Origin of the sequence: Janthinobacterium sp. PSPC1-1 (assembly GCF_049897625.1) — a bacterium.
Classification (GTDB): Bacteria; Pseudomonadota; Gammaproteobacteria; order Burkholderiales; family Burkholderiaceae_D; genus Janthinobacterium; species Janthinobacterium tructae.
In genome coordinates this window covers 168491-225660 of record NZ_JAFCWP010000007.1, presented here as the reverse complement: position 1 = coordinate 225660, position 57170 = coordinate 168491, and the positions used below count along the sequence as shown (strand labels likewise).

The following is a 57170-nucleotide window of genomic DNA, read 5'->3' as shown; positions in this document are numbered from 1 at the left end:
CGCGCGGCCGGTGTCACTCGACCTGATTGATGAAGACTTAATGATCGATATTTCCAGCAACGACATCACCCCGAAACCCTTGCGCGTGCGCGAGTTCTATCTGGGGCGACAACCTATCCTCGACCGCAATCAAGCCCTGTTTGGCTATGAGTTGCTATTCCGCAACGCTCCGGTCGGTCCCGCCAATATCACCAGCGACCTGTCCGCCACGGCGTCCGTGATCGCCCACGCTTCCCAACTGGGGATGGAAAAGGTCATCGGCGACGCGCTCGGTTTCGTCAACGTCGATGCCGATGTGATCATGAGCGACATCTTCGTTTTCCTGCCGCGTGAAAAAGTCGTGCTGGAAATCGTCGAATCGATGCCCGTCACGCCGGAAGTGCGCGCGCGCATCAGTGAACTGGTGGGCCATGGTTTTACTTTCGCGCTGGAAAACGTGGTGGCCGACACGTCGCAAGTGCAGGAACTGCTGCCGCTGGTGCAATACGTCAAGATGGACATGAGCACGGTCGACCCGAAAGTGCTGGCAGCACTGGCGCCCCGTTTCAAGCGGGAACACAAGAAACTGGTGGCGGAAAAGGTCGAGACGCGCGAAGAATTCAAGTCAAGCCTGGACCTGGGCTTCGATTATTTCCAAGGTTATTATTTCGCCAAGCCCGCCATCATGACGGGCAAGAAGCTGTCGCCATCGCAACTGGCCGTCATGGAACTGATGACCCTGGTCACCTCCGACGCCGACAACATGGATATCGAGCGCGCCATCAAACGCGACGTGTCGCTGGCCCTGAACTTGCTGCGCCTGGTCAATACACCGGCCGTGGGTGCGCGCCAGCGCATCGATTCGCTGAGCCAGGCCGTTACCGTGCTGGGCCGTCGCCAGCTGCAGCGCTGGCTGCAAATCATGCTGTACGCGGAGCCAAGCAAGCGCGGCCATAGCATGACGCCGCTGCTGATGCTGGCCACCACGCGCGGCCGTTTGCTCGAATTGCTCGCGCATAAACTGCGCCCGAACCAGTCCCATTCTGCCGATATCGCCTTTACGGTCGGCATCATGTCCCTGATGGATACCCTGTTCGGCGTGCCGATGTCGGAAATCCTCAGCCAGATCGAAGTGATCGATGAAGTGGCCGAAGCGCTGCTGTCGCGCGAAGGCTTCTACGGCGACCTGCTGCGCCTGGCCGAATGTATCGAGCGCATCGAAGACATGGAAGGCGAGATCGTACCGACCCTGCGCGACCTGGCCATGTCGCCGGACGACCTGGTGGAGCTGGAAATGGCCGCCTATGAATGGAGTGATAACGTTGTAAGGTATGCGCTGTAGGTCGGATTAGCGCGGCCGTCAGGCCACGCGTAATCCGACAACATTGTTGGCGCTGACTGTGCTGGTGTCGGATTACGCGCAAGCGCTAATCCGACCTACCCGCTGTCGTAGCATCCCTTAAAAAGCCCTGCACGGCGATGCCGTGACAGGGCTTTTTTACGCCGCTATGCGGCGGCACCGGGCCAGTGCTTGTGCAGCTCGGGGTCGGTGCGCAATTCCCACAGGGCCAGCACGACGACGGCGATGCCGACGAGCAACTCGTTCCACAGGACGACGCGCTGTTCGGCCAGCCGCAGTATCCACGGCGAGACGGCGACCCAGACGCCCACCAGCAGGTTGACGACGACGGCCCAGAAATAGGTCTTGTACAGGTCGAAGGCGGCCAGCACGGCGATCACCAGGCCTGAGGCAAAGGCGTTGAGCATCTGCGGTGAGCCTTCGGGATAGGAAAAGGCCCAGGGCGAAACGAGCAGCCACAGGCCCAGCAACAGGATCACTTGATCTTGCCAGCGTTTCAGTTTGAAATTGCTTGCCATATATCCTCCTTAGCCAGTCAGGGAACGGGCCGGAGCGGGCATGCAGCATGCCGACCGGCATACTGCGTTAGTGCGCTGCAGCGCGCGATAAGTTCCGCGCGCCTGGTGCTTATATTATGGCACTACGACAGATTCGGCGCCAGCCAGCGTTCCACGTCCTCGATGCTGGCGCCACGGCGCTTGGCCATGTCTTCCACCTGGTCCATGCCGATCTTGCCAACGACGAAGTATTTCGACTCCGGGTGGGCAAAATAGAAGCCGGAGACGGCCGCGCCGGGGAACATGGCATACGATTCCGTCAGCTGCATGCCGATGTCCTCGGCCTGCATGACCTCGAACATCTCTTTCTTGACCGTGTGCTCGGGGCAGGCGGGGTAGCCGGGCGCGGGGCGGATGCCGACATATTTTTCGCCGATCATGTCGTCATTGCTCAAGTGCTCTTCCGGCACATAACCCCACAAATCCTTGCGCACGCGCTCGTGCAGGTATTCGGAAAATGCCTCGGCCAGGCGGTCCGCCAAGGACTTCAACATGATGGACGAGTAATCGTCGTGCGCATCCTCGAAGCGCTTTTCGTATTTCTCGATACCCAGGCCGGACGTCACGGCGAACATGCCGATGTAATCCTTCACGCCCGATGCCTTCGGTGCAATGAAGTCGGCCAGGCACTGGTTCGGCCGCTGCACGCCGTCGACCACGGGTTTGACGCCCTGCTGGCGCATGCCGTAGTAGGTGAACGCCACGCTACTGCGCGTATCGTCCGTGTACACCTCGATATCGTCGTCATTGACGCTGTTGGCCGGCAGCAGGGACACGACGCCATTGGCCGTCAGCCAGCGTCCGTCGATGAGTTTTTTCAGCAGGGCCTGGCCTTCCGCATACACCTTGGTGGCCGCGTCGCCCACCACTTCATCCGTCAAAATGGCGGGGAAGGGGCCGGCCAGGTCCCAGGTCTGGAAGAACGGGCCCCAGTCGATATAGTTGGCCAGGGTGGCCAGGTCGACATTTTTAAACACGCGGCGGCCGATGAACTTTGGTTTCACGGGCGTGCAGGGGCCGTCGAAGGGCACGAGCATCTTGTTGGCACGCGCCTGCGCCAGCGGCAGGATGGGCAGCGCCTTCTTGTTGGCGTGCTGCTCGCGGATGCGCGCGTAGTCGAGTTCGATGTCTTGCACATACTTGTCGCGCTGTTCCGGCGTCAGCAGCGATTGCGCCACGGACACGGAACGCGAGGCGTCCGGCACGTAAATGACGGGGCCTTCGTAGTTGTGGGCGATTTTCACTGCCGTGTGGGCGCGGCTGGTGGTGGCGCCGCCGATCAGCAGGGGAATTTTCAGCATGCGGAAGTGTTCGTCGCGCTGCATTTCCTTGGCGACATAGGCCATTTCTTCCAGCGACGGCGTGATCAGGCCGGACAGGCCGATGATGTCCGCATTTTCCACCTTGGCGCGGGCCAGGATTTCCGAGCACGGCACCATGACGCCCATGTTGACTACTTCGAAGTTATTGCACTGCAAGACTACCGTGACGATGTTCTTGCCGATGTCATGCACGTCGCCTTTCACGGTCGCCATGATGATCTTGCCCTTCGGCTTGGCGACGATGCCCGTGCGTTTTTCTTCCAGCAGCTTTTCTTCCTCGATGTAGGGAATCAAATGGGCCACTGCCTGCTTCATCACGCGCGCCGATTTCACCACTTGCGGCAAGAACATCTTGCCTTGGCCAAACAGGTCGCCGACCACGTCCATGCCGGCCATCAGCGGGCCCTCGATCACGTGGATGGGACGCCCGCCATTGTGCAGCAGTTCCTGGCGCGCTTCTTCCGTGTCTTCCACGATGAATTGCGTGATGCCATGCACCAGCGCATGCGACAGCCGTGCCTGCACCGTGCCTTCGCGCCAGGCCAGGGTTTGCGCCTCGGCCTTGCCGCCCGCCTTCAGGGTGCCGGCGATCTCGATCATGCGCTCGGTGGAGTCTTCGCGGCGATTCAGCACCACGTCTTCCACGCGCTCGCGCAATTCCGGATCGAGGTTGTCGTACACGCCCACCATGCCCGCGTTGACGATGCCCATGGTCATGCCGGCCTTGATGGCGTGGTACAGGAAGACGGTGTGGATGGCTTCGCGGGCTGGATCGTTGCCGCGGAAACTGAACGACACGTTCGACACGCCGCCCGAAATCTTTGCGTACGGCAGGTTTTCCTTGATCCAGCGCGTGGCGTTGATGAAGTCGACGGCGTAATTATTGTGCTCTTCGATGCCGGTGGCGACGGCAAAGATGTTCGGGTCGAAAATGATGTCTTCCGGCGGGAAATCCAGCGCATCGATCAATAAATGATATGCGCGGGCGCAAATCTCGATCTTGCGCTCGAAGGTGTCGGCTTGCCCTTTCTCATCGAAGGCCATGACGATCACGGCCGCGCCATAGCGGCGGCACAGTTTCGCCTGGCGCAGGAATTCTGCCTCGCCTTCCTTCATCGAAATCGAGTTGACGATGGCCTTGCCCTGCACGCATTTCAGGCCCGCTTCGATGACCGACCATTTCGACGAATCGACCATGATGGGCACGCGCGAAATATCGGGTTCCGAGGCGATCAGGTTCAGGAAGCGCGTCATGGCCGCCAGCGAGTCGAGCATCGCTTCATCCATGTTGATGTCGATCACTTGCGCGCCGTTTTCCACTTGCTGGCGTGCCACGGACAGCGCTTCGTCGTATTGCTCGTTGAGAATCATGCGCGCGAACGCTTTCGAGCCCGTGACGTTGGTGCGCTCGCCCACGTTGACGAACAGTGACTCGTCATTGACGACGAACGGCTCCAGGCCGGCCAGGCGCAAGTCGTGCGATGGGGCCGGCACGCTGCGCGGCGTGTTTTTCGACAGCAATTCACCGATGGCGGCGATGTGCTCGGGCGTGGTGCCGCAGCAGCCGCCCGCCATGTTCAAGAAGCCCGCGTCGGCAAATTCGCGCAGCAGGGCGGACGTGTCGGCTGGCAACTCGTCAAAGCCCGTGTCGCTCATGGGGTTGGGCAAGCCCGCGTTCGGGTAAATGCAGACGAAGGTGTCGGCGATCTTGGCCAGTTCTTCCGCGTACGGGCGCATCAGGGCGGCGCCCAGCGCGCAGTTCAGGCCGATGGTCAGCGGTTTCGCGTGGCGCACGGAATTCCAGAAGGCGGGCACGGTCTGGCCCGACAGGATGCGTCCCGAGGCGTCCGTGACGGTGCCGGAAATCATCAAGGGCAGGCGCACGACGGTCGGATTTTGCTCGTAGAACAGGTCGATGGCGAACAGGGCCGCCTTGCAGTTCAAGGTATCGAAAATGGTTTCCACCAGCAGCACATCGGCGCCGCCTTCCACCAGGCCTTGCGTCTGCTGCAGGTAGGCGGCCACCAGCTGGTCGAAACTGACGTTGCGCGCGGCCGGGTCGTTCACGTCGGGCGAGATCGATGCCGTCTTCGGCGTGGGGCCCAGGGCGCCGGCGACGAAGCGCGGCTTGTCCGGGGTGGAATACTTGTCGCAGGCGGCGCGCGCCAGCTTGGCCGCCTGCACGTTCATTTCATAGGCCAGGTGGGCCATGTGGTAATCGTCCTGCGCGATCGTCGTGGCGCCGAAGGTATTCGTTTCGATCAGGTCGGCGCCGGCCGCCAGGTAGCGCTCGTGGATTTCCTGGATGATGTGCGGCTGGGTGAGCGTGAGCAGCTCATTGTTGCCTTTAACGAATAGTTCGCGCGCACCGCTGTCGGCCGGCGCGGCGAAATCGATGAAGCGGCCGGCGGGGCCGCCACGGTACGCTTCTTCGTCGAGCTTGTATTGCTGGATGATCGTGCCCATGGCGCCGTCGAGGATCATGATCCGCTGCGCCAGAATGGCGCGCAAGGTGGCTTCGGTCGGGGACATGGCGGGGATCACGGTATCGTTCATTTCATGCTTTCAATAGGCAAACGGGCGGCGGCGCGGCGACAGGACAGGTACGGGGCGGTTGCGGGCCAGCAGGATCAGCTGACGGAGAGTGCCAGCCGGGTAGGGCAGGCAGAAGGTGGCAATCGCCTGATTTCACCGGGTCTAAAATTATACGGCATCAGGCTGCTTTGGTTTTAAGCAAAAGCGGTGGCAGGCCAGTCTGCTGTGGTTCGAGCAACACAACGGCGCCACGGCCAGCGCTGCGGTAGCAACATCGCGGCCGCACCTGAAAATGCCATTCCTGAAAATCTTACTCAAAATGTTAATTCTTCCGCCAAGGTTGGCCGGAAGGTATGCCTTCTATGCTGTGGAAAAATTTCCACATTATTTGAATCCGCTCCGATTATTTTTCATGAATGGAATGGCAATAGCTGCAAAGGAAAATAATTGTGGTGTAAGGCAATGCAGAATGAGACCTGTAATTCTGAAAATAAAGTTTGCCAGATAGATATTTTAATTATTATCAAAACCAATTAAATCAAAAGCATTAATAGTTGTCTTATGGAATCGAATTAACCGATAATGTTGGTTCCTTGAAATTAAATTCTCACCAAAAGTCACCAATATGTCACATTTCTCTCGTGTCCTCCCCGGCATCGCGCTGCATCAGCAAGGATGCCAGCCATGAAAAACCATTTGCTTGTTGCATTGTTTCTCATGCTGGGCCTGTCCGCTTGCGGCGGCGGCGGGGGCGGTGGCGATACCATAGTGGCGACCACCTCGGGCAATCCCGTCGTGATTCCCGCCGTGACGGCAGTCTCGGCGGCGAATGTCGCCGTTGGTGGCAGCCTGGTGGTCACGGGCACGAATCTGAGCCGCGTGACGGCCTTCCAGGTGGGCGGCGTGACGCTCGCCACCAGCGCCGCCAGCGACACCAGCGTGACCCTGGCCATGCCGGGCGTGCCCGTGTCGGGCGCCTTGAGCCTGGTCAGTGCCAGTGGTACGGCGGCCACCAGCTATAACGTCAATGTGTACCTGCCATTGAGCGTGGGCAGCGTCGCGCCATTGACGGGCGGCGTCGGTTCCAGCGTGACGATCGCGGGCGGTGGCATGGGCGCCGTGACGGCGGTGCAGTTCGGCAATGGCGCGGCGGCGACGCCGCAAAGCCAGACGGCCGGCAGCGTGACCGTGGTGGTGCCCTTGGGTGCGGCAACGGGGGCGCTGACGGTGCGCGGTCCTTACAACGATGTCATCAGCAGCGATACGTACAAGGTCTTGGCGAGCGTGGCAGTGACGTCGATCACGTCGGCCGTCAACGGCGCGACCTTGTCGGTGACGGTGCAGGGCAGCAATCTTGACCAGGTCAGTTCGGCTTCGGTGGGCAATACGCCAGCCGTCATCGTCAGCGCCAGTGCCAGCCAACTGGTGTTGTCTGCACCAGGCTCGGCAACGGGCGATGTGATGCTGTCAGCCGCTGCGCGCATTGCCGTGAATGCAGGCACGGTGTCGGCCTTTACCCTGGGCAGCATTGATTTCTCGCAGGTACTGAACCTGAACGCCAGCAATACGGCCTTGCGCCTGACGCGCGGCAAGTCGGCCGCCGTGCGCGTGTCCGTGCTGGCCGCGCAAGCGGGCCAGGCCAGCCCGGCAGTGACCTTGGTTGCGACCGCCGCCAATGGCAGCAACCTGGGCAGCATCAGCATGAGCGGCCCATCGGTCTTGCCGACGGCGAAAAGCGATTACAGTTTCAACGGCAATTTTAGTGCCATCCTGCCCGCTGGCTGGATCTTGCCCGGCGTGCGCGTGCGCGTGACGGCCGTGGGCAATGACGGCGTGCAAGTGAGCCAGGAAGCGGCGCCCGTGGTGGCCAGCCTGGCCCGAATCCGCCTGGTACTCGTGCCCTTGAGCACCGATGATGGCGTGGCGCAACTGCCTGACGCCGAGGTGATCCGTGCTGCGCTGCTGCGTGTGTATCCATATGCGACGGAAAATATCAGCATCACCACGCGCGCTGCGCTGAGCATGCCAGGCAGCAGCACGGCCGACAGCTGGTGGAGCAACGCCCTGGGGGCGCTGGACGACCGGCGGGTGCAGGAAGATAGCGGCGCCTATTATTATGGTTTCGTGCCGAAAATGTCTGTCACCCGCGCCGCCGGCCTGGCCTACATCAACAACCGCAGCAGCGGCAGCGACAGCACCTCGGCGATCGGCCTGGACGCCAGCTTCGGCACCAGCGCGGCGTCCGATCCCTTCGGCAATGGCTGGCCTGAATGGCTGACCACGCTCGTGCATGAGCTGGGCCACAATCACTCGCTGCAGCACGTTGCGTGCGGCGGCGCGGCCGGCGCGGTCGCCGACTACCCGTATGCGAATGGCGAACTGGGCCCGCAACCGCTATACAACAGCAACTATGCGGGCAGCATCGGCCAGCTGAGCAAGGCAGTGTATGGCGGCACGCCGATGAAGGACGTGATGAGCTATTGCCGCGGCGCCTGGTTCTCCGACTACAGCTATGCGCGGGTGCAGCAATTCCTGGAAAAACGCAGCACGCAAATGACGGGCAGCAATGTGCTGGCCGCCAGCATGTCCGTGGCCGAAAATGGCTACCTGACCATTTCCGGTCGCATCACGCCGGCCGGCGTGGGGCTGCGTCCCGCCATTGTCTCGTCCACGCGTGTGGGCGCGGCGGCCAGCGGCAGCGGCCAGGCGTACACCCTGCGGGTTCTGACGGCAGCGGGAACGACTATTGACTTGCCTTTCGATGCCGTCACCGTGGCCGACCATGGCGACATCGCCATGCGCCACTTCCGCGTCAGTTTCGCCAACCCCGGCGATATCAGCGACGTGGAAGTATTGTCAAATGGTAAGCCATTGCCCCGGTTGGAGCGTTCGGCGCGCCACAGCAAGGCCGCCAACGATGGCAGCTTCGAGGTAACGCAAAGCGCTGGCAAGCTGGCGCTGGTCTGGGATGCCCAGGCGGAGCCGTATGCGGCCGTGCTGCACGTGGCAGCCGATGGCCGCAAGACGGTGGTCGCCAGCGGCTTGACCGGTGGCAATGCCAGTGTCGACGTGAGAGCCTTGCCTGCCGGCGGACGTTTCGAGGTCAGCCTGTCGTCGTCCGTGGGCGGACGTTTGATGAAGGTGCCGCGCCGCTAGGCAAGGGTGCTGGATGCAAAAAGGGCTTGCTGCGGCAAGCCCTTTTTTATGTGCGCAGGCATTGGTGCACAAACTGCACAGATCCTGTGCCTGGCGGAGGCTGCTACTTTTCATCCAGTCTGCCTAGAATGGGTCTTCATCCACTTGCGGAGCATCCCATGCCCATCCTGAACCTGCGTTTGTCCACCGCGCCCGATGCGCGCCAGTCGGCCGCCATCGCCGCCACCCTGAGCGCCCTGACGGCGCGGCTGCTGCACAAGGCGCCCGACTTGACGTCGGTGGCGATCAGCCATGTCGATGCGGCGCACTGGTTTGTCGGCGGACCCTCGCTGCAAGCCCAGGGCAAGGCCAGTTTTTTTCTCGATATCCTGATCAGCGATGAAACGAACACGGCAGCGGAAAAAGCCGCCTATATCGCCGCCGTGTTCGCCGCCATGCAGGAGTATCTCGGCGCCTTGCATGACGTCAGCTACATCCACGTGCATGACGCGCGCCAGGCGGCCTGGGGCTATGGCGGCTTGACGCAGCAGTTTCGCGCCGTGCGCAAGGCGCTGCAGCAGTCGTGATTAATCCCAATGGCGATCTTGATAGTGCTGCACAGCAAAATCGATGAAGACCCTGACCTTCGGCGACAGCTGGCGGCTGTGGGGATACAGTGCGTACAAGGTGCGCGGGCGCAAGGTGTAGCCGGGTAATATCTCGACCAGCTGTCCGCTGTGCAGCGCGTCGCGCACGATGAAGGCGGCCGCGCCGGCAATCCCCATGCCGCCCACGGCGGCTTCGCGCAGGGCGACACTGGTATTGGCTTGCAGGCTGCCGCGCACGGCCACCTTGTGCGTGGCGCCGTCACTATCCGTGAACAACCACTCCGCTGGCTTGTCGCCCGAGGTGTACATCAAGCAATTGTACTGCGTCAGGTCTTGTGGCGTGGCCGGATGGCCATGGCGGGCCAGGTAGGCGGGCGCAGCGATGGCCAGCGTGCGGCTGCTGGCCAACTGGCGCGCCACCAGGGTGGAATCGGGCAAGCCGCGCGCCAGTCGCAGCGCCACGTCGAATCCATCGTCGATCAGGTCGACGATGCGGTCATTACAGACGAGGTCGATGTGGATGTGCGGGTATTGGCGGCTGAAGGCGGGCAGCCAGGCGGCCAGTTCCAGGGTGCCGAAAGCCATCGGCGCATTGATGCGCAGGCTGCCGGACGGCTGCGCCTGGTGCCTGGCGACGGCGCGGTCGGCCGCATCGAGCGCGTCGAGAATGTCGCGGCTGGCCAGATAGTATTCCTGGCCGGCGGCCGTCAGGGCGAAGCGGCGCGTCGTGCGATTGAGCAACTGGGCGCCCAACTGGCTTTCCAGCTGGCGGATCTGGCGCGATACGATGGAGTGCGAGATGCCCAGCGCGGCGCCGGCGGCCGTGAAACTGCCCAGTTCCACGACGCGGCGCAGGGCGCGCAGGGCGGTTAGCTGGTCCATGGGGTGCTTGCCGTAAATCTAAACGAAGCGTTTGCCTTCCAGCGGGAAACCCTTGATGAATTCGGCGGCAGGCAGACGCTTGCCTCCCGGTTTTTGCAGTTCCGTCAGGCGCAGGGAGCCATCGCCGCAGGCTACGACGATACCGTGCTGAGCGTCGGCCGCCAGTACCTGGCCCGGCGCTTCCTTGCTGTCCGCTTCGATTACCTCGGCGGCCCAGATCTTGATGGTGACGCCATCGACCTGGCCGCAGGCGCCGGGAAACGGATTGAAGGCGCGGATTTTCAGGCCCAGTTCCAGCGCAGGCTGGCTAAAATCGAGCGCCGCCTCGTCCTTGGCGATTTTTGCCGCGTAGGTGACGCCTGCTTCCGGCTGCGGCACGGCTTCGAGCGGCTGCTGCTGCATCTTGCGCAGGGTTTCGACGATCATCTTGCCGCCCAGCGTGGCCAGCTTGTCGTGCAGGCTCGCGGTGGAATCGCCCGCTTCGATGGGCGTGCGCTCGATGGCCAGCATGGGGCCTGTATCGAGGCCTTCTTCCATTTGCATGATGGTCACGCCCGTTTCATCGTCACCGGCCTCGATGGCGCGGTGGATCGGCGCCGCACCGCGCCAGCGCGGCAGCAATGAACCGTGGATATTGATGCAAGGTTTGATATCGAGCGTGCTGCGCGGCAAGATCAAGCCGTAGGCCGCCACTACCATCACGTCGTAGTCGGTGGCCAGCAGGCGCTCGTGGGCTGCCTTTGCCTCGGCGGCGCGCTGCGGATCCTTGCTGTCCATGCGCAGGGACAAGGGTTGCAGCACTTCGATGCCGTGTTCCTGCGCATATTGCTTGACGGCCGAGGCGTGCAGTTGCATGCCGCGTCCGGCCGGGCGGTCGGGCTGGGTCAGCACCAGCGGAATGTCGAAGCCCGCTTCGTGCAAGTCTTTCAGGGCCGTGGCGGCGAATTCAGGCGTGCCTGCGAAGATCACTTTCATATGGTTCCTTGACGTGAGGTGCGCAGGCCCGCGCCGGAGGCGCCAGGCTGGCATGGTGGAACGGCTACTGTTGCTGCTTAGTCTATCAGCAGTACTGCAAAAACTCCTTTAACACCTTACAAAACCGTAGCGAGCGGAAGCGAATTGTGGCTGAGAAGCGGAACTGTGCTGGGCACGGGGCCGCCGAGGCAGAGAGCATCGCAGGCCGCAAGTCGCGACGCGCAGTAGGTTTGGTCAGGTGTTAGAAGCGGCGGTTCTGAGCGCGCAGACTCGCTTCGCGCTCGAGACCACGGACTTCCTTGATCATCTTGGCCTTGATGCGGTTGCGCTTGAGCGGCGACAGGTATTCGACGAATACCTTGCCCAGCAAATGATCCATCTCATGCTGGATGCAGACGGCCAGCAAGCCATCGGCTTCCAGTTCGAACTGCTTGCCGTGACGGTCCAAGGCGCGCACCTTGATGCGGGCCGGACGCTCGACGCCATCGTACACGCCAGGCACGGACAAACAGCCTTCGTCGTAGACCTGCTTTTCTTCGCTGGCCCAGGTGATCTCCGGGTTGATGAACACTTGCAGCTGGTTTTTCTCTTCGGTGATGTCGATCACCATCATCTGGATATGCGCGTCCACTTGCGACGCGGCCAGGCCGACGCCAGGGGCGTCGTACATGGTTTCGGCCATGTCGTCGATCAGGGTTTGCAGGTGCTCGCCAAATTCGGTGACGGGCTTGGCGATCGTGTGCAGGCGAGGATCGGGGTAACGCAGGATATTTAATATGGACATACGGATTCGACTGGTTAAGGTGGGCGCCGGTGCGCCGGATTATTCATGCCTGGGCCATGCGAACGATGGCAGGGCTATTTTATTTGAGTACGCTACGGTTGGGCGCGTATGGCGCAACGGCGCGGCAGATGCGTTTGCCAGTGCGCTATTCGTTTGCTGCAAAGGGAAATTTTATCACAGACGCCCATGGCGCTGTGGATGCGGGGCCGTTTTGCGGCGCCATTGCACGCATCCTTGCGCGCGTCGGTATCGCGCGCCTGCCAGGGCGCTAGCATGGGAGGGCACAGTACACAGTGAGGTTGTCATGCATGCAATTGCAACAACGGCAGACACGGCCACGGAACTGGCGGGCTGGCTGCGCCTGCAGCATCTGCCCGGCGTGGGGCCGGTGGCGGCGCGCGCCTTGCTGGCCCGCTTCGGCTTGCCGCCGAAAATCTTTGCCGCACCGTTCGATGCCTTGCGCGAGGTGGTGCCGGCCAGCGTGGCGCGTGCCATCGTGCAACCGCCCAAACCGGTGGCCAACAGCCAGCTGGCGCTTACCCTGCAGTGGCTGCAGCGCCCCGGCAATGCCGTGCTGACCCTGGCAGACGCCGCGTATCCGCCGCTGTTGCTGGAAATCGCCGATCCGCCGCTGTTGTTATATGTACGGGGGCGGGCGGAACTGCTGTCGCGTCCTGGCGTGGCCATCATTGGCAGCCGCAATGCCAGCGCACAGGGCATGCAGAATGCGGCCGCTTTTGCGCACGCCCTCAGCGCGGCGGGCTTGACCATCATTTCCGGGCTGGCGCTGGGCATCGACACGCATGCGCACGAGGGCGGCTTGCGCGGCGCGGGCGCCACCGTGGCCGTGATCGGCACGGGCGCCGATTTGGTGTATCCGCGACGCAACCTTGATCTGGCGCAAAGAATTGCCGAACAAGGCTGCATCGTCAGCGAGTACGCGCTGGGCTTGCCGGCCATGCCAGGTAACTTTCCGCGTCGCAATCGGCTGATCAGCGGTCTGGCGCGCGGCGTGCTGGTGATCGAGGCGGCGGCGCAATCGGGTTCATTGATTACGGCGCGCCTGGCCGGCGAGCAGGGGCGCGATGTGTATGCCTTGCCCGGTTCCATCCATGCCACCCTGGCCAAGGGTTGCCATGCGCTCATCAAGCAGGGCGCCAAGCTGGTCGAGTCGGCCGATGACGTGCTGCAAGAGTTGCAGTGGCTGGGCGGCGTTCCCCTCGTGCCGCCAGCGGTGGCAGACGAGACGCCGCTGCTGGCCGCACTGGGCCACGATCCCCTCGATGCCGATACCCTGGCCGCGCGCAGCGGCCTGGCCATGGGCGTGCTGATGGGCGAGTTGCTGGCGCTGGAGCTGGCGGGGCTGCTTGAACGCTTGCCGGGAGGACTGTTTCAACGCTGCAAATGACAGCTAGGCACTTGTGTGGCGGCCTTGCCGCACGGGCGCGCTTTGTCGGTGCGCACCCTTGTGTCGCAGCGAACTTAGCTGATAGAGTAGAGCCATGTTCGATATCCTGGTGTACCTCTACGAGACTTACTATCGCCCCGACGCCTGCCCCGAGCCGGCCGTCCTGGCGCGCAAACTGTCGGCCGTCGGTTTCGACGACGTGGAGATTTCCGAAGCGCTTGTCTGGCTGACGGACTTGAACGCCATGGCCGGTGTCGAGCAAACCCTGACGGCCAGTTCCACGGGCACGCGCTTCTATGTGCAGCAGGAAAGCGACGTGCTGGGCACGGCCGCCATCGGTTTCATCCAGTTCCTGGAAAGCGCCAAGGTGCTCTCGCCGCTGCAGCGTGAAATCGTCATCGAACGGGCGCTGGCGCTCGACGAGGCGCCCGTTTCGCTGGGCAAGCTGAAAGTCATCGTGCTGATGCTGCTGTGGAGCCAGGGCAAGGAACCGGATGCCCTGATGTTCGACGATCTGTTTGTCGACGACGAAGACCTGCCTCCCCGCCTATTGCACTAATAAAAATGTCCATGGCGGCGTTACAGCGTCTTGCCGTACTGGCGTACTGTCTGCGACGCTGCGCCTTGCCCTGAACATTTTTATGCTGTCTTGCGGCTGCCACTGCAGCCGTTGGGCCCGATCCTGGCGCCGCTGCCGCGCCATCCCCTTTAAGATGCCCTGCACCGGCGCGCACGCCAGCCCATTGTGTTTGCGCTGGCGCATTCTTGCTTGCAGATAACTTGCCGAATTCTTCAATAGGCGCTTATCATTGGCCGCTTGACAAGACCACAAGTCACAAGGCCTTGCGCAGACAAAAGCGTCGGCGCCTGGCAATGCACTGTATGATGCGCATGCTGAAACTATCCTAGAGCATTTTTCGAGACCACAAAATATGACAAAAACCCTCATCATCGCCGAGAAGCCTTCTGTCGCGAACGATATCGCGAAGACGCTTGGCGGCTTCACCAAGCACGATGAGTACTTTGAATCGGATGAATACGTCCTGTCGTCGGCGGTCGGCCACTTGCTGGAGATCGCCGTACCGGAAGAATTCGACGTGAAGCGCGGCAAATGGAGTTTCGCGCACTTGCCGATGATTCCACCGTATTTCGCGCTGAACCCGATCGCCAAGACGGAAGCGCGCCTCAAAGTATTAAACAAGCTGATCAAACGTAAAGACGTTACCACCCTCATCAACGCATGCGATGCGGGGCGCGAAGGCGAGCTGATTTTCCGCCTGATCGCGCAAAACGCCAAGGCCAAACAACCGGTCAAGCGCCTGTGGCTGCAGTCGATGACGCCGGGCGCCATCCGCGACGGTTTCTCGCACCTGCGCAGCGATGAAGAAATGCTGCCGCTGGCCGACGCGGCCCGCTGCCGTTCGGAAGCCGATTGGTTGATCGGTATCAATGGCACGCGTGCCATGACGGCGTTCAATTCGAAAGAGGGCGGCTTCTATCTGACCACCGTGGGCCGCGTGCAGACGCCAACGCTCTCCATCGTCGTTGAACGCGAAGACAAGATTAAAAAATTCGTGCCGCGCGACTTCTGGGAAGTGCGCGCCGAATTCGTCTGCGCGGCCGGTATCTATGAAGGCCGCTGGCTCGACACGAAGTTCAAGAAAGACGAGAACGACCCCGAGAAGCGCGCCGAGCGCCTGTGGAGCAAGACGGCTGCCGACTCGATCGCCACCGCTTGCCGCGGCCGCCAGGGCATCGTCACGGAAGAATCGAAACCGACCACCTCGATGGCGCCGGGCCTGTTCGACCTGACCAGCCTGCAGCGCGAAGCCAACTCGCGTTTCGGCTTCTCGGCCAAGAACACCCTGGGCCTGGCCCAGGCGCTGTATGAAAAGCACAAGGTGCTGACGTATCCGCGTACCGATTCGCGCCACCTGCCGGAAGACTACATGCCGACCGTGCTGCAGGCGCTGGAAACGGTCAAGGAAAACAGCAACTACCACCAGTTCGCCAAGCAGATCATCGACAAGGGCTGGGTCAAGCCGAACAAGCGCATCTTCGACAATACCAAGATCTCGGATCACTTCGCGATCATCCCGACGACGATCGCGCCAAAGAATTTGTCCGAGCCGGAACAAAAATTGTACGACCTGGTCACGCGCCGCTTCATGGCCGTGTTCTTCCCGCCTGCGGAATTCCAGGTCACCACGCGCTACACGGAAGTGTCCGGCCATCAGTTCAAGACTGAAGGCAAGGTCATGACCAATCCGGGCTGGCTGGCCATCTACGGCAAGGAAGCGTCGACGGACGCCGACAAGGAAAGCAATGGCAACGGCAACCTGGTGCCAGTGGCCAAGGGCGAGAAAGTGCAGACGGAAAGCGTCAACGCCAACGGCCTGGTAACGAAACCGCCCGCGCGCTTCACGGAAGCGACATTGCTGTCGGCCATGGAAGGCGCCGGCAAGCTGATCGACGACGACGAGCTGCGCGATGCGATGGCTGGCAAGGGTCTTGGAACCCCGGCAACGCGCGCAGCCACCATCGAGGGCTTGCTGACAGAACGCTATCTGATCCGCGAAGGCCGGGAACTGATCCCGACGGCCAAGGCCTCGCAGCTGATGACTTTGCTCAAAGGCCTGGGCGTCAATGAATTGACGGCGCCGGAGCTGACGGGCGAGTGGGAATACAAGCTGTCGCAGATGGAAAAAGGCAAGATTTCGCGTGAAGAATTCATGCGTGAAATCGCGCAGATGACGCAAATCATCGTCAAGCGCGCCAAGGAATACGACAACGACACCATTCCCGGCGATTACGCCACCCTGGAAACGCCCTGCCCGAATTGCAGCGGCGTGGTGAAGGAAAACTACCGTCGTTTCGCCTGCACCAAGTGCGAATTCTCGATGAGCAAGACGCCGGGTTCGCGCCAGTTCGAAATCGCCGAAGTGGAGCAATTGCTGAAGGACCGCACCATCGGCCCGCTGCAAGGTTTCCGCTCGAAGATGGGCCGTCCGTTCGCCGCCATCCTGCGCATCGTGCGCGATGAAGAGATCAAGAATTTCAAGCTGGAATTCGATTTCGGCCAGAACGACGAAAGCGAAGATGGCGAAGGCGTCGATTTCACGGGCCAGACGCCCGTGGGACCTTGCCCCAAGTGCAACGCCGGCGTGTATGAAATGGGCCTGGCCTATGTGTGCGAACACAGCATGGCCAAGCCGAAGACGTGCGATTTCCGCAGCGGCCGTATCATCTTGCAGCAGGAAATCTTGCCGGAACAAATGGCGAAACTGCTCAATGATGGCAAGACGGACTTGCTGCCGGGCTTTGTATCGCAGCGTACCCGTCGCCCGTTCAAGGCTTTCCTCGTACGCGGCAAGGATGGCAAGGTGAGCTTCGAGTTTGAAGAGCGCAAGGCCAAGCCGGGCGCCAAGCCCAAGGCGGCAGCGACCGAGGTCGAAGGCGAAGAGGGCGCAGTGCCAGCGAAGAAAACGGCCGTCAAGAAGGCTGCCGTGAAGAAAGCGCCAGCGAAGAAAGCTGCGGCCGTGAAAAAGCCAGCCGCCAAAAAAGCGCCAGTGAAGAAAGCGGCAGTGGCCGAGTAATCGGGCGCCAGCCAAAAAAAAGCCAGGGATGTCCCTGGCTTTTTTACGTCCCGATTTTAGTTGGCTCTTAGTCCAGGTAATCGGAATACTCGCGCTGCGCGTAGTTTTGCAAATTCGCCCACGGCTGCGCCTTGCTGACGGTCGCTTGCAGCTTGACGTCGACCCGGCGATAGAAGGTATTTGCGCGGTCGCCGCTTTCGATGACCCGCGGAATCTGTTTTTGCTCATCCCACAGGATGCGCTGGAACACGCCATTCTTTTCCACTTCGCGCCAGCGCGCACCCGTCACGTTCGATGCCTGTTTCGACAGTGGCATGGCGGTGACCAGTTTCGGGTCCAGCAGATAAAAACTGTTTTCCCAGGAACCGTCGAAATTCACGTTTTCGTACTCGGCCTTGGGGATGGAGACGACGATCTTGTCGTGTGCATCGATGTATTCCACTCGCACTGTGTTCTTTTCCAGCATCACGTGGCGGGGTATCAGCACAGGATTGAAGTGTTTGTGTTCATGCTGCGTGGCCTTCAGCGCCACTTTGGTGTTGTCGCCATGCTTGTGGCCGGCATGCGCGTCGGTCGCTGGCGCCAGCACGCGCTCGACCCACACGTGGCCGGGGCGGCGCAGCATTTTTTCTTCGTAGCGGCTTTCGCGCGTTACGCCTTCCGGCGTCAGCACGCGGCTGTAATAGGTGATGCCCAGGTCCAGGTCGGCGGGAGCGGAAGGGGGTGCCGGAGCGGCTTGCGCGCTGGCGGCAAAGCCGGCGGCCAGGAGGACGGCGATCAGGGTCGATTTCATGGTGTTGCCTTTATCGTGCAAAGGGGGCGGAGGGCAAACTGCCATCCGCCCCGGTGGGGTTACCGTGTTGATGCAGATCAGAAGCCGAATGCCGCCTTCAGCAAGTCAAACACCTTGGTGTTATCCAGCGTGCCCTTGAAGGCCTTGGCGCCAGCGCCCGTGGCCAGCAGCTTGACGTCGCCGCCGCCGTGGGTTTCGCTGGCCAGGCGCACGCCTGTTTCTTGCAGGTAGTTGTCGGACAGGGCCGTGGCGCTGTCGACGTTGGTGCGCAGGTCAGGGCGGTTCGGGCCGTTGCCAAACACCAGGGTGGTGTAGGTATTGCCGTCTTCATCCTTGCTTGGCTGGTTATCCTTGTAGCCGCGGTTGATGTCGAGGATAGGATTGCCGCGCTTGCCGTAGCCGTTGAACGCCAGGGTGTGGTCGTGGTCGGCCGTGACGACGATCAGGGTATTTTCCAGCTTCGGATCGGTTTCCCTGACCTTGTCGATGGCCGCCTTGATGGCGTCGTCGAAGGCGATGGTGTCGACCAGCGCGCGCTTGGCATTGATGCCGTGCAAGGCGTGGTCGATGCGGCCGCCTTCGACCATCAGGAAGTAGCCAGCGCTGTTTTTCGACAGCAGGTCGATGGCTTTCAGCGTCATTTCCGACAGGCTAGGCTGGTTGGCGCCGTCGGCCGATGGCTTGGACGAGGTGCGGTCCAGTTCATAGTCGAGGTGGCTCTTCGCGCTGTACAGGCCGATGAACTTCTTGTTGCTCGGCGCGGCAGCCATTTCTGTCTTGTTGGCGGCCACGGTGTAGCCCTTGGCCGCGAATTCGGCCAGCAGGTCGCGGCCATCGGCGCGGCCGGCCTTGTTGCTGGCGGACCATGGCGTGAAGTGGTTGCGTCCGCCACCCATCAGCACGTCCACGCCGTCGCCCAGGGCCGTGTTGTAGCCGGCGCCGCCTGGCGCCGTTTGCGCGGCGATCGCGTATTGCGCATTGCGGTTGCAGATGTGCGAGAAGGTCGTTGCCGGCGTGGCGTGCGTCAATTCCGTGGTGGTGATGGCGCCCACGGCCTTGCCCTTGGCTTTTGCCAGTTCCAGGATGGTCGGCACGCTCTTGCCGCCGGCCGGGCAGTTGTCCACGCCCAGGTTGCCGTTGGCGTCGCGGCCGGGTTCCTTGGCGATGGTCTCCTGCGCCATCGAGATGACTTCATTGTTCATCTTGACGCCGGTCATGTAGGCGGCCATCGATGGGGCGCTGTCCGTCGTTTGCGCATCGTTCGAGAACGTCTTGATGCGCGCCGTGCGTTCCAGCTTGTCCATGTTCAGGCTGCCCTCTTCCTTGTACTTGAAGATGCGCGCCGCCGTCACGACGGAGGGGCCCATGCCGTCGCCCAGGAAGAAGATGACGTTCTTGGCGTCGGCGGCGTAGGCGCTGGCGACACTGGCGGCCACGAGCGTGGTCAGCAAGGAGAGTTTCAGGGCCGATTTCAGTGCGGCGGGTTTCGATGCAAGTTTCATGTGCTTGTCCAATTCTTGTCTCTTGGGGATTACAGACCGCCGGCGGTCTTGACCAGGCCGAATACTGTGGTGTTGTCGATGGTGCCCAGGAAGGTTTCCGAACCCTTGCCGATGGCGCCCAGGAAGACGTCGGTGCCGCCGTGGGTTTCATTGCCGACCGCAGTGCGGATCACCGCTTCCTGGTGGTAAGTATTGGCGCTGGTGACGGTTTCATCGAGGCTGGCCATGGCGGCGCGGCTCGATTGCGTGCGCTTTTCGCCATTGCCGAAGCCGATGATCGAGTACGGTGCGCCGTCCAGATCTTTCTCGACCGCGCCGGTGACGTAGTTCTTCACCACGCCCAGCACGCCAGCGTTGCCGGCAGCCGTCTTGCCCGTGCGCTTGGCGTAGCCGTTCAGCACCAGGGTGTGGTCATGGTCGGCCGTGACGACGATCAGGGTATTGGCCAGGGTCGGATCGGTGAGCTTGGCTTTTTCGATGGCGGCCTTGATGGCGTTGTCAAAAGCAACCGTGTCTTGCAGGGCCTTCTTGGCCGTCGTTTCGTGCAGCGCATGGTCGATGCGGCCGCCTTCGACCATCAGGAAATAACCCTTCTTGTTCTTGGCCAATACATCCATGGCCTTGGTGGTCATTTCCGCCAGGCTAGGTTCCTTGGCCGCATCGCGGTCCAGGTCGTAGCTCATGTGGCTGGAGGTAAATACGCCGAACAGGCGATCCGTCTTGGCCGCATCGACAGCCTTGAAGTCGGTGGCGTTGTTGGCGATGGTGTAGCTCTTCGCTTTCAGCTCGGCCACCAGGTCGCGATCGTCGGAACGCTTGCCGCCGTTCTTGAATGGCGTAAAGAATTGCGCGCCGCCGCCGAGCACCACTTCCAGACCGGTGGTGCCCAGGGCGCTGTTGTAGCCCGTGCCGCCTGGTACGAGGGCTGCGGCGATATCGTTTTCCAGGTCGCGGTGGCAGATGTGCGAGTAGGTCGCCGCCGGCGTGGCGTGCGTCACGCGCGCCGTGCTGACGACGCCGGCCGCGTAGCCCTTGGCCTTGGCCAGTTCCAGCAAGGTGGTGGCGGGCGTGCCGTTGCCGGTGCCGCATTTGTTGACCAGCTTGTTGCCGTTGGCATCCTTGCCCGGATCGATGGCGAGCGTGTTGGCCGACATGGAAATGACTTCATTGTTCATCTTGACGCCGGTCATGTAGGCAGCCATCGATGGCGCGCTGTCAGTGACTTGCGCGTCGTTCGAGAAGGTCTTGACGAAGGCCGTTTCCGGCAAGGTGTCCATGGTCAGTGCGCCTTCTTCGCCTACCGAGTAGATGCGCGCCGCCGTCATGGTGGTCAGGCCCATGCCATCGCCGAGGAAGAAGATGACGTTTTTCGGCGGTGCTTCGGCCACTACCTCTTCTTTTTTGGCGTCGCTGCCGCAGGCGGCCAGCATCAGGGTGATGGCGACGCTGCAGCCAGCGACGGAAATTTTTCTGCGTGTCATGTGGTTCATCCGGCTAGGTTTGAAAGAGCTAGCAAGATAACAATTCAATGTGACATCCTCATGACGCCGTGACACCTTTTGTGACGCCGCTACGTGGCAGCCTGTGGTGTGGCTTTAGCGCACGTCCTCGGTGGAAAAATACAGCGTAGCGTGCCTGCCATCGTTAGATTGCATCGAAATATGCAACAAACTATTGCATTTTATTGGGTTTTTCTACCGAATCAAGCAACGTAAGATGCATACATCCCAATCATCTTGTAAAGGCGCATCATGTTCTCCAAATCTATCAGCAGCGTTCTTGTTTCCACCCTGTTTGCCGCCGGCGCCGCCTCGGCCGCCGCCAGCGCACCCCTGACCCTGGAAGTGTTCAACCCGGGCGAAGCGGCCATCTTCCCCGTCGCTTCCGTACTGGTCGCAGGCAAGCATGACGCCGTGCTGATCGATGCACAGTTTTCGCGCGCCGAAGCGCAAAAGCTGGTGGAAAAGATCCGCGCCAGCGGCAAGAAACTGACGACGGTGTACATCAGCCACAGCGATCCCGATTTTTACTTTGGCCTCGACGTGATCAAGGCAGCTTTTCCGCAGGCAAAAATCGTCGCCACGCCGGACACCGTGGCCGAGATCCGCCGCAAGGCTGACGCCAAGGTCGCCTACTGGGGCCCGATTCTGAAAGACAACGCACCGCACGGCATCGTCATTCCCGAAGCGTTGACGGGCAAGCGCATCAGCCTGGAAGGCCAGTCGCTCGATATCGCCGGCCCGACGCCTTCGCGCACCTATGTATGGATCCCGTCGATCAAGGCCGTCGTCGGCGGCGTGGTGCTGTTTGGCAACCTGCACGTCTGGACGGCCGATACGCAAAGCCTGCAATCGCGCCAGGATTGGCTCAAGACCCTGGACGGCATTGCCGCTTTGAAACCTGTGACCGTCGTGCCCGGCCACTTCAAGGTGGGTTCGCCCCTGACGCCCGACAGCATCAGTTTTACGCGTGACTACCTGGTGACGTTTGAAGCTGAAACGGCCAAGGCCGCCAATTCTGCCGCCCTGATCGAGGCCATGAAAATGCGCTATCCGAAGCTGGGCCTCGACGGCGCCCTGGAAACGAGCGCCAAGGTGGCAAAAGGCGAAATGAAATGGTAAACAGCAACAATGAGGTCGCCATGCCCACACTGCACTACATTTTCGATCCCCTGTGCGGCTGGTGCTACGGCGCCGCGCCGCTGGTCGAGGCGGCGCGCGCCGTGCCCGGCCTGACGGTGGCCTTCCACGGCGGCGGCATGATGACGGGCAGCAATCGCCGCCAGATCACGCCCGAATGGCGCGGCTACGTCTTGCCGCATGACCGGCGCATCGAGCAACTGTCGGGCCAGCCCTTCGGCGACGCCTATGTGAATGGTTTGCTGAACGACACCACGGCCATGATGGATTCCGCACCGCCGATCACGGCCATCCTGGCGGCGGAAGTTCTGGCCGGCAAGGGCCTGGACATGCTGCAGCGCGTGCAGCGCGCCCATTACGTGGACGGCTTGCGCATCGCCGACCTGCCCGTGCTGCTGGCGCTGGCGCAAGAGCTGGGCCTGGATGGCGCTGCCTTCCAGGCCGAGTATGTGCGGCAGGCGGGTGCCGCCACGCAGCAGCACATCGATGCCAGCCGTGCCTTGCTGGCGCAGGTGGGCGGGCAGGGCTTTCCCACGTTCGTGCTCGACGATGGCAGCGGCAAGTTGTCCGTGATCGATATCGGCGATTACCTGGGCCAGCCAGCGAAGCTGCAGGCGCAATTGGGCGGCGTATGCGATGCCCACGGTTGTTCATTGTAAATATCTATTGATTCGATAAAATCAATTATCTTTTCCTTTGTTGTTGACCTCGTTACACTAGTTCCATTAGTCAACAACGAAGGAAAAGCAGCCATGCGCCAACAGCCGCCATTCAGTACCGCCTCGGGCATTCCCGTCGCCGACAACCAGAATTCCATCAGCGCCGGCCCCCGCGGCCCGCTGCTGCTGCAAGACTTCCACCTGATCGAAAAACTCCAGCATTTCAACCGCGAGCGCATTCCCGAGCGCGTGGTACATGCAAAAGGCTCGGGCGCCTACGGCACCTTTACCGTCACGCACGATATCGCGCGTTACACCAAGGCCAAATTGTTTGCCGAAGTGGGCAAGCAGACGGCCACCTTCGCGCGCTTTTCCACCGTCGGTGGCGAACGCGGCAGTGCCGATACGGAACGCGACCCGCGCGGCTTCGCCGTGCGTTTCTATACGGAAGAGGGCAACTGGGACCTCGTTGGCAACAACACGCCCATGTTCTTCATCAAGGACCCGATCAAGTTCCCCGATTTCGTCCACACGCAAAAGCGCGATCCGCAAAGCAACTTGAAATCGGCCGAAATGATGTTCGACTTCTGGAGCCATGCGCCGGAAAGCCTGCACCAGGTCACCATGCTGTTTTCGGACCGCGGCACGCCGGATGGCTATCGTCACATGGATGGCTTCGGCAGCCACACGTATAGTCTGATCAATGCCGAGGGCCAGCGCGTGTACGTGAAATGGCACTTCAAGACGCGTCAGGGCATCAAGAATCTGCCTGCGGCGGAAGCGGGCCGCCTGGCCGGTGCCGACCCCGACTACGCCCAGCGCGACTTGTTCGGCGCCATCGAACGTGGTGATTTCCCGCAGTGGGAAGTCAAGCTGCAAGTGGCGACGCAGGAGCAACTCGATGCATGGGAGCAGCGCACGGGCTGGAACCCGTTCGACCTGACGAAAGTGTGGCCGCACGCCGACTTCCCGCTGTTGCCGGTGGGTATTTTTGAGCTGAACCGCAACCCGGACAATTACCACGCGGAAGTCGAGCAGGCGGCCTTTTCGCCGGCCAATGCCGTGCCGGGCATGGGCTACTCGCCGGACAAGATGCTGCAGGGCCGGCTGTTCGCCTACCACGACGCCCAGCTGTACCGGGTCGGCACCAATCACCAGCATCTGCCCGTGAATGCGGCCCGCTGCCCCTTCCACAACCAGCAGCGCGACGGCGGCATGGCCATTAACAACGGTGGCGAGGCGCAAAACTACGCCAACGTGGCGGCGGCAGGCACGCAGCCGCAAGGGCTGGGCCATGGTGAACCAGCGCTGGTGCTCGACGGCGGCGCAGCCCGCTATGATGGACGCGGCATGGAAGACGATTACACGCAGGCAGGCAATCTGTTCCGTCTGATGTCCGTCCAGGCGCAGCAGAACCTGTTCGACAACCTGGCCGGTCCCTTGAGTCTGGTGCGGCCGGAAACCTTGCAGCGTCAGCTGGCCCACTTCGACCAGGCCGATGCCGCCTACGGCGCCGGCGTGCGGGCCGCCTTGCAGGCACGCGGCGTGGTGCTGTAATTGTGTGTTGCAGGCGGAGCTATCCTGTTCCGCCTGTTGTTGATATAGCCCAAATTGCTGGCAGATATTAAATATTGCCGTATGGACATATTTGTCTTCCATGCGTAGACTTGTCGGTCTGATGATGGTGCCGTCTTCCTGGCGGCATCCTGACTAGAAAGTCTTGCAATATGAATATGGTGAAGCTGTCGGTGCATGGGGACGATCCCACGCTCAAATCCATTCTCGAAGTCTTGCCCACCGATCCGGAACGGCAATGGCGCAAGGGCGAGGCGAAGGGCGCGGCGGGGCGCGTGCATCTCGATTCCGGCTTCGAAGTCGTCATCGCGCAGGCGTCCAAAGCGCAAGTGTTGCCCTCGCGCATACGCAGCTACCTGGCCGAATGCCGCTCGCGCGGCGTCACGTTCAGCATGCCGCGCATCGTGGCCGAGCTGCAACTGGAGTTGAACGGCGACGACACGGTCGATGCGCCGCTGGACCTGACCCTGGCCGACATGCAGCACCTGACGGAGATGGGCATCAGCCTGAGCCTGGTGACGCGCTGCGCTGCGGCCTGATTCCCGTGTGACACTGAAAAAAATGGCCACCTGTTCAGGGTGGCCATTTTTCGTCATGGTTCGTCGAGCTCGACGGTGACCATATTGTCATCGGGCTTGCGGTCGATCAGCTTGTTGTCGGGGTCGATGCCCGCCTTGCCGGGCCGGCTGCCGACGATGACGGTATAGCTCGCTTCACGCGCCGTCATGCGCAGGCGTTCGCGCAGCAGCGGATGGCCATTCGCGTCGTCGACACCGATCTCGATCCAGTCATGCAGGGGCGCATCGTGTTCCTCTCCCTGTTCGCCGGCCGTCAATTTGCTCGCCTGCACCTTGAGAGTGACGGCGTACTTGCCATCGCCGCGTTTGGTGGCCGTGGCCGACAGGGCGCGATTGTCGAACAGCACGATTTTCTCGAACAGGTCATCGATCAGGTAAGCCTGCTCGGGTGGCGTGACCTGGCGCAAGCCCTGCACCAGCGCCGTCACGCTCGCATACGGCGGTCCCTTCTGGCCGTAAGTCTTCAGCAGCTCGCGCAGCACGCCGTTGACCTTGTCTTCGCCGATCATGTCCTGCAGCAAATACATGGCCAGGCTGCCCTTGTGGTAATGGATGTAGGCCTGGTTTTCATTCTCGGCTAGCGGCAGCTCCTTCTTGCGTTCTTCGCTGCGCCCCATCAGGTATTGATTCAGGTCATAGCGCAGGAAGCGGCGCATCTTGGCTGGCCCCGCAGTTTTTTTCATCACCATCAGGGCCGAATATTCGGCCAGGGTTTCGCTGAGCACGGTGGCGCCACGTGTGTTGCCGCCCACCAATTGATGCGCCCACCACTGGTGCGCCACTTCATGCGCCGTGACGTAGAACGGATAGTCGAGGTCCTTCGGATTCTTGTCGTCCACCTTGGCGATGAAGCCCAGGCCTTCCGAGTACGGAATCGTGTTCGGGAACGACTGCGCAAACGTGGCGTAGCGGGGGAATTCCACGATGCGCAAGACCTTGTGCTGGTAGGGGCCGAAGTTTTTCGTGTAGTAATCGAGCGCTTCCTTGCTGCCACGCACGAAACGATCGAGGTTGTATTCATGGCCAGGATGGTAATACACGTCGATGGCCACATCCTGCCAGCGCTCGTGCCTGACGGCGTAGCGGGCCGACTGGAACGCGTAGAAATTCAGGATCGGCTGGTCCATCGTGTAATGGAAGTAATGGCGGCCCTTGGCGATCCAGTCGTTGTCCAGCATGCCCGGCGCGATGGCCGTCTGGCCGTCGACGGTGCTGACGGTAGCGTCAAAGTTGATGCGGTCGGCGTCCATGCTGACGTAATTGTCGGCCAGCCCCCGTGCATCGTCGCGCGGCAAGGCCCGTTCGCGCGCCGGCAAGCCGTGTTTCTTGCGGTCGCGCGGGTCCGTCAATTCCAGCTGTGGCTGGTAGCCGATGTGCGGCAGCACGGCATTCGTGAAGAAGGTGCCGTTGGCCACGACGGGCGTGTCCTGGCCCAGGCCGAAGATGCCGCGCGGCGCGTAGCGGACGTCGAAATCGAGGCCCAGGCTGGCGCCCGGCGCCAGCGGCGCGGCCAGGCGGTAGCTGTAAAAGCCCAGCTTGCCGTCATCGAGGCCAGGGTGCACGCGCGTGTCAAAGCGCAGGCGCATGGTGGCGGTGGGGTCTTGCTGCACAAAAATGTGGCTGATCGGCAGGCTGGTCTTGTTTTGCAGCATGTAGCGGCCCGTGACGGCCAGGGTGCGCTGCGCCGGGTAGATGGCCACATCGAGTTTCACGTCGGTGATTCTCGGCTGCGGCGTGCCGGCAAACTTGCGGTACTGGCGCTCGACGCTGGCGCGGTCCGCATCGCGGGCGAATTCGGACTTGTAATCGTTGGCCACGTGAAAGACGTAGAACAGCACGCCGCCGGCGCCCACGAAAATCAACAGGCCGATGGCAAAGCTGGCCAGCACGCCGTGCGTCAGGCCGTGGCGCGCCAGGCGCAAGCGGATGCGCCAGCTATCCTGCGCGCCGCGGGGCCAGAACAGCAGCGACAGCACCGTCAGCATGACGGCCGCGCCGCTCCAGTACAGCAAGTACCAGCGCTCGCGCAACACATAGTGGCCGGCGCCGTTCATGGCCGAATAGATGAAATCCGGCGTGCTGGCGTACAGCAGCAGCGGGTCGCCCAGGCCCAGCGAGGCAAAGCTGATGCTGGCGATGTGGTACAGAATCATGGCGAAATACGCCAGGTACTTGTGATTGATCACTACCTGCAAAAAGATGGCCAGCACGGCGATCAGTGCGTAGTAGGGCAGGTGCGACAGGAACAGCGATTCCAGGTACAGGCCGGGGTCGAGGCGGTAATAGCCCTTGAAGACCTGAATCGACATGCCGCACAGCATGATGACCAGGCTCAGCAATGCTTGCAGGCCGATCAGGGCGAACAGCTTTGACAGCAGCGGCAGCCAGTTCGGCACGGGCAGGGCGTCAAGCATCAACTGGATGCTGGTCTCGCGTTCGCGCCACACCAGTTCGCCCGCATAGAAGGTGGTAATGATCAGCATGAACAGCGCAAACGAGGCGCTGACCATGTCCAGCACTTTTTCCGTCACCGGATAGGTATTCGTGCCGTACATGGAACCCATGTCGAGCGCGCCCGCATACATGGTCAGCACGCCAGCGAGCACGATGACGACAAAATAGATGTTCTTGATGGTTTCGCGCAGGTTCAGCCAGCTCATCTTGACGAGCAGGGCGGCCAGGTTGCGCTGCGCAAAATCAGGCGCTTCTTGCGTGGACAGCGAAGCGCTCGACAGGCGCAGCGGCACATCGCCGTCGCTGCGGCGCTTGCTGGCGCCCGCGTCCGTCGTGGCGTGGAACTGGAAGCGCCAGTAGCCGAGCAGCAAGGCCACCAGGGCGAAGCCGGACCAGATGGCACGGTTCAGCAAATACACGCCCTCTAATGTCACCAGGCGCGTGTTGCGCTCCGCATTCGGCCAGTATTCCGTCAGGCGTATCAGCGCCGTGGTGCCGAAGGGGTCGATCAGGGCGGCCAGGGTCTTGTAGTCGAGGTCGCGCGCCAGCGAGGGCGCCACCAGGTAGCCGATCAGCATGACTACCGAGCTGATGTATACGGGCAGCATGCGCCGCGTCAGGGCGGCGATGACGAAGAAGATGGCGCCGAAGATGAACAGGTTCGGCAGCAGGGTAAATACATACGGCATCAAATAGGCCAGCGCGCGTTGCGGCCCCAGCCGTTCAGGATCGATGCCGGGCAACCAGGCGCCCAGCCAGGCACCGATGACGATGCTGGAAAACACCACGGCCAGCACCAGATAGGCGCCGAGGAAGCGGCCAAATACGTACTGATATTTTTTGATCGGCGCGCTGAAGAAGAAATGCTGCATGCCGTACTCGAAATCCTGCTGTACCGAGCGGCCCATCATGGCGGCCACCACCACGGCGCCGAAGCAGCCCAGCAGGCTGCACGTGAACGCCAGCGAGCGCGGCGCGTTGATCAGGAATTTGCCGCCGAAACTGATGCTCGCTTCCTTGAAGACGCCGCCGGCGGCGGCCATCCACAGCATGGCCAGGGCCAGGAACATGGCGAAATACACCCAGGTGGACAGCAGTTTGAGCCGCTGTCGCGCTTCAAAGCGGGCGATGGCAAACATGGCTGCCCCCTCAGTCGCACTGCGGGGCGACGCGGTGGCGCCCGGCAATGGTGGCGAAATACAGGTCTTCCAGGTCGCCGATGGCTTCCTCGAAGCCGTCGCCCGGGTCGTCGTCGCTGTAGACGTGGATCAGGGTGCGGCCCGACAGCAAGCGCGTGGAAATGACGGCGTGGCGCTGCTGGAAGCTGGCCAGTTCTTTCTTTTCGACAAAGCGCGCCCAGATCTTGCAGCTGACTTCGTCGATCAGTTCCAGGGTCTTGCCGCACAGCAGCAAATGCCCCTTGTTGATGATGGCCATGTTGGCGCACAGGTCAGCCACGTCGGACACGATGTGGGTCGACAGGATCACCGTCTTGTCTTCGCCGATATCGGACAGCAGATTATGGAAGCGCACACGCTCCTGCGGGTCGAGGCCGGCCGTCGGCTCGTCGACGATGATCAGTTTCGGGTCGCCCAGCAGGGCTTGCGCGATGCCGAAGCGCTGACGCATGCCGCCGGAAAAGCTGCCCAGGCGCTGGTGGCGCACGTCGAACAAATTGGTTTGCTGCAACAGGCCATCGACGACCTCGCGCCGGCGCGCCCGCTGCGACAGTCCTTTTAACATGGCGAAGTGGTCGAGCAGTTCATACGCCGTCACCTTCGGATACAGGCCGAAGTCTTGCGGCAAATAGCCCAGCATGCGGCGGATCTCGTCCTTGTCGTCGAGCACGTCGTAGTCGCCGAAGAAGATGGAGCCGGAATCGCACTCCTGCAGAGTGGCCAGGGTGCGCATCAGGGTCGACTTGCCGGCGCCATTCGGGCCCAGCAAGCCAAACATCCCGGGCGGTATCGTCAGCGACACGTTATCCAGCGCCACCACGCCATTCGCGTAGGTCTTCGATAATTTTCGAATCTGCAATTCCATACAACTCCTGACTCATGCGTTGCTGCCCGATGCTACAGGGCCACTCTATGCTGGCATTGTATTGAATTTAAGACGTGCTGGGCAGTTGCATGCGATACACGGCATTTTCGCGTGCCCAGAGTGCAGTTGGCGGGGGTGGACGGCGGGCCGCTTGTGGCTCTTTCGGCCCGCCATGAGAATATCAGTTACGGAACAAAACCGACTCCCGGTTGAACCACCAGCGGCACAGCATCAGCAGCGCGCCCGCGATCACCGTGGTCGAGGCCAGGATCACGCCGAACATGCGGTAATCCATAGTGCCCTTGACCAGCTCCTTCATGGCCAGCGACACGTTGGTCAGCGGCACCATGGCCCAGATCCAGTTCAGCTCGACGCCGGGCAGCATGGCCGCTACCGTGGGCAGGATGACGAACAACATCAATGGCGTGATCATGCCGGCCGCTTCCTTGTAGCTTTTCGCGTAGATCGAGATCGACAGCAGCAGCGAGGCAAAGATGGCGGCTGTCGGCACCAGCATCAGGGTCACCATGGCCAGATCCGGCAAGCCGATGCTGCGCACCATGACGGCCATGTTGCCCTCGAGCGAGCTGCCGAAGATGGCCAGCAGGGCGCCCATGCTGCCCACCATCAGCACGGCCGAGGTCATGCCCACCGTAAATAGCACGAGGAACTTGGCCAGCACGATGGCGCTGCGCGGCACGGGTGCCAGCAGCAGGGTTTCCAGCGTGCCCCGCTCCTTTTCGCCGGCGCCCAGGTCGATGGCCGGGTACATGGCCGCCGTCAGGCACACCATCAGCAGCAAATAGGGCAGCATGCCGCCGACGATGGCGCCCATCTGCTCGCGTTCGTTGGCCGTCGACTGCTTGTCGAGCACGATGGGGTGCAGGGCGAAGGCCAGCTGGGCCGGACTCAGGTTCAGGGCCGACAGCGCGCTTTCGCGCAGGCTGGCGTTGTAGGCCTCGACGATCTCGCGCACCCGCTGCTGGGTCACATCGACCGTGCTGGCGCTGTTGTAATGCAGAGTGACCGTGGCTTGCTGATGTTGCTGCAGCGCCTCTTCAAAATGCGGCGGAATGACGACGGCGAACTTGATGCTGTCGTCGCCGATGGCGCGGCGAATCTCTGCCTCGCTGGCCAGCGGCACTTCGCGCAAGTTGTGCTGCTGCGCAAAACGCGCGCTCAAGCCCGGCGAATGGTCCTTGCCGAACAGCGCATAGCGCATTTCCGCCGTCTTGGCGTTCTTGAACATATTGCTTGAAACATAAGCGAAGCCGCCAAAGATCAGCGGCATGGCAAAGATGGGGATGAGGATGGTGAAAATCAGCGTCTTGCGGTCGCGCGTGAGTTCCAGCAACTCTTTCAGATAAATGGTCCACATGGCTCAGGTTCCCTGGTTGATGACGCTGACGAAGGCGTCGTACAAGTCCGCGCTGCCGCCCAGGTGGCGCAGTTCGTTGACCGTGCCGTTGAAGGCGGTGGTGCCGCGGTTGATGATGCAGACGCGGTCGCACAGCTTTTCCACCTCGTGCAGGTGGTGGGTGGAAAAGATCAGCGGCACGCGCAGCGCCTTGTAGCTGGCGATGAAGTCGAGCAGAATCTTGGCCGACATCACATCGAGGCCCGTGGTCGGCTCGTCGAGGATCACCACCTGCGGCTCATGCACGACGGTGCGGGCGATCGCGCACTTCTGTTTCATGCCCGTCGACAACTGATCGGCCCGCTTGCCGCCGTATTCCTCCATCTGCAGCAGGGCAAACAGCTCATCGCAGCGGCGTTTTAGCTTGTCGGCCGGCATGCCGTGCAGGCGGCCGAAATATTCCACGTTCTCGCGCGCCGTCAGGCGCCCATACAAGCCCGTCGAGCCGGACAGGAAACCGATGCTCTGGCGCGCTACCAGCGGTTGCCGCAGCACATCGACGCCGTTGACGAGGGCGCTGCCCGCGTCCGCTTGCAGGGCCGTCGACAGCAGGCGCAAGGTGGTGGTCTTGCCGGCGCCATTCGGGCCCAGCAGGCCCAGCACCTCGCCCGGGGCGCAGCTGAAACTGACGTCGCGCACGGCGTGAAACCAGCCCTCATGTTCGCGCGGATCGCTGACGTGCACGCCCTTGCCCTTGTGGGGCGGCATGCGGAAACGTTTTGCCAAGTGCTTGACTTCAATCATGTGCTTCATCCATTTGACGGTGAAGAACGAGAGTAGCATGCAAAAAATGTAACTTGCAAGGTGGAAATATCGTTTGGTCTATTGAAAAAAACAGCATCTTCATGCAAGCTGGCCCGGTAGGCGCCGGCGGACGGCGCGGGAGAGTGCAATGCGAACGATCGATCAGGCGATGCAGGACAAGGTACTGGCTGTGGCGCGCGCCGGCATGACCAGTGCCGAAGCCATCGGTTTCTTCCGTGTCAGCCTGGGCTTGTACTACCTGGCCGGCCTGATGACGGAAGAAGCGCTCGACTTCAAGCAGATCGACGCGAAGTACAACCGCTTTATCTACCACTCGCTAGGTGGCGGGCACAGCATTGCTAGCGTGCTGCAATTCATGAGTGGCGAGAAAGTCTTGCGCGTGCTGCAATCGGAGCGTTTTCGCGCCGCGTTTACCGAATACTGCCCGGACATTCCCGTCGACAGCATTTCCTTCCTGATTTCACTGAACCTGGGCGTGGCGAAAAGCCTGTCCGGCCTGGACGCCGTCGGCCCCGTGGTCGATTGGATCGAGCAGGAAAAAGCGCGCACAAGTCAATAAAGCCCGTTCACCCTGCGCGCGGCGTGGGTACGGCTGGCCCCGATCATCCTATAATTCATGTTTTCCCTTACATGAATAGCCCACGATGACCGCGAACCGCCATTTTGACCCCCTGGATCGTTTGATTGTTGGCGCCGACAAGGCCTTGCGCGTCATCGCGGGCGTGGCCTTGGCCTCGCGTCCCTCGCCGGCCGCGCACGCGCCCGATGCGGAACTGAGCCCGGCCGAGCAGCGCCACAGCGCCGGCTTGATGCGCGTCAACCACGTGGGCGAAGTGTGCGCGCAAGCCCTGTACAACTCGCAGGCGCGCTATGCGCACAGCCCGGCCATCCGCGCCCAGTTCGACGAAGCGGGACGCGAAGAGGAAGATCACCTGGCCTGGACGGCGCAGCGCCTGACGGAGCTGGGCTCGCGTCTGAGCCTGCTCAATCCCCTGTGGTATGCGGGTTCGTTTGCGCTGGGTACCATCGCCGCGCGCATGGGCGACGGCCGCAGCCTGGGTTTTGTGGTGGAAACGGAGCGCCAGGTGGAAGCGCACCTGGCCAGCCACTTGCAGGAATTGCCGCCGCAGGACGCCAAGTCGCGCGCCATCGTCAAGCAGATGGCCATCGATGAAGTGGAACACGGCGCCGCTGCCCAGCGATTGGGCGCCATCGATACGCCGGCGCCGGTGAAGGCGCTGATGGGTATCATGGGCAAAGTGATGACAAAAACGGCGTATTACCTGTAGGTCGGATTAGCGCGGCAATGCCGCGCGTAATCCGACACATTGTTGGCGTTACTGGTGTTGTCGGATTACGCGCTGGCGCGCTAATCCGACCTACCCGACCTACTCCTCGATGATTTCGAACGAGTGCGTAATCTCGGCGGTTTTCGCCAGCATGATCGATGCCGAGCAATATTTGTCGTGCGACAAAGTCACGGCCCGTTCCACGGCTGTCGGTTTCAGGGCCTTGCCCCGCACGGTGAAATGGAAGTGGATCTTGGTAAATACTTTCGGATCGGTGTCGGCGCGCTCGGCCTTCAGGGTCACTTCGCAGCCACTGACGGCTTCGCGCCCCCGTTTCAGGATTAGCACCACGTCATAGGCGGTGCAGCCGCCCGTGCCCAGCAAGACCATTTCCATGGGGCGTGGCGCCAGGTTGTGGCCGCCGCCATCGGGCGCGCCATCCATGGTCACCAAGTGGCCGGAGCCGGTTTCTGCCCGAAAACTCATGCCCGACGGGCCATTCCAGCTGACTTTGCATTCCATCGTACTCTCCGAAAATTGTAAGCGTTTTGTATTGTAATAGAGGAATGCCTGTCCATGTGCCGCCCGCCAGCCCGCAGCCGGTCTGCATAGCAGCTTGACGCGGCAAGGCAAAGCCGCTTATACTTGTCGGCTTTCCGTTCGCTCAGGAAAAGTAAATAAGGCAGAGTCCGCATAGCAGCATCGGCGGAACCACCATTTGAGCGTGTAATCTATTAGGAAGTCAACATGAAAACATTTTCCGCTAAAGGACATGAAGTCCAGCGCGATTGGTTCGTGGTTGACGCGACGGACAAAGTCCTCGGACGTGTTGCCAGCGAAGTGGCACTCCGACTGCGCGGCAAACACAAACCAGAATTTACTCCTCACGTCGATACCGGCGACTTTATCGTCGTCATCAACGCAGGCAAACTGCGTGTGACCGGTACCAAAGCTACTGAGAAAATTTACTACCGTCACTCTGGCTATCCAGGCGGCATCTACGAAACCAACTTCCAGAAAATGCAACAGCGTTTTCCAGGTCGCGCGCTTGAGAAAGCGGTCAAGGGCATGCTGCCTAAAGGCCCACTCGGCTACGCAATGATCAAGAAGCTGAAAGTGTACGCGGAAGGTTCCCATCCGCACGCTGCTCAGCAACCTAAAGCACTTGTTCTCTAAGGAACTGACATGATCGGTAATTACAATTATGGAACCGGCCGTCGCAAAAGTGCAGTGGCTCGGGTTTTTATCAAAGTTGGCACAGGCTTGATCGTTGTTAACGGCAAACCAGCAAACGAATACTTTTCGCGCGAAACAGGTCTGATGGTCATCCGTCAACCTCTGGAACTGACCGGCAATGTCGAGCGTTTCGACATCAAAGTCAACGTCCATGGCGGCGGTGAGTCGGGCCAGGCTGGTGCAGTTCGTCACGGCATCACCCGCGCTCTGATCGACTACGATGCAGCGTTGAAACCGGAACTGGCTAAAGCCGGCTTCGTAACACGCGATGCACGTGAAGTCGAGCGTAAAAAAGTTGGTCTGCGCAAAGCACGTCGCGCAAAGCAATTCTCGAAGCGTTAATTCTTACGCTACAGCACCTTTCGAGGTGCTGGTCGAAAAGCCGCTGGACTTCGGTCCTGCGGCTTTTTTGCATTTCAGCGGGATGCGCCGTTGCGCTGTAAAATACGCGGAAAACCCGCAAGGGTAGCGTTTCCCTTTATCTTTATGCAATCTCAATCTATACACAAGGAAAGAACATGATCAAAGTTGGCATCGTCGGCGGCACTGGATATACGGGCGTGGAATTGCTGCGCTTGCTGGCTACCCATCCAGATGTCGAGTTGACGGCGATTACCTCGCGCAAGGAAGATGGCTTGCCCGTTGCTGACATGTATCCTTCCCTGCGTGGCCACGTAAAACTGGCGTTTTCCTCGCCGGACAAGGCGAATCTGGAACAGTGCGACGTGGTCTTCTTTGCCACCCCGCATGGTGTTGCCATGGCGCAAGCTCCAGCCCTGCTGGCCGCCGGCGTGAAAGTCATCGACCTGGCCGCCGACTTCCGCCTGAAAGACCAAGCCAAGTTCGAGCAGTGGTACAAGATTCCCCACACGGCACCCGAGCTGATCGAGCAGGCCGTGTATGGCTTGCCGGAACTGAACCGCGAAGACATTAAAAAAGCCAGCCTGATCGCCAACCCCGGTTGCTACCCGACCACCATGCAGCTGGGCTTTTACCCGCTGCTCAAGGCGGGCCTGGTCAACGCAGGCGGCTTGATCGCCGACTGCAAGTCGGGCGTGTCCGGCGCCGGCCGCAAGGCGGAAATCGGCATCCTGTTCTCGGAAAGCAGCGACAGCTTCAAAGCCTACGGCGTGGCCGGTCACCGCCATCTGCCGGAAACGACGGCGCAATTGCAGCGTTTCACGGACGACAAAGTGGCGCTGACCTTTACGCCGCACCTGGTGCCGATGATTCGTGGCATGCACTCGACCCTGTACGCGCAGCTGAACAAGGATGTCAGCAATGAAGAATTGCAATCCTTGTTCGAAGAGCAATACAAGGATGAGCCATTCGTCGACGTGATGCCATTCGGCTCGCATCCGGAAACCCGCTCCACGCGCGGCTCGAACATGCTGCGCCTGGCCTTGCACCGTCCCGAAGGCGGTAATACCGTCATCGTGCTGGTGGTGCAAGACAACCTGGTCAAGGGTGCCTCCGGCCAGGCCGTGCAGTGCATGAACTTGATGTTTGGCCTGAAAGAAACAGCCGGTTTGCAACACATCGCCCTGCTGCCGTAAAAATAGGCAGGCGTGCTTGCGCAGGTCCGGCGCCTTTTTGCCGGACCTGTGATAAATTGGACTGCCACCTACCCCGACAGGATGACGTTCATGTTCGAGCGCAACGCGAAAAACCCCATCGATACCCTGATCGGCGCTTCCACGCGGATCGAGGGCGACGTGCTGTTTTGCGGCGGCTTGCGCATCGATGGCCATGTGCGTGGCAATGTCACGGGCGAGCCGGGCGAGCCTACGCATGTGGTGCTGGGCGAGGCGGGCCGCATCGATGGCGAAGTGCGCTGCTCCAGCCTGGTCGTCAGCGGCGAGATCAATGGCCCCGTGTATGTGTCCGAAATGCTTGAAATCCAGCCAAAAGCCCGCATTGTAGGAGAGGTCTATTACAAGGTGCTGGAAATGCACAGCGGCGCCCTGGTGCAAGGCAAGCTCAGCCGCCACGACAGCGCCGACCCCGTGCTGCACCTGGCCGTGTCGGAAATGTGAGCAGGAACAACACCGCCCAGCGGCATCAGCGGCGGCCGCAGCGCGAGTTGCGGCAACAGTCTATAATGAGTTAATGTTTTCTAGTAGGAGTGTCCGATATGAATGCCGTCGCTGAAATGCAAGATGTGATCCCTTCACCCATTATCTTTACCGATAGCGCCGCTGAAAAAGTCGCGCAGCTGATCGAAGAAGAAGGTAATCCAGACCTGAAATTGCGCGTTTTCGTGCAGGGTGGCGGCTGTTCCGGCTTCCAGTACGGTTTCACCTTCGACGAAATCGTCAATGAAGATGACACCACCATGGTCAAGAATGGCGTCCAGCTGTTGATCGATTCCATGAGCTACCAGTACCTGGTCGGCGCGGAAATCGATTACAAGGATGACCTGGAAGGCGCGCAGTTCGTGATTAAAAACCCTACCGCGACGTCTACCTGCGGTTGCGGTTCGTCCTTCTCCGTTTAAGTATTAAACGGGGCAAGCAAGAAAATAGCGGATCGATGATCCGCTATTTGTGTTTCTGCATCTGCTCAACGCGGATATAGCGCACCGAGCACGCGTAAGCCCGCCGCGCCCGTCACCGCCGGCAAGTTGCCTGGTTTGCGCTGCGTAAAGCGCCAGGCCAGCCAGGCAAACGCCAGCGCCTCGACCTGGCTGGGCGCCACGCCCAGCGCTTGCGTGGACTCTACCGCCATGCCCGGCAAGGCGTGCGCCAGCGCCGCCATCAGGCTGGCGTTCTGCGCGCCGCCGCCACACACATATACCGTTTCCGCCTGCGCCCCGTCGCGCGCGATGGCATGCGCCAGGCTGGCGGCCGTCAGTTGCGTCAGGGTCGCCTGCACGTCGGCAGCTTGGGCGCCAGGGTGATTCGCCAGCTTGCCTTGCAGCCAGTCGGCGTGAAAGAGGTCGCGGCCCGTGCTTTTCGGCGCTGGCAAGTCAAAATAGGCTTCATTGAGCAATTCCGCCAGCAGGGCAGGCAAGACTTTGCCCGTGGCGGCCCAGGCGCCGTTGGCGTCATATGGCTGGCCCAGGTGCTGCAGGACCCAGCCATCCATCAGCGCATTGCCGGGGCCCGTGTCGTAGCCCGTCACCGTGCCGTCCGCGTGCAGCACGCTGATATTACTGATGCCGCCGATATTGGCCAGCACGCGCGTGTGGCCGGGCAAATTGAAAATGGCCTGGTGAAAAGCGGGCACCAGCGGCGCGCCCTGGCCGCCGGCCGCCACATCGCGGCTGCGCAAGTCGGCGATGACATCGATACCCGTCAGTTCAGCCAGCAGGGCCGGGTTGTTCAACTGGCGCGTAAAGCCCAGTTCAGGGCGGTGGCGGATGGTCTGGCCGTGCGCGCCGATGGCGGCGACGGCGTCCGCGACGATGCCCGCGTTGCTCAATAGCATGGCGACGCAGTCGGCGTAATGGCGCACCAGTTGATTCGCCGCCAGCGATTCGCGTTCGATTTCATTCTGGCCGGCACTTTGCAATGCCATCAGGTCGGCGCGCAGGCTGGCGGGAAAGGCAATATACGCGTCGCCCAAACTGCGCACGCTGCCATCGTCGGAAAAATCGACCAGGGCGCCGTCGACGCCGTCCAGGCTGGTGCCCGACATCAAACCGATATACAGCATGGGTGTTTCCTTGAAGGCGTCAGTGAGGGGTACATTGTGCCGCATTTTCCTCTGCGCATAAAACAAAGGCACCGGCCATCTGCATGGGCGGTGCCTTTGACTATTGCCCGAAGGCTGTGTTGCTTAGCGCGACGCCAGTGCTGTGTCGTTCGGACGCAGCAGGGTGAAGCGGTGCATCATGTCGGCGGAGACCATGCGGAAGCGGCTCAGCTCGCCAGCCGTCAACGGCGCCTGGGCTTGTACGTTCAGCTTGCTTGGGTCTTGTGCCACGCCGCCGACGCGGAATTCATAGTGCAAATGGGCGCCCGTGGACCAGCCGGTGGTGCCAACGTAGCCGATCACATCGCCCTGGCTGACTTTTTGACCTTTTTTCAGGCCCGAAGCGAAGCGGCTCATGTGGGCATAGGCCGTGGTGTAGTTGGCCCAGTGTTTCAGGACAACAACATTGCCGTAGCCGTTTTGGCTGCCGACGGAATCGACCACGCCGTCGCCCGAGGCGCGGATGGGGGTGCCTGTCGCTGCAGCGAAATCGATGCCCTTGTGCGCTTTCCAGTTGCCGGAAATCGGATGCACGCGCATGGAGAAGCCGGACGAGATGCGGGAGAATTCGAGGGGGGATTTCAGGAAGGCTTTTTTGAGCGACTTGCCGTCAAAACTGTAGTAACCGCCGCCTTGCTTGCTGGCTGGGTCTTCGAACCAAACGGACTGGTAAGTCGTGCCGCGGTTGGTGAATTCACCGGCCAGGATACGGCCCGCTCGGACGAATTCGCCATCTTGCCAGAACGTTTCGTAGACGACATTGAATGCGTCGCCGCGTTTCAGGTCGGAGCGGAAGTCGATATTGGTGGAGAACATTTCCACGATTTGCGCGGAAATCGAGTCTGGCAGGCGGGTGCCGTCCAGGCTGGAGTCGGTGGCGGCGAACAGGGTGGAAGTAATCTTGCGCGCGTGCATTTCAACGCGGCGTTCCAGCTGGGCTGCCACTTCCGTGGCCACGAACTTGTCGCCCTTGCGGGTGATCAGGATGTTCTTGACCGATTTGTCCGTGCCATCGACGAGGGTGGCGCGCATCCAGTTGAGGTCGCCGTTTTCGGTCGTTTGCGCTTGCACGCGCTTGCCCGATTTCAGCAACATCACGCCGCGCGCGATCTTGTCGGTCTTGATGAAATTGGCAGCCGCCGGATCATCCACGCCGAGACGGGTCAGCAGGGTGGCGAGGGTATCGCCGGCGCGGACTTTTTCTTCGTGGGTGAAATTCTGGTCTACCTGTTCCATCGCGGAAATTTGCGAAGCGAGATCAGGCATTTCCAGGTTCTGGGCGATGGACGTGACCGGCAAGTCGGATGCGTCGGGTGCCATGGGAGACACAGCGACAGCGCCGAAGGCGGCAACGGCGAGCAGCACTGCCGACGCGCCAATAATGCGTGCCTTGCGTGTCGTCGTCAGCTGTGTGTACAAGCGTGAGCCTGTGATTTTATGTATAGGGTTCATGCAATCAGTTAAAATTTGCCCTTGAACGTGACCTGAACTAATGCTCTTTGTTATTGTTATTTTGGTTCGTTTTCATACGGCAAGATTGATGGGATCGAGCATTATAGCAAACTCCGCAAACCTACTACCATTTTGAGATCTACAGTCAAATTTTATGGAAATCAACACCACCGCATCGCCTACAAAGGCTAACGCCGCTCAGACCGCACTTCCGCTGTCGGACAGAGTACAAGAAGCCCTCGCGATTACCAAGCGTGGCGTCGACGAACTCTTGATCGAAAGCGAATTTGCGCAAAAATTAGCACGCTCCGAGAAAACCGGTGTTCCACTGCGCATCAAACTGGGCCTGGACCCGACTGCACCCGACTTGCATCTGGGCCACACTGTCGTGCTGAACAAGATGCGCCAGTTGCAAAACTTGGGCCATCAAGTCATTTTCCTCATCGGCGACTTCACTTCCATGATCGGCGACCCTTCGGGCCGCAACGTCACGCGTCCGCCGCTGACCAAGGAACAGATCGAGATTAACGCGATGACGTATTTCGCGCAAGCATCTTTAGTGCTGGATGCCAGCAAGACGGAAATCCGCTATAACTCCGAGTGGTGCGATCCGCTGGGTGCGCGCGGCATCATCCAGCTCGCTTCCCATTACACGGTGGCGCGCATGATCGAGCGCGACGACTTCACCAAGCGCTTCCAGGGCGGCATTCCTATTTCCGTGCATGAATTCCTGTACCCGCTGATGCAGGGTTACGACTCGGTGGCCCTGAAATCGGACCTGGAACTGGGCGGCACGGACCAGAAGTTCAACCTGCTGGTGGGCCGCGAACTGCAAAAGCAGTACGGACAGGAGCAGCAGTGTATTTTGACCATGCCGCTGCTGGAAGGTTTGGACGGCGTGGAAAAAATGTCCAAGTCGAAGAATAACTACATCGGCATCACGGAACCGGGCAACACCATGTTCGCCAAGCTGATGAGCATTTCCGACGTCATGATGTGGCGCTACTACGAGCTGCTGTCGTGGCGCTCGATCGCCGAACTGGCGCAGCTGAAGAGCGAAGTGGAAGGCGGACGCAATCCGCGTGACGCCAAGGTTGCACTGGCGCAAGAGATCGTCGCCCGTTTCCACTCGCAGCAGGCGGCCGAAGATGCGCTGGCCGACTTCGTCAACCGCTCGAAGGGTGGCATTCCCGACGATATCCCGGCAGTGACCCTGGCTGGCGCGCCGCTGGGCATTCCGCAGCTGCTGAAACAAGCGGGCCTGTGCCCATCGACGTCGGAAGCCATGCGCAAGATCGACCAGGGCGGCGTGCGCATCGACGGCACCGTCATCAGCGACAAGGGCTTGCAAGTGGCGGCGGGCGAATTTGTGTTGCAAGTTGGCAAGCGCAGCTTTGCGCGCGTCACCTTGACGGCATGATCGCGCTGCTGCAGAGAGTCACGCAGGCGAAAGTCGACGTTGCCGGCGCCACTATCGGCGCCATCGACGCCGGCCTGATGGTGCTGGTGTGCGCCGAGCGGGGCGATACGGAAAAGGAAGCGGACGCCTTGCTGACCAAGCTGCTCGGCTATCGCGTGTTTGCCGACGAAGCGGGCAAGATGAACCGCAGCGTGACGGACGTGGCCGGCGGCTTGCTGCTGGTGCCGCAGTTCACGCTGGCGGCCGATACCAAGTCCGGCACGCGCCCGTCGTTTACGCCAGCGGCCGCGCCGCAGGACGGCTTGCGCCTGTTCACGCATTTCGTGGAGCAGGCGCGCCACCGCCATGCGAGCGTGCAAACGGGGCAGTTTGGCGCCGACATGCAGGTGTCGCTGACGAATGATGGCCCCGTCACCTTCTGGCTGCAAGTGAACGCAAAACAATAACGATAAAGAGGAGCAAGCGATGAAATTGTGGAGCGAGACGTTTCGTGATGGCGGCCTGATGCCGGCCGAGTATGCCTTTGCCGAGATCGATCCGGCCAGCCGCGTGCGCCTCGCCGGCAACCGCAATCCCCATCTGGCCTGGGACGAGGTGCCGAACGGCACCGAGTCGCTGGCCCTGTTCTGCATCGACCCCGATGCGCCGCAAGACGCCAGCCTGGCCAACCGCGACGACCAAGCCTTGCCGCTGACGGCGCCGCGCGGCGATTTTTATCACTGGAGCTTGCTCGACTTGCCGCCCGCCATGCGGGTTGTTGCCGCCGGGGAGTTTTCCAGCGGCATCACGCCGCGCGGCAAGGCTGCCGGCACTGGCAATGGGCTGCGCCAAGGCTTGAATGACTACACGGGCTGGTTTGCCGGCGATCCTGACATGGCCGGCGATTATTACGGTTATGATGGTCCGTGCCCGCCGTGGAATGACGAGCGCATCCACCACTACATTTTCCGCCTGTATGCGCTCGACGTGCCAAAGTTGGCCTTGCCCGAACGTTTTACTGGGCAGCAAGCCCATGCCGCACTCTACGGCCACATCCTCGACGAAGCCCAGCTCGTCGTTGCCTACTCGCTCAACCCCGAGCTGGCACTTACCCTGAAGAAATAAAGCATGAGCACCACGATCTTACTGATACGCCATGGCGAAACGGCCTGGAATGCGGGCCGCCGCCTGCAGGGCCATATCGACATCGCCCTGAACGAGGCGGGCCTGGCGCAAGCTTGTGCGCTGGGGCAGGCGCTGGCCGATGAGCCGCTGGCCGCCATCCTCGCCAGCGATCTGCAACGCGCGCAGCAAACGGCGCAAGCCGTGGCCGATGTGAAAGGCTTGCCCGTGCAGACGGACCCCTTGCTGCGCGAGCGCTGCTACGGCGCTTTCGAAGGCTTGCTGTATGCCGACATCGCCGCGCGCTATCCGCACGAGTATGCGCAATGGCAATCGCGGCAGATCGATGCCGTGATGCCGTCCGGCGAGCGCGATGCCGAGAGCTTTCGCCAGTTCTATGCGCGCGCGAACGGCGCCATCGCCCGCTGGGCCGAACAGTATGACGGCCAGACGATCGCCATCGTGGCGCATGGCGGCGTGCTCGAATGTGCTTACCGCGAGGCGGTCGGCATGACGCTCGACAGTCCACGCGACTTCCAGGTGAAAAATGCCAGCGTCAACCGTTTTTCGTATGCTGACGGCAAGCTGCATTTAGTGCACTGGGGAAATGTCGAACATCTGAGCGCGCCCGCGATGGACGAGCTGGGCTAAGCGGCCCCATCGTCACTCTGACGCACTACTTCAAAAAAATAGTGCTTATTAAATAGGCAGGGAATCGGTTAAAATAGCAGGTTCCTCCGTCCATTCCAGGTTCTTCAGTGCAAATCGGCCCTCACATTCTGCGCAACAACGTTTTCGTCGCTCCCATGGCGGGCGTGACGGATCGGCCTTTCCGCCAGTTGTGCAAGCAGCTGGGTGCCGGCTATGCCGTGTCGGAAATGGCGGCGTCGAATCCGCGCCTGTGGGCGACGGAAAAAAGCACGCGCCGCACGGACCACGAAGGCGAAATGGAGCCGAAAGCCGTGCAAATCGCCGGTGCCGATCCGCAAGATCTGGCCGATTGCGCCAAGTTCAATGTGGACCGGGGCGCGCAGATCATCGACATCAACATGGGTTGCCCCGTGAAGAAGGTATGCAACAGCTGGTGCGGTTCGGCCCTGCTGCAAAACGAAAGCCTGGTCGAAAAGATCCTGCACGCCGTCGTGAATGCCGTCGACGTGCCCGTCACACTGAAATTTCGCACGGGCTGGAACCGCGAAAACAAGAATGCCCTGACCATCGCCCGCATCGCCGAGCAGGCCGGCATCCAGATGCTGACCTTGCACGGCCGCACGCGCGCCGATGGCTACAAGGGCGATGCCGAATATGAAACCATTGCCGCCGTGAAAGCCTCGGTGGGCATCCCCGTCGTGGCCAACGGCGACATTACCAGCCCGGAAAAGGCGCGCTTTGTGCTCGATCAAACGGGCGCCGATGCCGTCATGATCGGCCGCGCGGCGCAGGGCCGGCCGTGGATTTGCCGCGAGATCGACCATTTCCTGCGCACCGGCACCTTGCTGCCGGCGCCTTACGTGGATGAGGTGCGCAGCCTGATGGATGAGCATTTGCGTGCCCATTACGCGTTTTATGGTGAATTTCTCGGTGTGCGCACGGCGCGCAAGCACATCGGCTGGTACGTCAAGGACCTGGAAGGTGGCGAGGCATTCCGACAACAAATGAACTTGCTGGAGTCGACGGAAGCGCAATTGCTGGCCGTGGATCAATTTTTTGAGTCGCAATGGAAATTTGGCGAACGGTTACAATACCGCCTCTCCGAATCCAGTGAAAGTGGTCAGCTAGAAACGGCCACGGCAGCATGAGCAGATAGCAACAAGCAGGGTAAATCAGTTACCAGCAGTACAAGGGCGAGCGCCTATATACAGAGCGTCATGCAATATTAATTACAACACCGAGGCAAGAGGGCAGCAGGCGGACCGCATGAGCGGCGCGGCAGCGGATTGTCAGGTGTTCAGCCGGTTGAAGCATACAAATGAGCAAAGAAAGCATTCAGGAAGTCGTACAGAAAAGTCTAGAAGATTACTTCAATGACCTGGGCGAACAGCAAGCGTCGAATATCTATGACATGGTCGTGCTGACCGTGGAAAAGCCCATCCTGGAAGTCGTGATGACACGCGCCGATGGCAACCAGTCGCACGCCGCGCAGATGCTGGGCATCAACCGCAATACCCTGCGCAAGAAATTGCAGGAGCACGGTTTGCTGTAATGCCGGCATGCAAGTGACGCCAAGATTTGAATCCGCCGCCGCTTCGGTCAGACGACCGAGCGGTGCCATTCGCCAAGAACACTTAACCACCTAGCCACAGCCATGATCAAACAAGCTCTCCTCTCCGTTTCCGACAAGACCGGCGTTCTCGAATTCGCCCGTGCCCTGTCCGCCCTCGGCGTCAACCTCCTGTCCACCGGCGGCACCGCCAAATTGCTGGCAGACAACGGTGTTCCCGTCACGGAAGTTGCCGATTACACGGGTTTCCCGGAGATGCTCGATGGCCGTGTGAAGACCCTGCACCCGAAAGTGCACGGCGGTATCCTGGCGCGCCGCGATTTCCCTGAGCACATGTCGAAACTGGTCGAGCACGACATGCCGACCATCGACATGGTGGTGGTCAACCTGTACCCGTTCCAGGGCACGGTTGCCAAGGCCGATTGCACGCTGGAAGACGCGATCGAAAACATCGATATCGGCGGCCCGACCATGCTGCGTTCGGCGGCCAAGAACCACAAGGACGTGGTCGTCATCTGCGATCCGACCGACTATGACGCCGTGCTGGCGGAGTTGCGCTCGGCCGACGGTACGGCCGGCACGGTCAGCTACGACACCAAATTCATGCTGGCGAAAAAAGTCTTTGCGCACACGGCGCAATACGATGGCGCCATCACCAACTACCTGACCAGCCTGGGTCCGACGAAAGTGCACGCCGAGCGCGGCGCCTATCCGCAAGTGTTGAACGTTGCATTTGAGAAAGTGCAAGACATGCGCTACGGTGAGAATCCACACCAGAGCGCCGCCTTCTACCGTGACCTGGTAACCATCGATGGCGCGCTGGCCAACTACCGCCAACTGCAAGGCAAGGAATTGTCGTACAACAACATCGCCGATGCCGATGCGGCCTGGGAATGCGTGAAGAGCTTGGGCGGCTTCGAGCAAAGCGCCGCCTGCGTCATCGTCAAGCATGCGAACCCATGTGGCGTCGCCCTGGGCAAGAATGCGGCCGAAGCGTACGCGCGCGCCCTGCAGACGGACCCGACTTCCGCGTTTGGCGGCATCATCGCGTTTAATACCGAACTGGACGGCGCTACCGCCGGCGAAATCGCCAAGCTGTTCGTCGAAGTGCTGATCGCCCCATCCTTCTCCGCCGAAGCGAAACAGATTCTGTCGAGCAAGCAAAACGTGCGCATGCTGGAAATCCCGCTGGGCAGCGGCGTCAACGCCATGGACTTCAAGCGCGTCGGTGGCGGTCTGCTGGTGCAATCGCCGGACGCGAAAAACGTCGGTATCGGCGACTTGCGCGTGGTCAGCAAGCTGCAGCCGACGCCGCAGCAATTGTCCGACCTGATGTTTGCCTGGAAAGTGGCGAAATTCGTCAAGTCGAACGCCATCGTCTTCTGCGGCAATAACATGACCCTGGGCGTGGGCGCTGGCCAGATGAGCCGTATCGACTCGGCCCGCATCGCTTCCATCAAGGCGCAAAACGCGGGCCTGTCGCTGGCCGGTTCCGTGGTGGCGTCGGACGCCTTCTTCCCGTTCCGCGACGGCCTCGACGTCGTCGTCGACGCGGGCGCGACTTGCGTCATCCACCCGGGCGGCTCCATGCGCGACCAGGAAGTGATCGATGCGGCGGACGAGCGCGGCGTGGTCATGCTCTACACGGGAACGCGTCACTTCCGTCATTGATCGATGGAGAAAGTAGGTCGGATTAGCGGTACGCGTAATCCGACATGCGTCGCCAACTGCGCTTGTCGGATTACGCGCGGCCTTCGGCCTCGCTAATCCGACCTACGGCTTCTCGATAAAGTACTCAGCGGCAGGCACCGGTTATTCACCGGTGCCTGCCGTATTCATTATAGAATCTGGCGATGATTATTCTTGGCATCGATCCTGGCCTGCGCACCACCGGCTTTGGGGTCATTGAAAAACACGGCAACAAGCTGCGCTATATCGCGTCGGGGACCGTCAAGACGGGTTCCGAAGGGGAATTGCCGCCGCGCCTGAAGATCATCCTGCAGGGCGTGAGCGAAATCGTCGGCACCTACCAGCCCGATTGCGCCGCCATCGAAAAAGTGTTTGTCAACGTCAATCCCCAATCGACCCTGCTGCTGGGCCAGGCGCGCGGCGCGGCCATTTGCGCGCTGGTCCACGCCGACCTGTCGGTGGCCGAGTATACGGCGCTGCAAGTGAAACAGGCCGTCACGGGCCACGGCAAGGCGGCCAAGGAGCAGGTGCAAGACATGGTGTCGCGGCTGCTGTCACTGCCCGGCTTGCCCGGCACGGATGCGGCCGATGCGCTGGGTGTGGCCATTTGCCACGCCAACAGCATCGATGCGCTGGCCATGCTCGGCGCGCTGGCGCCACAACTGCAGGGTCTGCGCATGAAGCGCGGCCGTTTAGTTGGATAATCACTCTCAAATTTAACATTAGGAACACGCGATGATAGGCCGTCTCTCCGGTATTTTGCTTGAAAAGAATCCGCCACAATTGCTGGTCGATTGCCAGGGCGTCGGCTATGAAGTCGACGTGCCGATGAGCACCTTTTACAACCTGCCCCACGTGGGCGAAAAAGTCGTGCTGTTCACGCACCAGGCCATCCGCGAAGATGCGCATCTGCTGTTTGGCTTCGGCAATGCGGCCGAGCGGGCCGTGTTCCGTCAGTTGATCAAGATCACGGGCGTGGGCGCGCGCATGGCGCTGTCGATCCTGTCCGGCATGACGATTGCCGATCTGGCGCAAGCGATCACCTTGCAGGATTCGGGCCGCCTGGTCAGAGTGCCCGGCATCGGCAAGAAGACGGCCGAACGCCTGTTGCTGGAACTGAAGGGCAAGATCGGTGCGGATCTCGGTCCGCTTGGCGCACACGCTGCGCCCGATGCGCAGTCCGATATCCTCAATGCCCTGCTGGCGCTGGGCTACTCGGACAAGGAAGCAATGGCGGCCGTGAAAAACGTGCCGGCCAGCAGTGGCGTGTCGGACGGTATCAAACTGGCGCTCAAGGCGCTGTCGAAAGGCTAACGGGAACACGGCATGAGCATCCAGACCGATATCTTCACGGAGCAGCGCATCATCGACGCGGCGCCCATCTCGCACAACGAAGAGGCCATCGAACGGGCCTTGCGCCCGAAGCAACTCGACGAGTACGTGGGACAGGAAAAGATCCGCGACCAGCTGGAAATCTTCATCACGGCCGCGCGCCAGCGCAAGGAAGCGCTCGATCACACCTTACTGTTCGGCCCGCCGGGCCTGGGCAAGACGACTTTGGCGCACATCATCGCGCGCGAAATGGGCGTCAATTTGCGCCAGACCTCCGGCCCCGTGCTGGAGCGCCCGGGCGACCTGGCTGCGATCCTGACGAACCTGGAAGCGAACGACGTCCTGTTCATCGATGAAATCCACCGGCTGTCGCCTGTGGTGGAAGAGATTCTGTATCCGGCCCTTGAGGATTATCAAATCGATATCATGATCGGCGAAGGCCCGGCCGCCCGTTCCGTGAAACTCGATCTGCAACCGTTTACATTGGTCGGCGCCACCACGCGCGCCGGCATGCTGACCAACCCGCTGCGCGACCGTTTCGGCATCGTCGCGCGCCTGGAGTTCTACAACACGAGCGAATTGACGAAGATCGTCACGCGCAGCGCCGCCTTGCTGAAAGCGCCGATCGACCCGGAGGGCGCGCACGAGATCGCCCAGCGCGCGCGCGGCACGCCGCGTATCGCCAACCGCCTGCTGCGCCGCGTGCGCGATTTTGCGGAAGTCAAAAGCAATGGCGAGATCACCAAGGTGGTGGCCGACCGCGCGCTGGCCATGCTCGACGTCGACTCCGCCGGCTTCGACGTGATGGACCGCAAGCTGCTCGAAGCCGTGCTGTTCAAGTTCGGCGGCGGCCCCGTCGGCATCGGCAATTTGGCGGCGGCCATCGGCGAAGCGGCCGATACCATCGAAGACGTGCTGGAACCGTATCTGATACAGCAAGGTTTCTTGCAGCGCACACCGCGTGGCAGGGTCGCCACGCCGGCCGCCTATTTGCACTTCGGCGTCAGCGCGCCGCGCATCGGCCCGGGCGGCGAAGCGTGGGAATTGTGATGGCGGAAGCTGCTGTGCCCGGTATGCAAATCTGGATCGACGCCGATGCCTGTCCCGTGGTCATCAAGGAAATCCTGTACAGAGTCGCCGACCGCCTGGAGTTGCCGCTCACTTTGGTGGCCAACCAGGGCTTGCGCGTGCCGCCTTCGCGCTTCATCCGCACCGTGCAAGTGCCGTCCGGCGCGGACGTGGCCGATCAGGAAATCGTGCGGCTGCTCAATCCCGGCGACCTCGTCATCACGGGCGACATTCCGCTGGCGGCCGACGTGCTGACCAAGGGCGGTTTTGCGCTGAACCCGCGTGGCGAGTTTTATACGAAAGATAATATCGCCCAGCAACTGACGATGCGCGCCTTCATGGAAGAGTTGCGCAGCGGCGGTGTGGACACGGGCGGCCCGGCCGCCTTCAGCCAATCCGACCGGCAACAGTTCGCCAACAGCCTGGACCGGCATCTGAGCAAGCATCACCGCAAGCCGGCGCCAGCGCAGTAATCAGTGGACGAAAAAAAACCGGCGCAAGCCGGTTTTTTACGTGCGCATGCAACTTAACGCGCGACTTTTCTCGTGCCCACCACTTCCACCGTTACGCGGCGGTTCTTGGCGCGCCCGGCGGCAGTCGTATTGTCGGCCACGGGCTGCGTTTCTCCCTTGCCTTCCGTGTAGACGCGGTTCGTTTCCACGCCTTGCGTCACCAGATAGGCCTTGACGGCTTCGGCGCGGCGCTGCGACAGCTTCTGGTTGTAGGCGTCGGAACCGACGGCATCCGTATGGCCGACCGTGACGATGACTTCCAGGTCCATGCCCGTCAATTGACCGAGCAGCTGGTCGAGCGCCGCCTTGCCTTGCGGCTTGAGCGTCGATTGATCGAAATCAAACAGCGCTTCCGACGCAAACGACACTTTTTCCGCCACCGGTGTTGGTGCCGGTGCGGCCACGACGACGGGCGCCGGCATGGCGACGACAGGGGCGACTTCGGGCGCCGGCTGGTAGGCTGGCGTGGCGCTGGCCGGGCGGCCCAGTTTATACACGAGGCTGACGGAATACAGGTCCGCATCGCCACGGTTGCCGACGGCGTCGTTCAGGCGATAACGCTCGACTTCGCCGCGCAGGGCCAGCGCTTCGCTGAACTTGTATTCGAGGCCCAGGCCCAGCTTGGCGTTGAGCTTGCGCTCGCTGGCATGCGTATTCGTCGAGCCCAGCAGGCGGTTGCCGCTGAATTCCGTGTTGGTCTTGGTGTAATGCATGCCGACCCGGCCCAGCAAGGACAGGCGCTGCGACAGCGGCAGCTGGCCCAGCAAATCCAGGTTCACACCGCGAAAGCCCGCTTCGCCGTTGAGTACGCCATTGCCGCTGGTGGTCGACTTGAAATCGAACTTGCCCAGGTCAAAGTAACCGGCTTCCACGGCGAAATACTGGTTCAGTTGCCGGCCGACAAACAATTTATAGCCCGTGTCGCGCTGGTCCTTGGTAAAACCGGTGACCGTCTCGCCGTTGGCGGCCAGGCTGGCGCGCAGACGCGGCTCGTCGATGGTGGCGCGCGACTGGCCCACGCCCGCGCCGATGTACCAGGCGCTGTTGGCCCAGTCCGGATTGATGAAAGTGTTGTCTTGCGCCTGCGCCGCTTGCGCTGCCAGCAGCGAGGCCGTCATCACGCCCAAGGCGCCCAGTGTGTGTGCGATAGTCATCGTCATGTCCCGATTATTTGGTGATCTGGTTGTTGCGCAGGGTAACGGCGGCAGCCGTCAGCACGCGGCCATTGAGCAGGGTCGTGTTGTCGCCCACCGTGATGGCGGCCGACTGGCCCAGGATATTGCCCTTGAAGACGCTGTTCGCGGCCAGGGTGGTGGGGCCGACGGGCAACCAGGTAACGTTGTCGGCGGTGGCGCCATTGTTCAGGGCAACGATGGAGTTGACGGTCGAATCGAGCGTCAATGCCGTGCGGAAGATGTACACGCCGGGACCGTTCAAGGTCAGGGTGCCCGTGATACTGATGGCGCCCGCATAGCAGTACACGCCGGGGCCGAAGGTCTGGCCGCCCAGGTCGATGCCGCCGGCAAAGCTGACGTCGCAGGTCCGGCTATTACCGTCGGTGATCGCCGCTTGCAGATCCGTCATGGCGCCGGCCAGGATCGCGCCCGACTTGTAGTTGGTAAAGCCGGCCGCCTGGGTCGGATCGGTGGTCTGCGACGGTGCACCGACGTCGCCCGTGATCAGGGTGGTGCCGCCCGAATTGTTCGTGATCGAGGTGCCGGCCAGCACGCCGAACGGCGCCGCGCGGCCCAGGATGATCGGATTGAATACGGGCGGGATGGCGACGGCGGTGACGGTCAGCAGCGCGCTGCCCGACTGGCCGCCAGCGGTGGCGGTGATGTTGCTGGTGCCGGCGGCGATGCCGGTGGCGACGCCCGTGTTCAATACCGTGGCATTGGCGACGGTGCCCGAGGTCCAGGCGGCGCTGTTGGTGATGATGGCGTTTGAGCTGTCCGAATACGTTGCCGTGGCAACGAATTGCTGCTGGGTACCGACGGCGATGCTGGCGGTGGCTGGCGTGACGGCGATGCTGACCAGGGTGAGGGCGGGTACGGTGACGGTGGTGCTGGCCGTCTTGCCGTTGAAGCTGGCGTTCATGACGCTGCTACCAAAGGCGACGCCGGTGACGCGGCCGCTGCTGGCGACCGTGGCCGCCGCTGGCGTGACTGACACGAAGCTGCTGCCGGCCGTGACGTCAGCCGTGCTGTTGTCCGAGTAGGTGGCAATGACGGCCAGCTGGCGCGTCGCGGCCACTGGCACGATGGGGCTTTGCGGCGTGACGGCGATCGACAGCAAGGTGGCCGGGTTGACGGTCAAGACCGTGCTGGCCGTGAGTGTGCCCGTGGTGGCTGTGATCTGCGTCGTGCCGGCAACCTTGCCCAGTGCCAGTCCGTCAGCGGCGATACTGGCCGTGGCGGGAGTGGCGGAGGCAAAGGCCGACACGGCTGTGACGTCGCGCGTGGCGCCGTCGCTGAAGCTGCCGCTTACCGTGAATTGCTGCGTTGCGCCGATGGCGATGGCTGGCGTGAGCGGGGTGATGGCAATCGCCGTGAGCGTGGCGGGCGAGACGGTCAGCTGGGCCGCCGCGCTCTTGCCGCCGAACGCGGCGCTGATGTTGCTGTTGCCGGCAGCGATGCCGGTGCTCAAGCCAGTGGCGGCATTGACGGTCGCGCTGGCAGGCGTAGCCGACGTCCAGGCCGCCTTGGCGCTGACGTCTTGCGCGGAGCCGTCGCTATACGTGGCTATGGCCGTGAATTGCTGGCCGGCACCGATGGCGACCGTCGCCGTGGCTGGCGTGACAGCCAGGCTGGACAAGGTCGCAGCCGGCAAGCCGAGGATGGGATCGCGTCCCTGGTCGCCGCCGCCGCAACCGGCCAGGGCGGCCATGGCCAGCAAACCTGCCGAGACGAGCAGCGGGTTCAGATATCGTTTGAAGAGGTTCATGTGTTTCCTTTGTGCATGGCAGTCACTGCCGGGCATCTGCGGATGAGGTCATCCGGCAGAGCCATGCCGCCCGTCGCTACAGGGCGATGGCGTCACAGGCATGCACTATTTCATTTAGGAAACTGGAGGTATGTGCGCTGGCGCGCTTAGCTTGTCGGCAATTGGAAAACTGTTCAAAAAGGAACGATTCGGCCTGAAAAACAACGGCGTATGCGGGCAGAAGACGTAAAAAAGCCGACGCAAGGGTCGGCTTCATCAGGGCAGGGCGTGCGGTGATTACTCTGCGCGCACCCATGTCTGCGAGCGGCCAAACATCGGCACGCCGATATAGCCGCGTACTTGCAGCTTGGTGCCGCCTTCCGTCAGTTCTGCCTTGCTCTTGTAGGTCTTGCCATTGGCCGGGTCCGTGATTTCGCCGCCCGTCCATTCCTTGCCATCATATTTCAGGCCGGACAGGATCACCATGCCGACGATGGGCTGGTCCTTGTTGGCGCCCGTGCACTTGTCGCACTTGGGATTCTGGTCTTCGTCAGGGCCGCGGAACAGCTTGTCGATCTTGCCTTGCAAGACGCCGTTGTTTTCCGTGATGACGATGAGCGATTTCGGCTTGCCGCTGGCGTCGTCGATGGTTTTCCACGTGCCCACTGGGGTGTGATTGTCATCGCGCGCGGTGGCGCTGCCGGCGATGGCCAGGGCGGCCACCATGATGCTTGCTGTGACGCTTGCTTTGAATATTGTATGCATTGCTAGTCTCCAATGGTTTTTTTGATCGGGTCACGAACAGTTTATATACCAAGGCAAGACCAGCGGTACTGCGCGGCGTCACTGGGACGGCCGCGCAATCCTTCCAAACTTGCCTTATGCGCTGGCTAGTTTAGCAAACTGTTCGCGCAATTTTTCAATTGTGGCGGAAAAACTGAGCAAACGCTCGTTTTCTTGCGCAACGATGGCGGCCGGGGCGCGCGCGACGAAGCTTTCATTGCCTAATTTGCTATTTACTTTGGCAATTTCCGCTTCGATACGGGCGATTTCCTTGCCCAGGCGTTCGCGTTCGGCAGCCACGTCGATTTCCACTTTCAGCATCAGCTTGGTGGTGCCGACGATGGCGACGGCCGCTGGCGAGTCCGGCAGCGCATCGACGATCTGCACCTCGGCCAGCTTGCCCAGCGACTGGATGTACGGTGCGTACGAGGCCAGCGCGGCCTTTTCCGTCGCATTGCCCGCTTCAACGATCAGCGGCACGCGCACGGAAGGCGAGATCTGCATTTCGCCGCGCAGGTTGCGCGTGGCGTCCGTCAAGGCTTTCAACTGCTGCATCCACGCTTCGGCCGACTCGTCGATCTTGTCGGTGTTGGCGATTGGATACGGCTGCATCATGATCGAATCACCTTCTGCCTTCAGGGTCTTGCCGGCCAAAGGCGCTACCGTCTGCCACAGCGCTTCCGTGACGAACGGAATGATCGGATGGGCCAGGCGCAGCACCACTTCCAGCACGCGCAGCAGGGTGTGGCGGGTGGCGCGCTGCTGGCCTTCCGTGCCTTGCTGGACTTGTACCTTGGCCACTTCCAGATACCAGTCGCAATACTCGTCCCAGACGAATTTGTAGATGGTGGCGGCGATATTGTCGAAACGGAAGTCTTCAAAGCCCTTTGCCACGTCCAGTTCAGCGCGTTGCAGCAAGGAGATGATCCACTTGTCCGCTTGCGACAGGTCGGCGTCGTTCGGGGTGCAATCCTTGCCTTCCGTATTCATCATGACGAAACGGGTGGCGTTCCACATCTTGTTGCAGAAGTTGCGGTAGCCTTCGCAGCGGCCCAGGTCGAAATTGATGTTGCGGCCCAGCGAGGCATAGCTGGCCATGGTGAAGCGCACGGCGTCCGTGCCGTAGGCCGAAATGCCGTCCGGGAATTCCTTGCGTGTCGCCTTGGTGATCTTTTCCGCGTCGCGCGGGTTCATCAGGCCCGTGGTGCGCTTGACGATCAAGCCTTCCAGGTCGATGCCGTCGATCAGGTCGATCGGGTCCAGGGTATTGCCCTTCGACTTGGACATTTTTTGCCCCGTCGAATCGCGCACCAGGCCGTGTACGTAGACGGTTTCAAACGGCACCTTGCCCGTGAAGTGCGCCGTCATCATGACCATGCGCGCGACCCAGAAGAAGATGATGTCGAAACCCGTCACCAGCACGGACGAGGGCAGGAAGGCCTTCATGTCCGGCGTTTCTTCAGGCCAACCCATAGTCGAGAATGGCACCAGGGCGGACGAGAACCACGTGTCGAGCACGTCGTCGTCGCGCTTCAACGGGCCCGTGCTGCCGGCGGCCTGCGCCTTGGCGATGGCTTCCGCTTCCGTCTTGGCAACGAAGATATTGCCCGCGTCGTCGTACCACGCCGGGATTTGATGGCCCCACCACAGTTGGCGCGAGATGCACCAGTCCTGGATGTTGTTGAGCCACTGGTTGTAGGTGGTGCTCCAGTTTTCCGGCACGAACTTGATTTCGCCATTGGCGACCTTGTCCAGCGCCGTTTCCGCGATCGATTTGCCGGGGAAGAAAGTGCCTTCCGGGGCCGGTTTGCTCATGGCGACGAACCACTGGTCCGTCAGCATCGGTTCGATGACGACGCCCGTGCGGTCGCCGCGCGGCACCATCAATTTATGCGGCTTGACTTGCTCGAGCAATCCTTGCGCGTCGAGGTCGGCGACGATCTGCTTGCGCGCGGCGAAGCGGTCCATGCCGCGGTAGGCCTCGGGCGCGTCGTCGGTGATCTTCGCGTCCAGGGTCAGGATGACGATTTGCGCCAGTTTGTGGCGCTGGCCCACGGCGTAATCGTTCATGTCATGCGCTGGGGTAATCTTCACGCAACCCGTGCCGAATTCCTTGTCGACGTATTCGTCGGCGATGATGGGGATTTCGCGGTCGGTCAGCGGGAGTTTGAGCATCTTGCCCACCAGTGCTGCGTAGCGCTCGTCCGTCGGATCGACGGCCACGGCCACGTCGCCCAGCATGGTTTCAGGACGCGTGGTGGCGACCGTCAGGAAACCGCTGCCGTCGACCAGCGGGTACTTGATGTACCACATCGAGCCGTCTTCTTCCTCGGACACCACTTCCAGGTCGGAGACAGCCGTGCCCAGCACGGGGTCCCAGTTGACCAAGCGCTTGCCGCGGTAGATCAGGCCTTGCTCGAACAGGCGCACGAAGACGTCGGTGACGACTTTCGAGCGCGGCTCGTCCATCGTGAAGTATTCGCGCTGCCAGTCGGCCGAAGCGCCCAGGCGGCGCATTTGCCCGGTGATGATGGAACCGGATTTTTCTTTCCATTCCCACACTTTTTCCACGAACTTCTCGCGGCCCAGGTCATGGCGCGAAATTTTTTGCGCGTCCAGTTGGCGCTGCACGACGATTTGCGTGGCGATGCCCGCGTGGTCGGTGCCGGGAATCCAGGCCGTGTTGTGGCCCAGCATGCGGTGGTAGCGGGTCAGGCCATCCATGATGGTCTGGTTGAACGCATGGCCCATGTGCAGGGTGCCGGTGACGTTCGGCGGCGGCAACTGGATGCTGAAGGAAGGTTTTCCGGCATCGAGGGTGGCGGTAAAGTAACCGCGCTGTTCCCACTCGGTGCGCCAGAATTGTTCAATGTCGGCGGGCTCGAAAGACTTGGCTAATTCCATGATTTGGCGTGTGATTGGCAAAAGGAACCATTATAAGGGGTGCATAAAGCATGCGCAGCAAATAGCGGGCCTGGATGGCCCGAAAAGCCGCGCACGATTGCGCAATATTGCTGCATTGTATTTTTTTCAAGCTATCATCTTTGCAACATTATTTGAAAGCTCAGGCAATCATGAAAAAATTGTGGCAATTGGCCGTGTTCGGCGCTGGATGGGTTGCCGGTGGCGCATGCGCCGGCGTTCCGGAAGGGATGGCGGCTTTCCAGGATGGGCGCTGCAGCAAGGCCGTGGCGCAATTGCGCGGACCGGCGCAGGGTGGCCATGTCGAGGCGCAAAAAGTCCTCGGCGATATCTACGTGGGCGAGCAAGGATGCCGGGACGTGGAGCGCAGCGATACCGAAGCGGAGCGCTGGTATCTGCTGGCGGCCAAGGGCGGCGATCGCGCCGCGCAGGAGGCGCTGGTTTTCATGTATGCATACGCGCCGGGCCGCATGCGCAATCCATCGCGCGCGCGGCCCTGGTTGGGCGTCATGGCCGCGCACGGTGATGGCAAGCCCCTGCAGGAGCTGGCACAAATGTATGAACGGGGCGAAGGCGGACCGGTGGACCGGGTGCTGTCGTATGCGCTCAACCTGCTGGCGCTGCAAGACAAGGAGTGGAGCGGTGCGGCCGCGATGGAGAAGTCCCTGCCGGCGCAGCGTGGCAGGATGTCGCCGGACCAGGTCGATGAAGCCGTGCGCCTTGCTGCCAGCTGGAAGCGGGGCGCGCCCTTCTCGGCGACGTCGCTGACGGGACAGCGTTCGCCGCAGGACTGGTACCGCCGCGCCGCCGAGGGTGGCGACATGGAAGCCGCCTATCAGCTGGGCTTGCTGTGCTGGAAAGGCACGGGCGGCCTGGATGAAAAGCAGGCCGCCCGCTGGCTGCGCAAGGCCGCAGAAAGCGGCAGTGCCAAGGCCCAGTTACAGCTGGCCGTGCTGTATGGCGAGGAGGCGGGCGTGCCGCAGGACTATGTGCTCGCTTCCATGCTGAGCCAGCTGGCGGCGGCGGGCGGCGCGGCGGAGGCCGGCGTCACCGTGGCCCGCTGGGCAAAGAAACTGAATGCGGCGCAACAGGCCGAGGCGGAGCAGCTGGCGCGGGCATGGAAGGTGGGCATGCCGTTGCCGCTGGTCTCGGTGCATGGCATGGAACGCTTGATCAATTATGTGCGCGAGGCACGCAACAAGCTGCCGCCGACGCCAGAGGTGACGGCGCTGTTCAAGGCTGCCAGAGAGGGCGATGAAGCGGCCTTCGGCAAGCTGCTGGCCGGCGTCGCCGAGCCGGGCAACTATGCGCTCGACAGGCTTCCCTTGCTGAACTATTTGATCTTGCCCGCATCGAGCATGGTCAAAGCCGAAGCGGCATGGCTGAAGGCGCAAACCTGGCAGGACGACGATCAGCAGCGACTGGCGCAAGCATCGCTGCAGGCGCGCCGCCAGGCGCTGCGTGAGCAGCACGCCGCGCTGCTGCCCGCCAAGCTGCGCATGATGACGCTGCTGTTGCAACGCGGCGTGCCGCTCGGCGAAGGCGATACGCTGTACCACGCTGCGCCCCTGCATCTGGCTGCCCTGTACGGCAATGCCGCGATGGTGCGCCTGTTGCTGGCGCATGGCGCCGATGTGCGGCAATACGGCGGCGAAAACCACACGCAGGCGCCGCTGGAATACGCCTTGCAGCAGGAGAATGCGGACATCTTGCCGGAATTGATCGACGCGAATGAGCGTACGGCCAGCATGATCGCCATGCTCGACGCAGGCGCGGGCCGGCCATATTTGCTGGTAGATCAGTACCTGGCAGAGAAAAAAGCCGAGAAAGGCGGGGCTGCGCAGCCAGCCGAACGACCGCTGGCCGATGCGTTGCTATGGGGGCGCTTGCTGCGCTTGACGCGCGGCACCGAAGTGCTCGATAAAATGCTGGCCACCGGCACCACGCCGAATACTGATGAG

The 57170-nt window shown here is 61.5% G+C and carries 48 protein-coding genes (1 of these 48 cut by a window edge); 29 read left to right on the top strand and 19 right to left on the bottom strand.

Going from position 1 to position 57170, the window contains the following annotated elements; all coding sequences use genetic code 11:
* Positions 1-40: 40 nt before the first annotated feature.
* Positions 41-1321 carry an EAL and HDOD domain-containing protein gene (locus ACP7EG_RS21885; RefSeq protein ID WP_426089275.1) on the top strand — a complete coding sequence of 427 codons (1281 nt, stop codon included), beginning with the start codon at positions 41-43 and terminating at the stop codon, positions 1319-1321.
* Between the two features lie 164 nt (positions 1322-1485).
* Here the strand turns inward: ACP7EG_RS21885 and ACP7EG_RS21880 are convergent, their stop codons facing one another.
* Positions 1486-1857, bottom strand: coding sequence for an SPW repeat protein (locus ACP7EG_RS21880; protein ID WP_426089274.1), 372 nt, complete (start codon positions 1855-1857; stop codon positions 1486-1488).
* 122 nt (positions 1858-1979) lie between these two features.
* The gene (gene metH, locus ACP7EG_RS21875; protein ID WP_426089273.1) at positions 1980-5774 is read right to left on the bottom strand and encodes a methionine synthase; all 3795 of its coding nucleotides are present in this window, start codon (positions 5772-5774) and stop codon (positions 1980-1982) included.
* Positions 5775-6437: 663 nt separating this feature from the next.
* Here metH and ACP7EG_RS21870 point away from each other — a divergent pair.
* A complete protein-coding gene (locus ACP7EG_RS21870; RefSeq protein WP_426089272.1) occupies positions 6438-8909 on the top strand; it encodes an IPT/TIG domain-containing protein in 2472 nt (823 codons plus the stop codon).
* A gap of 158 nt (positions 8910-9067) precedes the next feature.
* A complete protein-coding gene (locus ACP7EG_RS21865; protein ID WP_426089271.1) occupies positions 9068-9475 on the top strand; it encodes a tautomerase family protein in 408 nt (135 codons plus the stop codon).
* Here ACP7EG_RS21865 and ACP7EG_RS21860 read toward each other — a convergent pair whose 3' ends face one another.
* From ACP7EG_RS21860 to def, 3 genes are all read right to left on the bottom strand, one after another.
* Positions 9476-10378, bottom strand: a complete 903-nt coding sequence (locus tag ACP7EG_RS21860) for a LysR family transcriptional regulator (protein ID WP_426089270.1) — start codon at positions 10376-10378, stop codon at positions 9476-9478.
* An 18-nt stretch (positions 10379-10396) separates the two neighbouring features.
* A complete protein-coding gene (gene fmt, locus ACP7EG_RS21855) occupies positions 10397-11353 on the bottom strand; it encodes a methionyl-tRNA formyltransferase (protein ID WP_426089269.1) in 957 nt (318 codons plus the stop codon).
* A gap of 241 nt (positions 11354-11594) precedes the next feature.
* Positions 11595-12137, bottom strand: coding sequence for a peptide deformylase (gene def, locus ACP7EG_RS21850; protein ID WP_426089268.1), 543 nt, complete (start codon positions 12135-12137; stop codon positions 11595-11597).
* A gap of 304 nt (positions 12138-12441) precedes the next feature.
* Here def and dprA point away from each other — a divergent pair, with 304 nt between their 5' ends.
* The 3 genes from dprA (at position 12442) to ACP7EG_RS21835 (ending at position 17141) form a co-directional block, all read left to right on the top strand.
* Complete coding sequence (dprA, locus tag ACP7EG_RS21845) at positions 12442-13545, top strand: DNA-processing protein DprA (RefSeq protein ID WP_426089267.1); 1104 nt, start codon at positions 12442-12444, stop codon at positions 13543-13545.
* Positions 13546-13639: 94 nt separating this feature from the next.
* Positions 13640-14104: a DUF494 family protein gene (locus ACP7EG_RS21840; RefSeq protein ID WP_034749287.1), complete on the top strand. Its 465-nt coding sequence runs from the start codon at positions 13640-13642 to the stop codon at positions 14102-14104.
* Between the two features lie 373 nt (positions 14105-14477).
* Positions 14478-17141 carry a DNA topoisomerase III gene (locus tag ACP7EG_RS21835; protein WP_426089266.1) on the top strand — a complete coding sequence of 888 codons (2664 nt, stop codon included), beginning with the start codon at positions 14478-14480 and terminating at the stop codon, positions 17139-17141.
* Between the two features lie 67 nt (positions 17142-17208).
* On the opposite strand, the gene ACP7EG_RS21830 is transcribed toward ACP7EG_RS21835, so the two are convergent.
* The 3 genes from ACP7EG_RS21830 to ACP7EG_RS21820 form a co-directional block, all read right to left on the bottom strand.
* Entirely contained in the window at positions 17209-17934 is a 726-nt protein-coding gene (locus ACP7EG_RS21830) for a hypothetical protein (RefSeq protein ID WP_426089265.1), read from the bottom strand.
* A gap of 77 nt (positions 17935-18011) precedes the next feature.
* Positions 18012-19436: an alkaline phosphatase gene (locus ACP7EG_RS21825; protein ID WP_426089264.1), complete on the bottom strand. Its 1425-nt coding sequence runs from the start codon at positions 19434-19436 to the stop codon at positions 18012-18014.
* A gap of 29 nt (positions 19437-19465) precedes the next feature.
* A complete protein-coding gene (locus ACP7EG_RS21820; RefSeq protein WP_426089263.1) occupies positions 19466-20917 on the bottom strand; it encodes an alkaline phosphatase in 1452 nt (483 codons plus the stop codon).
* Positions 20918-21187: 270 nt separating this feature from the next.
* On the opposite strand from ACP7EG_RS21820, the gene ACP7EG_RS21815 reads away from it, so the two are divergent.
* From ACP7EG_RS21815 to ACP7EG_RS21800, 4 genes are all read left to right on the top strand, one after another.
* The gene (locus ACP7EG_RS21815) at positions 21188-22057 is read left to right on the top strand and encodes an MBL fold metallo-hydrolase (protein WP_426089262.1); all 870 of its coding nucleotides are present in this window, start codon (positions 21188-21190) and stop codon (positions 22055-22057) included.
* A gap of 20 nt (positions 22058-22077) precedes the next feature.
* Positions 22078-22734, top strand: coding sequence for a DsbA family protein (locus tag ACP7EG_RS21810; RefSeq protein WP_426089261.1), 657 nt, complete (start codon positions 22078-22080; stop codon positions 22732-22734).
* A gap of 93 nt (positions 22735-22827) precedes the next feature.
* Positions 22828-24291, top strand: a complete 1464-nt coding sequence (locus ACP7EG_RS21805; RefSeq protein WP_426089260.1) for a catalase — start codon at positions 22828-22830, stop codon at positions 24289-24291.
* A gap of 170 nt (positions 24292-24461) precedes the next feature.
* Positions 24462-24848, top strand: a complete 387-nt coding sequence (locus ACP7EG_RS21800; RefSeq protein ID WP_071079497.1) for a hypothetical protein — start codon at positions 24462-24464, stop codon at positions 24846-24848.
* Between the two features lie 53 nt (positions 24849-24901).
* Here the strand turns inward: ACP7EG_RS21800 and ACP7EG_RS21795 are convergent, their stop codons facing one another.
* From ACP7EG_RS21795 to ACP7EG_RS21780, 4 genes are all read right to left on the bottom strand, one after another.
* Positions 24902-28480: an ABC transporter permease/M1 family aminopeptidase gene (locus ACP7EG_RS21795; protein ID WP_426089259.1), complete on the bottom strand. Its 3579-nt coding sequence runs from the start codon at positions 28478-28480 to the stop codon at positions 24902-24904.
* 10 nt (positions 28481-28490) lie between these two features.
* Positions 28491-29384: an ABC transporter ATP-binding protein gene (locus tag ACP7EG_RS21790; RefSeq protein ID WP_426089258.1), complete on the bottom strand. Its 894-nt coding sequence runs from the start codon at positions 29382-29384 to the stop codon at positions 28491-28493.
* 181 nt (positions 29385-29565) lie between these two features.
* A complete protein-coding gene (locus ACP7EG_RS21785) occupies positions 29566-30762 on the bottom strand; it encodes an ABC transporter permease (RefSeq protein ID WP_426089257.1) in 1197 nt (398 codons plus the stop codon).
* 3 nt (positions 30763-30765) lie between these two features.
* A complete protein-coding gene (locus tag ACP7EG_RS21780) occupies positions 30766-31545 on the bottom strand; it encodes an ATP-binding cassette domain-containing protein (RefSeq protein ID WP_096238280.1) in 780 nt (259 codons plus the stop codon).
* 148 nt (positions 31546-31693) lie between these two features.
* Here ACP7EG_RS21780 and ACP7EG_RS21775 point away from each other — a divergent pair, with 148 nt between their 5' ends.
* Together ACP7EG_RS21775 and coq7 are read left to right on the top strand one after the other, a co-directional pair.
* Positions 31694-32125, top strand: a complete 432-nt coding sequence (locus ACP7EG_RS21775; RefSeq protein ID WP_071079494.1) for a hypothetical protein — start codon at positions 31694-31696, stop codon at positions 32123-32125.
* 85 nt (positions 32126-32210) lie between these two features.
* Positions 32211-32855, top strand: coding sequence for a 2-polyprenyl-3-methyl-6-methoxy-1,4-benzoquinone monooxygenase (gene coq7 / locus ACP7EG_RS21770; protein WP_426089256.1), 645 nt, complete (start codon positions 32211-32213; stop codon positions 32853-32855).
* A gap of 99 nt (positions 32856-32954) precedes the next feature.
* Here the strand turns inward: coq7 and ACP7EG_RS21765 are convergent, their stop codons facing one another.
* Positions 32955-33377 (bottom strand): OsmC family protein, encoded by a 423-nt coding sequence (locus ACP7EG_RS21765; protein ID WP_071079492.1) that lies wholly within the window; start codon positions 33375-33377, stop codon positions 32955-32957.
* 225 nt (positions 33378-33602) lie between these two features.
* Here ACP7EG_RS21765 and rplM point away from each other — a divergent pair, with 225 nt between their 5' ends.
* The 5 genes from rplM (at position 33603) to erpA (ending at position 36588) form a co-directional block, all read left to right on the top strand.
* Positions 33603-34031: a 50S ribosomal protein L13 gene (rplM, locus tag ACP7EG_RS21760; protein ID WP_010393282.1), complete on the top strand. Its 429-nt coding sequence runs from the start codon at positions 33603-33605 to the stop codon at positions 34029-34031.
* A gap of 9 nt (positions 34032-34040) precedes the next feature.
* On the top strand, positions 34041-34433 hold the full coding sequence (rpsI, locus tag ACP7EG_RS21755) for a 30S ribosomal protein S9 (protein ID WP_010393285.1): 393 nt from the start codon (positions 34041-34043) through the stop codon (positions 34431-34433).
* Positions 34434-34609: 176 nt separating this feature from the next.
* Positions 34610-35647: an N-acetyl-gamma-glutamyl-phosphate reductase gene (gene argC / locus ACP7EG_RS21750; protein ID WP_426089255.1), complete on the top strand. Its 1038-nt coding sequence runs from the start codon at positions 34610-34612 to the stop codon at positions 35645-35647.
* Between the two features lie 90 nt (positions 35648-35737).
* Complete coding sequence (locus ACP7EG_RS21745) at positions 35738-36127, top strand: bactofilin family protein (protein ID WP_096238281.1); 390 nt, start codon at positions 35738-35740, stop codon at positions 36125-36127.
* Between the two features lie 98 nt (positions 36128-36225).
* Positions 36226-36588, top strand: a complete 363-nt coding sequence (gene erpA, locus ACP7EG_RS21740) for an iron-sulfur cluster insertion protein ErpA (RefSeq protein ID WP_029496047.1) — start codon at positions 36226-36228, stop codon at positions 36586-36588.
* Between the two features lie 65 nt (positions 36589-36653).
* Here the strand turns inward: erpA and ACP7EG_RS21735 are convergent, their stop codons facing one another.
* Both ACP7EG_RS21735 and ACP7EG_RS21730 read right to left on the bottom strand, forming a co-directional pair.
* Positions 36654-37748: an anhydro-N-acetylmuramic acid kinase gene (locus tag ACP7EG_RS21735; RefSeq protein WP_426089254.1), complete on the bottom strand. Its 1095-nt coding sequence runs from the start codon at positions 37746-37748 to the stop codon at positions 36654-36656.
* Positions 37749-37871: 123 nt separating this feature from the next.
* Positions 37872-39239 (bottom strand): peptidoglycan DD-metalloendopeptidase family protein, encoded by a 1368-nt coding sequence (locus ACP7EG_RS21730; protein WP_426089253.1) that lies wholly within the window; start codon positions 39237-39239, stop codon positions 37872-37874.
* 154 nt (positions 39240-39393) lie between these two features.
* Between ACP7EG_RS21730 and tyrS the strand changes: the two genes are divergently transcribed.
* The 11 genes from tyrS to ACP7EG_RS21675 all read left to right on the top strand — a co-directional run bounded on the left by tyrS (position 39394) and on the right by ACP7EG_RS21675 (position 48543).
* Entirely contained in the window at positions 39394-40659 is a 1266-nt protein-coding gene (gene tyrS / locus ACP7EG_RS21725; RefSeq protein ID WP_426089252.1) for a tyrosine--tRNA ligase, read from the top strand.
* Positions 40656-41105: a D-aminoacyl-tRNA deacylase gene (dtd, locus tag ACP7EG_RS21720; protein ID WP_141171706.1), complete on the top strand. Its 450-nt coding sequence runs from the start codon at positions 40656-40658 to the stop codon at positions 41103-41105. The genes tyrS and dtd overlap by 4 nt, the downstream gene beginning before the upstream one ends.
* Positions 41106-41124: 19 nt before the next feature.
* Positions 41125-41763, top strand: a complete 639-nt coding sequence (locus ACP7EG_RS21715; RefSeq protein ID WP_426089251.1) for a YbhB/YbcL family Raf kinase inhibitor-like protein — start codon at positions 41125-41127, stop codon at positions 41761-41763.
* A gap of 3 nt (positions 41764-41766) precedes the next feature.
* Entirely contained in the window at positions 41767-42411 is a 645-nt protein-coding gene (locus ACP7EG_RS21710; protein WP_426089250.1) for a histidine phosphatase family protein, read from the top strand.
* Between the two features lie 107 nt (positions 42412-42518).
* Positions 42519-43559: a tRNA dihydrouridine synthase DusB gene (gene dusB, locus ACP7EG_RS21705; RefSeq protein ID WP_426089249.1), complete on the top strand. Its 1041-nt coding sequence runs from the start codon at positions 42519-42521 to the stop codon at positions 43557-43559.
* 170 nt (positions 43560-43729) lie between these two features.
* The gene (locus tag ACP7EG_RS21700; RefSeq protein ID WP_008445162.1) at positions 43730-43963 is read left to right on the top strand and encodes a helix-turn-helix domain-containing protein; all 234 of its coding nucleotides are present in this window, start codon (positions 43730-43732) and stop codon (positions 43961-43963) included.
* A 102-nt stretch (positions 43964-44065) separates the two neighbouring features.
* Positions 44066-45652, top strand: coding sequence for a bifunctional phosphoribosylaminoimidazolecarboxamide formyltransferase/IMP cyclohydrolase (gene purH / locus ACP7EG_RS21695; protein WP_071079484.1), 1587 nt, complete (start codon positions 44066-44068; stop codon positions 45650-45652).
* Positions 45653-45834: 182 nt separating this feature from the next.
* Positions 45835-46374 carry a crossover junction endodeoxyribonuclease RuvC gene (gene ruvC / locus ACP7EG_RS21690; protein WP_141171710.1) on the top strand — a complete coding sequence of 180 codons (540 nt, stop codon included), beginning with the start codon at positions 45835-45837 and terminating at the stop codon, positions 46372-46374.
* Positions 46375-46405: 31 nt separating this feature from the next.
* Positions 46406-46984 (top strand): Holliday junction branch migration protein RuvA, encoded by a 579-nt coding sequence (ruvA, locus tag ACP7EG_RS21685; RefSeq protein ID WP_071079482.1) that lies wholly within the window; start codon positions 46406-46408, stop codon positions 46982-46984.
* A gap of 12 nt (positions 46985-46996) precedes the next feature.
* Complete coding sequence (gene ruvB, locus ACP7EG_RS21680) at positions 46997-48052, top strand: Holliday junction branch migration DNA helicase RuvB (RefSeq protein ID WP_071079481.1); 1056 nt, start codon at positions 46997-46999, stop codon at positions 48050-48052.
* Positions 48053-48075: 23 nt separating this feature from the next.
* Entirely contained in the window at positions 48076-48543 is a 468-nt protein-coding gene (locus tag ACP7EG_RS21675; RefSeq protein ID WP_092613064.1) for a YaiI/YqxD family protein, read from the top strand.
* A gap of 53 nt (positions 48544-48596) precedes the next feature.
* Here ACP7EG_RS21675 and ACP7EG_RS21670 read toward each other — a convergent pair whose 3' ends face one another.
* The 4 genes from ACP7EG_RS21670 to ACP7EG_RS21655 all read right to left on the bottom strand — a co-directional run bounded on the left by ACP7EG_RS21670 (position 48597) and on the right by ACP7EG_RS21655 (position 55191).
* Positions 48597-49736 (bottom strand): OmpA family protein, encoded by a 1140-nt coding sequence (locus tag ACP7EG_RS21670; RefSeq protein ID WP_426089248.1) that lies wholly within the window; start codon positions 49734-49736, stop codon positions 48597-48599.
* A gap of 13 nt (positions 49737-49749) precedes the next feature.
* Complete coding sequence (locus tag ACP7EG_RS21665; protein WP_426089247.1) at positions 49750-51525, bottom strand: Ig-like domain-containing protein; 1776 nt, start codon at positions 51523-51525, stop codon at positions 49750-49752.
* 276 nt (positions 51526-51801) lie between these two features.
* Positions 51802-52269: a DUF2147 domain-containing protein gene (locus tag ACP7EG_RS21660; protein ID WP_426089246.1), complete on the bottom strand. Its 468-nt coding sequence runs from the start codon at positions 52267-52269 to the stop codon at positions 51802-51804.
* 114 nt (positions 52270-52383) lie between these two features.
* The gene (locus ACP7EG_RS21655) at positions 52384-55191 is read right to left on the bottom strand and encodes a valine--tRNA ligase (protein WP_426089245.1); all 2808 of its coding nucleotides are present in this window, start codon (positions 55189-55191) and stop codon (positions 52384-52386) included.
* A gap of 170 nt (positions 55192-55361) precedes the next feature.
* Between ACP7EG_RS21655 and ACP7EG_RS21650 the strand changes: the two genes are divergently transcribed.
* A protein-coding gene (locus tag ACP7EG_RS21650; RefSeq protein WP_426089244.1) for an ankyrin repeat domain-containing protein crosses the window boundary here: on the top strand, positions 55362-57170 show its 5' portion. Its footprint extends 546 nt past the window's final position; 1809 of the gene's 2355 nt are visible here — the first part of the coding sequence; it begins with the start codon at positions 55362-55364; the stop codon falls past the right edge of the window.

Excerpts from the sequence above, each read along its gene's own strand:
- ACP7EG_RS21885 (WP_426089275.1), top strand. The coding sequence starts at position 41 with ATGATCGATATTTCCAGCAACGACATCACCCCGAAACCCTTGCGCGTG.
- ACP7EG_RS21880 (WP_426089274.1), bottom strand. The coding sequence starts at position 1,857 with ATGGCAAGCAATTTCAAACTGAAACGCTGGCAAGATCAAGTGATCCTG.
- metH (WP_426089273.1), bottom strand. The coding sequence starts at position 5,774 with ATGAACGATACCGTGATCCCCGCCATGTCCCCGACCGAAGCCACCTTG.
- ACP7EG_RS21870 (WP_426089272.1), top strand. The coding sequence starts at position 6,438 with ATGAAAAACCATTTGCTTGTTGCATTGTTTCTCATGCTGGGCCTGTCC.
- ACP7EG_RS21865 (WP_426089271.1), top strand. The coding sequence starts at position 9,068 with ATGCCCATCCTGAACCTGCGTTTGTCCACCGCGCCCGATGCGCGCCAG.
- ACP7EG_RS21860 (WP_426089270.1), bottom strand. The coding sequence starts at position 10,378 with ATGGACCAGCTAACCGCCCTGCGCGCCCTGCGCCGCGTCGTGGAACTG.
- fmt (WP_426089269.1), bottom strand. The coding sequence starts at position 11,353 with ATGAAAGTGATCTTCGCAGGCACGCCTGAATTCGCCGCCACGGCCCTG.
- def (WP_426089268.1), bottom strand. The coding sequence starts at position 12,137 with ATGTCCATATTAAATATCCTGCGTTACCCCGATCCTCGCCTGCACACG.
- dprA (WP_426089267.1), top strand. The coding sequence starts at position 12,442 with ATGCATGCAATTGCAACAACGGCAGACACGGCCACGGAACTGGCGGGC.
- ACP7EG_RS21840 (WP_034749287.1), top strand. The coding sequence starts at position 13,640 with ATGTTCGATATCCTGGTGTACCTCTACGAGACTTACTATCGCCCCGAC.
- ACP7EG_RS21835 (WP_426089266.1), top strand. The coding sequence starts at position 14,478 with ATGACAAAAACCCTCATCATCGCCGAGAAGCCTTCTGTCGCGAACGAT.
- ACP7EG_RS21830 (WP_426089265.1), bottom strand. The coding sequence starts at position 17,934 with ATGAAATCGACCCTGATCGCCGTCCTCCTGGCCGCCGGCTTTGCCGCC.
- ACP7EG_RS21825 (WP_426089264.1), bottom strand. The coding sequence starts at position 19,436 with ATGAAACTTGCATCGAAACCCGCCGCACTGAAATCGGCCCTGAAACTC.
- ACP7EG_RS21820 (WP_426089263.1), bottom strand. The coding sequence starts at position 20,917 with ATGACACGCAGAAAAATTTCCGTCGCTGGCTGCAGCGTCGCCATCACC.
- ACP7EG_RS21815 (WP_426089262.1), top strand. The coding sequence starts at position 21,188 with ATGTTCTCCAAATCTATCAGCAGCGTTCTTGTTTCCACCCTGTTTGCC.
- ACP7EG_RS21810 (WP_426089261.1), top strand. The coding sequence starts at position 22,078 with ATGCCCACACTGCACTACATTTTCGATCCCCTGTGCGGCTGGTGCTAC.
- ACP7EG_RS21805 (WP_426089260.1), top strand. The coding sequence starts at position 22,828 with ATGCGCCAACAGCCGCCATTCAGTACCGCCTCGGGCATTCCCGTCGCC.
- ACP7EG_RS21800 (WP_071079497.1), top strand. The coding sequence starts at position 24,462 with ATGAATATGGTGAAGCTGTCGGTGCATGGGGACGATCCCACGCTCAAA.
- ACP7EG_RS21795 (WP_426089259.1), bottom strand. The coding sequence starts at position 28,480 with ATGTTTGCCATCGCCCGCTTTGAAGCGCGACAGCGGCTCAAACTGCTG.
- ACP7EG_RS21790 (WP_426089258.1), bottom strand. The coding sequence starts at position 29,384 with ATGGAATTGCAGATTCGAAAATTATCGAAGACCTACGCGAATGGCGTG.
- ACP7EG_RS21785 (WP_426089257.1), bottom strand. The coding sequence starts at position 30,762 with ATGTGGACCATTTATCTGAAAGAGTTGCTGGAACTCACGCGCGACCGC.
- ACP7EG_RS21780 (WP_096238280.1), bottom strand. The coding sequence starts at position 31,545 with ATGATTGAAGTCAAGCACTTGGCAAAACGTTTCCGCATGCCGCCCCAC.
- ACP7EG_RS21775 (WP_071079494.1), top strand. The coding sequence starts at position 31,694 with ATGCGAACGATCGATCAGGCGATGCAGGACAAGGTACTGGCTGTGGCG.
- coq7 (WP_426089256.1), top strand. The coding sequence starts at position 32,211 with ATGACCGCGAACCGCCATTTTGACCCCCTGGATCGTTTGATTGTTGGC.
- ACP7EG_RS21765 (WP_071079492.1), bottom strand. The coding sequence starts at position 33,377 with ATGGAATGCAAAGTCAGCTGGAATGGCCCGTCGGGCATGAGTTTTCGG.
- rplM (WP_010393282.1), top strand. The coding sequence starts at position 33,603 with ATGAAAACATTTTCCGCTAAAGGACATGAAGTCCAGCGCGATTGGTTC.
- rpsI (WP_010393285.1), top strand. The coding sequence starts at position 34,041 with ATGATCGGTAATTACAATTATGGAACCGGCCGTCGCAAAAGTGCAGTG.
- argC (WP_426089255.1), top strand. The coding sequence starts at position 34,610 with ATGATCAAAGTTGGCATCGTCGGCGGCACTGGATATACGGGCGTGGAA.
- ACP7EG_RS21745 (WP_096238281.1), top strand. The coding sequence starts at position 35,738 with ATGTTCGAGCGCAACGCGAAAAACCCCATCGATACCCTGATCGGCGCT.
- erpA (WP_029496047.1), top strand. The coding sequence starts at position 36,226 with ATGAATGCCGTCGCTGAAATGCAAGATGTGATCCCTTCACCCATTATC.
- ACP7EG_RS21735 (WP_426089254.1), bottom strand. The coding sequence starts at position 37,748 with ATGCTGTATATCGGTTTGATGTCGGGCACCAGCCTGGACGGCGTCGAC.
- ACP7EG_RS21730 (WP_426089253.1), bottom strand. The coding sequence starts at position 39,239 with ATGAACCCTATACATAAAATCACAGGCTCACGCTTGTACACACAGCTG.
- tyrS (WP_426089252.1), top strand. The coding sequence starts at position 39,394 with ATGGAAATCAACACCACCGCATCGCCTACAAAGGCTAACGCCGCTCAG.
- dtd (WP_141171706.1), top strand. The coding sequence starts at position 40,656 with ATGATCGCGCTGCTGCAGAGAGTCACGCAGGCGAAAGTCGACGTTGCC.
- ACP7EG_RS21715 (WP_426089251.1), top strand. The coding sequence starts at position 41,125 with ATGAAATTGTGGAGCGAGACGTTTCGTGATGGCGGCCTGATGCCGGCC.
- ACP7EG_RS21710 (WP_426089250.1), top strand. The coding sequence starts at position 41,767 with ATGAGCACCACGATCTTACTGATACGCCATGGCGAAACGGCCTGGAAT.
- ACP7EG_RS21700 (WP_008445162.1), top strand. The coding sequence starts at position 43,730 with ATGAGCAAAGAAAGCATTCAGGAAGTCGTACAGAAAAGTCTAGAAGAT.
- purH (WP_071079484.1), top strand. The coding sequence starts at position 44,066 with ATGATCAAACAAGCTCTCCTCTCCGTTTCCGACAAGACCGGCGTTCTC.
- ruvC (WP_141171710.1), top strand. The coding sequence starts at position 45,835 with ATGATTATTCTTGGCATCGATCCTGGCCTGCGCACCACCGGCTTTGGG.
- ruvA (WP_071079482.1), top strand. The coding sequence starts at position 46,406 with ATGATAGGCCGTCTCTCCGGTATTTTGCTTGAAAAGAATCCGCCACAA.
- ruvB (WP_071079481.1), top strand. The coding sequence starts at position 46,997 with ATGAGCATCCAGACCGATATCTTCACGGAGCAGCGCATCATCGACGCG.
- ACP7EG_RS21675 (WP_092613064.1), top strand. The coding sequence starts at position 48,076 with ATGCAAATCTGGATCGACGCCGATGCCTGTCCCGTGGTCATCAAGGAA.
- ACP7EG_RS21670 (WP_426089248.1), bottom strand. The coding sequence starts at position 49,736 with ATGACTATCGCACACACACTGGGCGCCTTGGGCGTGATGACGGCCTCG.
- ACP7EG_RS21665 (WP_426089247.1), bottom strand. The coding sequence starts at position 51,525 with ATGAACCTCTTCAAACGATATCTGAACCCGCTGCTCGTCTCGGCAGGT.
- ACP7EG_RS21660 (WP_426089246.1), bottom strand. The coding sequence starts at position 52,269 with ATGCATACAATATTCAAAGCAAGCGTCACAGCAAGCATCATGGTGGCC.
- ACP7EG_RS21655 (WP_426089245.1), bottom strand. The coding sequence starts at position 55,191 with ATGGAATTAGCCAAGTCTTTCGAGCCCGCCGACATTGAACAATTCTGG.